Genomic DNA, 56,122 nt, shown 5'->3' on the forward strand with positions numbered 1-56,122 from the left:
CTTTTCCTATGCAACGGACAAAGCCCATTGTTAAATGAACATCCTCTAAATTTAATGCAATCAATTCAGAAACACGAAGCCCTGTTGCATACAATAACTCTAGCATAGCCTTATCGCGAATACCAAATGCACTTGTCGCCTTTGGTGTTTGAAGCAATGCTTCTACTTCACCAACCGACAATACTTTCGGTAATTTCCTCTCGCCTTGAGGCGTTTCAATATGTACAGATGGATCATGCTCTACTACTCTTTCACGAAGTAAAAATTGATGAAACGAACGAATAGAGGCGATATGGCGCGCCAAAGTTTTTGAAGATTTTCCGTTCTCTTTTAAATACTGTAAAAAATTCACAATGTGTATCCTTGTCACTTCATGAAACGTCTTTATTTGCTCAACATTTTGTAAATACTTCACATAACTTTTTAAATCTCGCTCATAGGAGACAACTGTATTTTTCGCTAAGCCTTTTTCTACAATCATATAATGAATAAAATCTTTTAATTGATCTTCCAATCTACACTACTCCCCATTTTCATAGAAAAAAATTATTCTATTTACAAAAGCATCTTTTGCCGGTTCCTCATTTCCTGATACTTTTTCTACTGTCTCTTCTTTTGGTTTCTCATAACGATGGTAACTTTCATATTCTTCGTTTATCCATAGTATAGCGAAATAAAACAAAATCGTACAACCTGTAAATAATAAAAATACTTTCATCCCATCAAAAGTTAATTTTAAAGCTCGGCGCATGGTAAACTCCTCCAAAATATATGTTATTACAACATATGCCAAGCTTTCTGTAATTTATACCTATACTCAAATAAAAAAACCCTTCCTAGCTAAATAGGAAAAGGTTATTTTTCATCCGTTTCATTATCTTGACAATTTTTACAAATCCCATGGAAAGTTAAACGATGATCTTTTACCTTAAAGCTCCAGTCTCGTTCTACTTTTTTCTCCACTTCACCAAGTAAATCCTCTTGAATTTCTTGTACAGCACCACATTGCGTACAAATTAAATGGTGATGGAAACGCTGTGCGCCTTCTTGACGTAAGTCATAGCGTGAAACACCGTCTCCGAAGTTAATTTTATCAACAACTTTTAACTCAGATAATAACTCTAATGTTCGATAGACGGTTGCTAGTCCGATCTCTGGCGACTTTTCTTTTACAAGGAGGTAAACATCTTCTGCGCTTAAATGATCTTCTTCATTTTCTAGCAGCACACGAACCGTTGCTTCACGTTGTGGTGTTAACTTATAGCTCGCTGCATGCAGTTGCTTCTTAATTCTTTCAATTCTCTCTTCCATTCGGTACTACTCCCTCCTCGCCACTCTTACACCATTATATCAGAAGAAGGGCTTCTGTCAAAAGAAAAACAATCAAAATAAGTTGAGAATTATTCTCATGTAGTATTTATTTTTTATTGATAATTTCCACGACTTCTTTCATTAACACTGGTGATGCATATGCTTCAATGCTAGAAGCAATTGCTAGGACAGCACCAATCGCTAGAAAGAAGCAGGTGTAGCGAATTAATAACGGTAGTAATGGCTCAGTAATTTTCCGAATAAATTGATGCCTAATCATGCGTAAAGAAAAACTTGCAGCAATGGTCGTCATCACAAGAAATGCTGGAATAATAATTACATTTTGCGGCAACACAGATACAAATGCTAACAACAATCCATTCCACCCATGCTGACTAACTAAAAAACCTACTGTAAATCCGACAACTACCCCTTTTAAAAATAGCAAAATGAAAATAAGTGGCAATCCAATAATTGAAATTCCTAACACCCAAATAAATCCGATGTATTTTAATTGTGAAAAGAAGCTTTCTCGAAACATATCGCCTGCAATTGCAAATTCCCCTTTAGAAACTTGTCCAAAAAATCGATTCAAATAAAAAGATAGATCTTGCTTTTGATTCACCTCTAAGCTATTTACAAGAATAGCTCCAAACACCACACCCATTAATAACAAAACAGAATTAAATATATATAACGAAGAATTCTCTTGTATATGAGAAATTACACGATTTTGCCAAGTTTTTCGCAACATTTTTTCTTCCCTCCGTTCACATTCTTACTAAAATGTATGATAGAAAGAAAAAAGTATGACGAATTAACATTGAAATTCCGCTCTACTTTGCTAAACTTAAAAGTAGAGAATAGGAGGGATTTCGTTTGAAACCATTATTATTAGATTTTCCAACATTATTTCAAACTGAGCGCTTGCAAGTACGCAAACCATTTCCAGGGGATGGAACGGAAGTATATGAAGCAATGCAAGCTTCTTTAGAAGATTTACAGCCTTGGATGTCCATTACGTCTGTAACAGAAGAAAATGCTGAGGAAACTGTTCGAGAAGCTCACGGACAATTTTTACTTCGTGAAACATTGGCTTTTCATCTATATGATAAAGTATCTGGTACATTTATTGGAGCTCTTGCCCTGCATCCAGAAAATTGGGCTATTCCAAAATTTTCACTTCGTTTCTGGTTACATAGCGCTTATACAAAACAAGGTTATATGACAGAAGCAGTAAAAGGTGCTGTCCAGTTTGCTTTTGATAAACTTGGCGCAAGACGACTTGAAATTCGCTGTGATGCTACAAATGTAAATGCATGCGCTTTAGCAGAACGACTTGAATTTATTCTAGAAGGTACGCTAGAAAACGATTTTCTTGCTCCAGATGGTAACTTACGTGACACACGCGTATATGCAAAAATTAATTAAAACACTCGCCTTAGGCGAGTGTTTATTTTTGTAATTGCAAATATTGTACAGCAAACATCGTCTTTGCATCATGAATACGTTGATTTGTCATGAGTTCAATTGCTTCTTCTAAAGAAACTTCCATTAATTCCACAAATTCATCCTCATCTAATGCCGCTTTATTTTCTTTTTTCTTTAATCCTGTTGCTTTATATACATATAAAATCTCATCTGCAAATCCTGGTGATGTATAAAAAGATGTGATGAATTCCATTTTGTCACATACATATCCTGTTTCTTCTTCTAATTCACGAACCGCTGTTACCTCTGGTTTTTCTCCAGGCTCTAATTTCCCAGCAGGAATTTCAACAATTTCTTTTTCAAGTGCCTTACGATACTGCTCAACAAGCACAATTTTTTCTTCATCTGTGATAGCGATAATAGCCACCGCACCAGGATGATTTACAATTTCACGTTTACTCACTTCTCCATTTGGCAATACTACATCATCAACACGAACTTTAATAACTTTCCCGTCAAAAATCGGTTCAGTAGCGACTGTTCTCTCTGCAAGATTACTCACAATATTTCATCTCCCTATTCTATTTCCTAATCGTTCTTCATACATTTTACCACACTGAAAGGAGCGTGATAAAAAATGAAAGTATATATTTTACCAAACCGCATCACATTGGTCGGAAAAGCTTGGCAAATTCGGCATAAACTAAAGCAATATGGAAAAGAATATACAACTGTAAAAGAATGGATTACTGCAAACAAAAAGTAAACGTTTGTCAACTCTCCGCTGCTTTCGTACAATGAAAGTAAGGAGGCTGACCTATGAAAAAACGTCAATTAGGAAACTCAGATTTATATATTACTGAAATGGGACTTGGCTGTATGTCTCTTGGCACAGAAGAAAACCAGGCCATTCGTATCATCCATGAAGCAATTGATTTAGGAATTAACTTTTTAGATACAGCAGATTTATACAATTACGGATTAAATGAAGAATTTGTTGGAAAAGCCCTTAAGGGAAGGCGCGATCAAATTGTTCTGACAACGAAAGTAGGAAACCGCTGGACAGAAGAAAAAAACGCTTGGTCGTGGGACCCTTCTAAAGCTTATATAAAAGACGAAGTAAAAGAAAGTTTACGCCGCCTCCAAACTGATTATATTGATTTATATCAACTTCACGGCGGAACAATCGAAGATCCTATCGATGAAACAATTGAAGCATTTGAAGAGTTAAAACAAGAAGGTGTAATTCGTCATTACGGCATCTCTTCTATTCGTCCCAATGTGATTCGTGAATATGCAAAACGCTCTAACATTGTTAGCGTATTAATGGAGTACAGCTTATTAAATCGTAGGCCTGAAGAATATTTTTCATTCTTACAAGACAATCAAATTAGCGTGATTGCTCGCGGACCACTTGCGAAAGGTTTGCTAACGGACAATAATGAAAGAAAAGTAGAAAAAGTGAAAGAAAAAGATTATCTTTCTTATTCTTATAACGAATTAACAAAAACTTTAGCTACTGTAAAAGAGATTGCAAACACTGATTCATTAACCGAAGTAGCGATGCAATATTGTTTACATGACCCAGCTGTTGCCGCTGTTATTCCAGGCGCTAGTTCTATTCAGCAATTACGAGAGAATGCACAAGCTACCATTCAATCTCCACTAACATCTGAAAAATATAAGCAAATTCAAGCAGTGGTTAAATCTGATACATACACATTACACCGCTAAAAAACGCTACCTCTTCGGTAGCGTTTTTTTACATCGTATCGTATTTATCAGGATTCGTTCCAACATGCAGATTACGATCAAGCGTATCAATTTGTTTGATTTCTTCTTCTGTTAATGAAAAATCAAAAATCGTAAAGTTCTCTTGAATACGAGATGGTGTAACAGATTTCGGAATTGTTACAATGCCACTTTGAATATCCCAGCGTAAAATAATTTGAGCAGGCGTTTTTTCATATTTTCTAGCGATTTCTTGAATAATTGGATGCTGAAATACTTCGCCACCTCTCATGAGTGGGCTCCATGCTTCCATTTGAATTTGTTCATTTTGACAAAAGTTACGTAATTCAAACTGTGCAAGCATCGGATGAAGTTCTACTTGGTTCACCATCGGTTTCACCTTACAATTTGGCAGAAGTTGTTCTAAATGGTGCTGATGAAAATTTGAAACACCAATTGCGCGTACCTTTCCTTCTTCATACAATTTTTCAAGAGCGCGGTATGTATCTATGTATTTCCCTCTTATTGGCCAATGAATTAAATATAAATCCACATAATCCATTTGTAATTTCTTTAAACTTTTTTCAAATGCTTGAAGTGTTGTTTCATATCCTTGATCGTCATTCCACACTTTTGTCGTAATAAATAACTCTTCACGTGCGATTCCTGATTCACGAATCGCTTCTCCGACACCGCTTTCATTTTCATATACAGTCGCTGTATCAATAGAGCGATATCCAACTTCTAAAGCCGTTTTCACCGCTTGCTTTACTTCTTCTCCCTCTTTTGCTTTATATACACCTAAACCAAGCATCGGCATTTTCACACCATTGTGAAGTGTAGTTGTTGGAATATACATAATAATCCCCCTTCGTCTTCCCTGCAAATTCTATAAGAAGATATCATTCAATTTTTCAAACCATCACTTTATTTGAACAAGATTTACGACAAAAGTCAAAAAATACATACAGTTAACATAATATTTTTATTTATACAACGCGTGCTACTCACCCACGTTATTTTCGAACCACTCTTGTGCTTTTTCATCTATATTACGTACAAAATCAGTCTTTCCTTCCGTATACTGATCTCCATCATATGTAAACTTCTCTGCTAGTTCTCTCTTTAACGTTGCATAAGCCTCTGCTTCTTCACAATGCTCCATCATATAATCACGAAATGCTAAATGGCGTATAATTTCTGGATTACCTGTTTCAAAAACATGCAAATGATACGACCTTTTTTCTTCCGTTCCGTGAATAAAAAAACGACGCCCCGAAATGCCATTTTCACCTTTTACAATATAACCAAGTTTTTCAAAACACTCGTTCCAATTATCTACCCTCTCAACATCTTCTACTTCCATAATCATATCAACAATCGGTTTCGCTGCGAGCCCTGGTACCGATGTACTTCCAATATGATGTACCTTAACTAGTTCTGGCATCGCTGCTTTTAGCCGCTTTGCTTCTATTTGAAATTTCTCATTCCAATGATTTTCATATGGAACTACTACAATCTTTCTCATCCCAATCACCTTTTCCATCACATTGTAAAAAAATCATCAGGACAATTCCACTGATGATTTTTTTTGCATTATTTAAAGTCTTTCCAAGTCAGGTTACTTTCACTTAACAGTTCTTCAAATGATTTATTCTTTTCGCGTTCTTTTTGTTCCTTACGCTTTCTCTCTTGCTCTTCTATTTCTTTTTGTTCCGCTCTTACTTGTAATTCTTTTTTCTTACTTTTTAATTGATCCATTAATGACGTATTTAATTGATCGCCAATTGTAATGGATTCGTTCTTCACTTGATTCATTTGCGTTTGTCTTTGTGTTTGTCTTTGTTTCTTTTTCTTCATGACTTGCTCACCTTTTACTTTTTTCTCCATTATAGGGGAAATGACTCTCCCACGCCAATAAAAATAGACCATTCCCTTTTCTTTTTTCTATTATGTATATTTTGTAAAGATGTGAACAAAAAGAAAAAATCTTATTAATTTTTATAATAAATAGAATTTTTGTAGCAATCACTCTCTTAATCTATTAAAATTATGTCGTATGATGTCAGATTATAAAAAGGGAGAGAAGACGTATGTGGAAAAAAGTCATTCCGGTTGCTTTAGCTTTAAGTACCATTACATTTTCAAGCGCATTTGCTGCACCACCATCTCAGACACCCCCAGATCAAAATCGTTACATAGACGTACAAATGCTTGGTATTAACGATTTCCATGGACAACTAGACACTGTAAAAAAGATTAACAATAAGGAAGCAGGAGGCGCAGAGTACTTAGCTGCTTACTTACGAGATCGAGAAAAACAAAATCAAAATACATTACTTGTTCATGCAGGTGACGCTGTAGGGGCCAGTCCACCAGTATCAGCATTATTGCAAGACGAACCAACCATTGAATTTTTAAATGATTTAGGTTTTGATGTTGGAACTGTTGGAAATCATGAATTTGATGAAGGTACTGAGGAAATGCGTCGTCTTATTTATGGTGGAATTCATCCGAAGACTGGTAACTTTAAAGGCGCGAATTTCCCTTATGTTGCCGCAAACGTCTTTAATAAGGAAACAGGCCGTTTATTTTTACCTCCATTTACCGTAAAAATGGTGCAGGGCGTTCCAGTTGGATTTATCGGTGTTGTTACAACGGAAACACCAAATATCGTTATGCCTTCTATGGTGAAAAATGTACAATTCACTGACGAAGTAGAAGCCATTAATAAATCCGTAAAACAACTAAAACGACTTGGTGTCAAATCTATTGTTGTTCTGGCACATAACGGTGGTACAACAGAAGATAGTGGTGTAACAAATGGGGACATCGTACGCTTAGCCGAAGGAACAGATCCTGAAGTTGATGTTATTTTTGGTGGACATAGTCATACTTTTGTTCAGGATACCATTAACAACAAACTTGTCGTACAGGCAAATTCTTATGGAATGGCTTTTGCTGATGTTGATGTCAAAATTGATCGTAAAACGAAAGATATTGTTGAGAAAAAAGCTGAAGTGGTCACAACTTATCATGAAGGTATCGTACCTGATCAACAAGTGAAAAAGAAAATAGATCAATATAAAGAAAAAATCGCACCTCTTGTCAACGAAGTTGTTGGGAAGTCTACCGCACCGCTAGATCGCAAACAAAACGCTGCTGGAGAATCCACTCTTGGAAACTTAATCGCTGATGCTCAGCGTGCAACGATGCAATCGCAAATTGCCCTTATGAATCCTGGTGGCATTCGTAATGATTTAGATGCTGGCGATATTACATGGGGAGAATTATATGGAATTCAGCCATTTGGAAATCAGTTAATAAAGGTCAATTTAACTGGACAAGACATTCGAGATATTTTAAATCAACAATGGCAAAAGGATAAAACGAGAATGCTTCAAATTTCAGGTATTCAGTATACTTGGGATGCAAATAAAGCAGACGGTGAAAAAATTACAAATATCCATTTAACAAATGGAGAAGAGCTAGTTGCCTCTAAGACTTACAGCGTAGTAGCAAATGCCTTTCTAGCTTCAGGCGGAGATGGGTTTGTATCCTTTAAAAATGGAAAAGACGCTGAAACCGGTCCGAATGATTTTGAAGCGTTAGTTGATTATGTAAAACAAGTAAAAGAACCGATTCAACCTATTATTGATGGACGAATTCAAAGAGTGAACTAAACTTTATAATTCACAAAAAGAGAGAGGTTACGCACCTTCTCTCTTTTACTTATCTTAGTATCTTTCGTCTACTTCTTCATATTCCCTTAAAAATTCCAGCAATGCCACTTCTACAATTTTAGATTTATGCATCCCTTCGGAAGCAGACACAGCGTCTAATTTCTCTAAAATATCCGTACGTATAGAAAAAGTACGTTTTTTCTTTTCATTACTGCTTATAGTCAACTTCGTAATAATTGGTTCCTCTCGTTTTCTAAGCAATTCGTAAATCTTTTGCAATTGTTCATAAATCAAAACCTGATAATCTGTTTTTACATATTGAAGTGCAGTCGCTTCTTGAAGATATAAATGGCGAGGCTCTTCTCCCTCTCCAATAAATATCCGTTTCTTCTGTTCACCATCATATTCATATCCAAGTACTCTTAACTTTTTCGACAGTGCATATGGGCTCATGTCGAGGCGTTTTGCAATTATGGCAAGTGGTTCACGTTTGTTCAAGCGATCTATAATCTCTCCAACCGTCACTTCCTTCCCCCTCTCCCTGAGCTCTCACAGTTGAAATATAGCCTATATGTTATGATACAATAACTTTTTAACAGTATATGCAAGATAGTACATCCGTGCGATACATGCCTTTAGAGAAAAGGAGGTTTTTATATGCTTTTTCGTAGCTCCACGCCACCGTTTTACAACGAATTAAAGAATCCAATTTCAAATAGCATCGCTACGATAGAAAGCGTTACAATCAACAATCGCAAACAATCTCTACTTATTCGTGGTCAAGACGTAAATCAACCTATTTTATTATGCTGCCACGGTGGCCCTGGTATGGCACAAATTGGATTCATTCGTCATTTTCAAAAAGAATTGGAAAAGCACTTTATTGTTGTCAATTGGGATCAAAGAGGAGCGGGAAAATCCTTTTCTTGGCGGGATATAAAAGCCTCATTTACAATTGAACAATTCGTTTCAGATGGATTTGAAGTAGTAAAACATCTTCTTTCTCGCTTCAAAAAACAGCGGCTATTTCTCGCTGGACATTCTTGGGGAAGTATTATCGGCTTACAAATTGCAAATAAATATCCAGACCATATCGAAGCTTATATTGGGATAGGTCAGATTGTACATATGAAACAAAATGAAGAATTGCTCTATCAACATTTAATTCACTCCGCAAAAAAACATGGGCACGAACGTGCATTAACATCTCTAACCAAACTTGGAAAGCCTCCTTTTCTAGATATGCGGCGCCTTATTATTCAAAGAAAGTGGCTTGGTACGTTTGGAGGGGCAGTTCAAAATGGGACTTCCTTTTCTTTCATTCGAAAAGGGTTGTTTTCTTCCGAATATACATGGTTAGATTGGATAAAATTTCTCGCAGGAAATATGAAATCTGGGACATTATGGGAGGAAATGCTCACCGTAGATTTCTTTTCCACAATCTCAAAACTTTCCGTACCTGTCTATTTCTGTTCTGGTCGTTTCGATTACCAAACACCTTATGCACTCGTTCAACAATATTGTGATACAATTCAAGCACCTATCAAAAAAATGATCTGGTTCCCAAACTCTGCTCATTCACCAAATTTAGAAGAACCTGAACTGTTTGCAAAATCTATATGCTCTATCAAACAAGAGTTATCTTTTCAACATAGGTAACAATCGCTATACCTTTTACATTTCATAAAAAACATTCTATAATTACATGTTGCAACAACAGAAAAAGATCAGGGAGATTACATTTATTATGAACGCTGTACTCGTCGCAGTAGCAGTGATGCTGCTGCTTAGTTTATTACGTGTCCAAGTCATTGTCGCAATTATCGTCGGCGCCTTAACAGGTGGACTAATTGGCGGACTAGGGATTTCAGAAACAATCCATACTTTTACAACAGGGCTTGGAAACAGTGCGCCAATCGCTTTAAGTTACGCCATGCTGGGAGGATTTGCTATTTCTCTTTCCAAAACAGGGCTTCCCGACGCTATGATTCATACTGCTCTGAACTTAGTCGGCAATGAAAAAGATACAAAAAAGCAAACTTATTCAAAAACACTCATTTTATTTATCATTTTAGCAATGGCTTGTTTTTCACAAAATGTTATACCGGTCCATATTGCTTTTATCCCTATTTTAATTCCAGCACTTTTAAAAGTACTAAATGAACTGAAAGTAGACCGTAGACTTGTTACATGTCTTATTACATTCGGATTAATTACTCCTTACATGTGGATTCCAGCTGGATTTGGGAAGATTTATCATGATGTATTACAAACAAATGCAGAGCAAAGCGGACTTACATTTGATGTAACCCTTATTCCAAAAGCAATGACAATCCCAGCAATAGGTATGATTATCGGACTATTTGTCGCTGTGTTCATTACGTATCGTAAACCACGTACCTATCAAACCGAACCAATTCACTCTTCAACTGATGAAATAGCTCCTTACACCAAAAGAAGCATTACGTTCGGATTGTTATCTATTATCGCAACATTAAGTGTACAATTAGCAACAGAATCAATGATTTTTGGTGCATTAGCAGGGATTATTGTATTGTCCATTAGCGGGAGTCTTCCGCTCAAAGAAGCTGATGCTATTTTAACAAGTGGTATGCGTATGATGTCATTTATCGGTTTCGTTATGATCTCTGCAGCTGGATTCGGAGCCGTTCTTCGAGAAACAGGGCATGTAGAGTCACTCGTTCAAACAAGCGCTGATTTAATTGGGAACAGTAAGCCACTTGCTGCATTTCTTATGCTTGTTATCGGTCTACTCGTTACGATGGGAATCGGCTCTTCTTTTTCTACCATTCCGATTTTAACAACAATTTTCGTTCCACTATGTATCCAGCTTGGCTTTAGTCCGATGGCAACGATTGCAATTATCGGTACAGCTGGTGCGTTAGGTGACGCTGGTTCTCCAGCATCTGATAGTACACTAGGACCTACTTCAGGTTTAAACGCAGATGGCAGACACCATCATATATGGGATACATGTGTTCCAACCTTTCTTCACTACAATATTCCGTTACTTATATTTGGCTTTATTGCTGCCATCACATTATAAAAAAGGTGCGTCTCACTTGGACGCACCTTTTACTTTGTCGATTCTCGTTCAATTAATAGACATTCTTCTTGCTGTACTTCTTCAAGGTTTACTTGTTTCTTTTTTATTTTCCCTACTAATTTTTGCACAGCTACTACCCCTTGCCTTTCAAAGGAACTTCCAATCGTTGTTAAAGATGGCGTAACCCATTCACCTTGTAAACTTCCTTTAAACCCAACGACTTGTAACCGCTCCGGTATACAAATGTGAAGATAACTTGCTGCACGTATGGTTGCAATGGCAACAACATCACTAGAAGCTACAATGCCATCGATGTAAGGGTGCTTTTGTAATAATTCGATAATTCTCTTTTCCTCAGGACCTTCTATCGTTTCTTCCCGGTAAGCGAGCCCTGTTTCCCAAACTCCATCTAAAAATCCAGATACATGTTCTTCCATCGTCGCATCTTCTGCCTCTTCTCCAATATAAGCGAGAAAATGACAGCCTTTTTCTTTTAGTAAAACAACTGCCTTTTTAGCACTTTCATAATATGTAGAAATTGCTTCCGCTTCATCAAGTACAACAAACGGCATAGAAACCTCATCCAGTTGTTTATATACATCGTTTGTCATAATTACACCAGCAATATTATTTTGCATTAATATATCTATGTACCCACTCTTATTTTCTATGTTACAAATGACAAGTTGATATCCCTCTTTATATGCAGCCTCTTCTACGGAACGAAGCAATGTGATATAGGATGGATCTTTTAAATTTGATACTAATATCGCAATCATTGTCGAAGATTTTTTAAATAACGCCTTTGCTACGGCATTCGGTTTATACTGTAACTCTTCAATTGCCTGTTTTACTTGTTTTAATGTATCCTCATGGACATACCCTTTTTCATTAATCACTCGTGAAACGGTTGCGACTGAAACACCGGCCAATTTTGCAACATCACGTATGGTTGCCACATCGTCACCCCTTAATATGGTAATAGCTTACAATTTAAACCTAAAACAAAGTAGATCATTCGTCAAGTTTATTATTTTATATTTCTGAAAATTGTTACAGGAAATATTCATCTTTTTCCTCTTCCATATATAAAAGTTGATTTTATATATTCACTTTTTCTAACTGAATTTCATGTAAAATCGCAATGTTATCATATCCAACAAGCGGAATTTCCTGTTTTATCTTTCTTGCTTCCTTAACCGCATCTACATATAAATTGGTCATCATAAAGCCACGTTTCTGATAGAAGCGAAGCGCATTCGTATTATCATTTGTTGTAATGAGCCACACCTTTTTACAAGATTGTTTTTCCGCTATACCAATTACATGTTCTACAAGTTTCGTTCCAAGTCCCTTTTTTTCCTCAAAGCTATCCAATGAAACAATCTCACAATCCTTTTCTTTTATTTCATATGTAACAATCCCTAATATTCTGTTATGTTCAATTGCAATAAAACCTTGTAATTGATCTAATTGGTGCGTTCTTCCACGTGAAACCATCAGTGTGCTGCCCCAATTTTTACACATAAAAAGCGTAATTGTCTCTCTCATTTCTGCTGTAATTTTTTGTATTTGAATCATGTTCCACTATCTCCCTTTTCACATCATTATGATACAATATAAGTGTATCATATGTAGAGACATTTGGAGGATGAGGTAAGGTATGAAACGTTTTTTTACAGCATTGCTAACCTTAATAGGAGCATTCATTGGTATCGGTATTTTCTTTACCAATAAAGTAATGTACTTAAAGAAAAAAGCAGAAGAAGAAATTTTAGAGCGTGAAACAAAAAAGCATTTTCGTTTAGAAGATTTTAACGCCATTCCAAAAGAAGAAATTTGTATTCCATCTCAATTTAAATATGACATTCACGGCTATTACATTTCTGCAGGCAATTCTAATAAGTTTATGATCTTTTGCCACGGTGTAACCGTAAATAAAATAAACTCTGTCAAATATGCAAATTTATTTTTAAGCAGAGGATATAACGTATTTATTTATGATCACCGCCGCCATGGTAAAACAGGTGGAAAAACAACAAGTTATGGCTATTATGAAAAACATGATTTAAAAACGGTAGTTGATTGGCTAAAAAACCGTTTTGGAACAAATATTACACTCGGTATTCATGGAGAATCGATGGGTGCTGCCACACTCCTTCAATATGCAGGAATGATAGAAGACGGTGCTGATTTTTATATTGCGGATTGCCCATTCTCTGACTTTTATGGTCAGCTACAACATCGCTTAAAAGCCGAATTCCATTTACCAAAATGGCCACTGCTCCCATTAGCGAATGCATTTTTAAAGGTAAGGGACGGTTATACAATACGGGAAGTTTCCCCCATCGATTGTGTAAAAAACATAAATAATCCAGTCCTTTTTATTCATAGTAAAGATGATGATTATATTTTATGTGACATGACAAGAGCACTTTATGAAGCGAAAGAAACGAATAAGCAACTCTTTATTGCCGAACACGGTGCACATGCTTGCTCTTATAATGAAAACAAGCAAGAATATGAAGCTGCCGTAGATCAATTTTTAAAAACATATGTGAAAGAAACAAAAAACAGGCTTGCATAAGCCTGTTTTTTCACGTTATTGCGCCAATACATCTGTAACTTGTTCCATATTTTCAGAAATCCATTTTACCGCTTCATCAAGCGTTTGAAATTCGGTCGTTTGGAAAGTAACTTCATCTTGAAGAAGCCACACATCTTTCGGTTCTTGTCCCACACCAGCAATCGACCAATGCAGTAAACTATATGGATGATTATCATTTAAAAACGATGCCCACGTGCGCTCATTTGCAACACTTTGCAGTGTACGTAATTGTTTATTCATGTTTCGTCACCTTACTATATGTCAATTATAAACGTTATTATAACATTCTCTTCTTCTACATACAAAGTACTGTTTTTTATTGTCAAGCGCTTTCTGTGGTTATATGATGAACATAAGCGTTTAGGAAGGAGGGATATTGTTGGCTAAAGTACAAATTAAAGTGAATGACAATGGCTCGTTTCGCATTACAGGGGATGTGGAACTAATCGACTCACAAGGGAATGCATTCCCAGCAAAACCTGCATTTTCTTTATGTCGCTGCGGGTTATCAAAAAATATGCCTTATTGCGATGCTTCGCATAAGGGAAAATTCGAATCTGTTGTTCGAGCACCAAAGGAAGAAGAATAAAGAAAACAGCACGCACAAATCGCTGTGCGTGCTGTTTTCTTATATTTGCCCTATATAATAGCCAAAGCATGCAAAGGAAATACCTAATATATAACTTATTATTAAATATAAGATTGCCTTTTGTCCCTCTCGCTTATGTACCAATTGAACCATTTCAAGCTTACATGTTGAAAAAGTCGTAAATGCCCCCATAAACCCTGTTCCACACAGTAATAACCACGTACTACTGAATTTAGCTCCATATAAGAAACCGAGTAAACACGACCCTAATACATTTACAAATAACGTTCCATATGGAAAGAGATTACCATACTTCTCTTTCATTACATTGCTAATAAAAAATCTAGCAATTGCACCAAAAAAACCACCGATTGCTACAAGCAAAATATTCATCTTGCTCCTTCTTTCTTCACACTTTTTTCATATAATACATTACCAAAATAAAACCCAATGAATGATAGGAATAATCCCCCAATCACACTTGTACTTACATAATAAAACGCCATAAAAAAGGCTTCATTTTGCAAAAGTTTCAATGTCTCTACACTAAATGTCGAAAACGTTGTAAATGAACCAATTATTCCCGTTCCAACACTACTAATTACCACTTGTGAAACATGTTTCATACGAAAAACATACATCGTTAAAAAGGCTAATAAAAAACTACCAATCATATTCGCTAACCATGTTGCCAGCGGAAAAACATCGACTGAAGGAGTACCAATCCATTGCCCCAATCCATACCGTACTAAAGCTCCCACGATACCACCGATTCCCACTGCAATATATTTCATATCTCCACCTCATTTATGCCTATACTGAAATCTTTCCCATATTAGTATAACAAACTTTATTCCACTCCTCATTTTCATATAATTCTTCACATTCGAATATTTTTTACTATCCTTTTTTCTTTTTTGTGCTATAATGTGAGCAAACAGCATCCTTCGGGGTCGGGTGAAATTCCCAACCGGCGGTGATGAAGTGCACACTTCTAAGTCCGTGACCCGTTTCCAAGCTTGGAAACGGTGGATCTAGTGAAATTCTAGGGCCGACAGTATAGTCTGGATGGGAGAAGGATATGTTTTCTAGTGCTTATATAGCGAATACACTTTTATTTTGGCATACACATTTTTACTGATTCGTTTTGAATCACTGTATATGTTTTATTTCATATACCTATTTCCCTATGCTGAAATAAAAAGATACGACTAGCGTATAAAAAATTGATAGTTTGCTAGGCTTTTTTCCTATGCTGAAATATCAATCATCGTTAGGTTTCTTTCCTATACTTTCGTATTCGATCTATATTTCTAGAAATCACGTCTCCCAAACCCCAAGGATATTATTATCCTTGGGGTTTTTTGATTTTTTTAGGAGAGGTGAAAAGAATGACAGACCAAGAATATATGAACATCGCCTTACAGTTAGCAGAAAGTACTTCAGGGCAAACAAGTCCCAATCCAATGGTCGGTGCTGTCGTTGTAAAAGATGGAAATATTGTTGGAATGGGAGCGCACCTGCGTGCAGGTGAAGAACATGCTGAAGTTCATGCCATTCATATGGCTGGTGATAAAGCATATGGATCTACTGTGTATGTAACATTAGAACCGTGCAGTCATTTTGGAAAAACTCCACCTTGCTGCGACCTACTCATTGAAAAAAGAGTGAAACGTGTAGTAATTGCTACACTCGATTGCAATCCGCTCGTTTCAGGTAGCGGGGCAAGACGTTTACAAGAAGCAGGTATTAGCGTAACTACCGGTGTTCTAGAAGAGGAAGCTACCACATTAAATCGATACTTTTTCCACTATATGAAAACGAAATTGCCGTTCGTCACAATAAAAACAGCAATGAGTTTAGATGGGAAAATAGCTACTTCTACCGGCGAAAGTAAATGGATTACAGGTGAGGATGCTCGCGATGATGTACATCAATATCGTCATACGCACGATGCCATCCTTGTCGGAGTGAATACTGTTATAGCTGATAATCCATCTTTAACAACACGTCTTCCAAACGGTGGCAAGCATCCCATTCGAATTATTTTAGATACACACTTACGAACACCGCTGTCTTCTCATATCATTACTGACGGGATAGCGCCAACATGGATTATTGTTGGAAAAGATGTAGATAAAGGAAAAATAACGACCTATGAATCTCAAGGGATATCCGTATTTCAAATGAAGACGAAACAAATTGAAATACGCGAGTTTCTCTCCCTTCTCGGTGAGAAACAAATTCTTTCACTCTTTGTTGAAGGAGGACAATCGGTACACGCAAGCTTTTTAGAAGCAAAGTGTTTTAATGAAATTGTCACGTATATAAGCCCAAAATTAATCGGTGGAAAAGATGCCCCAACGATGTTTGGTGGCACCGGCTTTAACAAGCTACAACATGCAATTTCTTTGCAAATTCAAGAGATGAAACAAATTGGTGATGATATAAAAATCGTCGCCACAGTGCGAAATGAGGTGCCTGCATGTTTACAGGAATTGTAGAAGAGCTTGGAACTGTTTCGAATATAAGCCAAAGCGGAGAAGCAATGAAGCTGACAATTACAGCGAATACAATCTTATCAGACGTAAAACTAGGAGACAGTATTGCTGTAAATGGAATTTGTTTAACTGTTACTTCTTTTACAGCGTCTTCGTTTACTGTTGATGCCATGCCTGAAACGATGCGAGCGACATCACTACGTATGCTCAGCACTCGTTCTAAAGTAAATCTAGAACGGGCAATGGCTGCAAGTGGGCGATTTGGTGGACATTTCGTCACAGGGCATATTGATGGAATTGGAACCATCGTAAGTAAAAAACAGCACTATAATGCGATATATTACAAAATTGAAATTCCAGATGATTTGCTCCGTTATTGTTTACACAAAGGATCCGTGGCTGTTGATGGAACAAGCTTAACGATATTTGATATAGATGAATCTTCCATTACCATTTCACTCATTCCGCACACAGTAAGCAAGTCTATTATTGGTGAAAAGGCAGCTGGAGACATCGTGAACATTGAATGTGACATGATTGGAAAATATATTGAGCGTTTTATTACAAAGCCCAAGAAACAGAGCAGTTCAGTTACAGAAAGCTTTTTACAAGAAAACGGATTTCTATAAGGGGGAAGCACGATGTTTCATCGTATTGAAGAAGCACTAGAAGATTTAAAACAAGGAAAAGTCATTATCGTATGTGATGATGAAAACCGTGAAAACGAAGGAGATTTCATCGCTTTAGCAGAGAACATTACACCAGAAACAATTAATTTTATGATTACACATGGCCGTGGACTTGTCTGCGTACCAATTACAAAGCAATACGCAGAACGCTTACAATTAGAGCCTATGGTTTCTCATAATACAGATTCTCATCATACTGCGTTTACGGTAAGTATCGATCATGTTTCTACAACAACAGGTATTAGCGCTTATGAACGCGCAACAACTATACGTGAGTTATTAAACCCCGCATCAAAAGGAACAGATTTCAATCGTCCAGGTCACATCTTTCCTTTAATTGCGAAAGAAGGTGGCGTTCTGCGTCGCGCCGGCCATACAGAAGCAGCGGTTGATTTAGCAAAATTATGTGGTGCAGAACCGGCTGGAGTTATTTGTGAAATTATAAATGAAGATGGCACAATGGCACGTGTTCCTGATTTAGTACAAATTGCAGAACAATTTGATATAAAAATGATTACGATTGAAGATTTAATTGCTTATCGTCGCCATCATGAAACACTCGTAACAAGAGAAGTTGAAATTACATTACCGACAGATTTCGGTACATTTCATGCAATCGGTTATTCCAATTCGTTAGATCAAAAAGAACATATCGCTCTCGTAAAAGGGGACATCTCTGCTGATGAACCTGTTCTCGTTCGAGTTCATTCAGAATGTTTAACTGGCGATGTGTTCGGCTCCTGCCGCTGCGATTGTGGTCCACAGCTTCATGCTGCTCTCACGCAAATTGAACGCGAAGGAAAAGGTGTTCTTCTTTATATGAGGCAGGAAGGTCGCGGCATTGGACTCCTTAATAAGCTCCGTGCATACAAGTTACAGGAGGAAGGGCTAGATACGGTTGAAGCAAATGAAAAGTTAGGATTTCCTGCCGATCTTCGCGATTACGGTATTGGTGCACAAATCTTAAAAGATCTAGGCTTACAGCAATTGCGTTTATTAACAAATAATCCAAGAAAAATTGCCGGCTTGCAAGGGTATGATTTAGAGGTGGTCGAACGCGTACCATTGCAAATGCCAACAAAAGAAGAAAACAAAGCATATTTACAAACAAAATTAGAAAAATTAGGTCACTTATTAAGTTTATAATATATAAAGGGAGAGATAAAACATGGTATTCGAAGGTCATTTAGTTGGTACAGGGTTAAAAGTTGGAGTTGTAGTTGGACGTTTTAATGAATTTATTACAAGCAAACTACTAGGCGGTGCACTAGACGGTTTAAAAAGACATGGTGTAGAAGAAAGCGACATTGATGTCGCATGGGTTCCAGGTGCATTTGAAATCCCATTAATCGCAAAAAAAATGGCGAATAGCGGTAAATACGATGCTGTCATTACACTAGGAACAGTCATTCGCGGCGCTACAACTCATTATGATTACGTTTGTAATGAAGTTGCAAAAGGTGTTGCATCTTTATCATTACAAACAGATATCCCAGTTATTTTCGGTGTATTAACAACTGAAACAATTGAACAAGCTATTGAACGTGCTGGTACGAAGGCTGGCAACAAAGGGTATGAATCAGCAGTTGCTGCAATTGAAATGGCTCATTTATCAAAGCAATGGGCATAAAAAAAAGAGGCTTCAGCCTCTTTTTTTATTTCTTCACTTTTTTCCGCACATCTTTTATCAATTCATCCATCGTTTTTCCTTCTGTTTTAATACGAAGATTTTGAGCCGTTCTCCAAACATTTTCTCGCCTTTTTTCTTCTTCTACAATATGAAGCTCTTTTCGAACCTCTTTTAATTCTTTCCCCTCTGTCTCAATTCCAAAATGCTCAGCTTTTGTGCGAAAGTGTTGTTCTATTCGTTGCTGCATTTCTTTCTGTTCAGGATTTTCAACTGCTTTCACTGGATCTGAACTAATTGCTTTTAATAAAATAAGAGTAGTCATAATGGCTAATATGTATTTGTGCATGTAAAATCCTCCAACCAAAGATAAATTACATCTTTACTTTGTACAATTACAGGTTGGAAAATTCGTCCACAACATTAATTTTTTATTCAAAAACACCGATTTGACAGCTTTAAAATGCTTTATTACATTTTCTTAACAAAAAAGAAAGCTCCAAAAAGAGCTTTCTTTTTTATCTTTATAGTGCACATTCCTCAATCTCAAATCCTAAATCTTCAATCATATTCCAGTCAGCTGTTGGCTCTTGTCCTTCTGTTGTTAAATAGTCACCAACAAAGATCGAATTTGCTGCAAATAAACCAAGTGGTTGTACAGAACGCAAGTTAATTTCACGACCACCAGAAATTCGAATTTCTTTTGATGGATTCACGAAGCGCATCATTGCGAGAGTTTTTAAACATTCTACTGGTGTTAATTCTTTCTGTCCTTCAAGTGGTGTTCCTTTTACAGCAACAAGGAAGTTACATGGAATAGAATCCGCATCTATACGTTGTAATTCAAGCGCAATTTCAACGCGCTGCTCTTTCGTTTCTCCCATTCCGAAGATTGCACCAGAACAAGGAGAAATTCCTGCTTGTTTTGCTTTTTCTACTGTATCTACGCGATCATCATACGTATGTGTTGAACAAATGCTATCGTAATTATTTGCATGTGTATTTAAGTTATGGTTATAACGATGAACACCTGCTTCTGCTAATCGTCCTGCTTGATCTTCATTTAAAAACCCTAAGCAGCAACAAATTTTTAAATCTGTTGTTTCTCGAATTTCTTTTACTGCACCAATGACATGATTTACTTCTTTATTCGTTGGACGGCGACCAGATGCAACAATGCAATATGTACCAGCTTTACGGCGAATCGCCTCATGAGCTCCCTCTACAATCTTTTCTTGTGTTAACCATGCATACTTATCGATTGGCGCTTCTGAAACGATAGACTGCGAACAATACCCACAATCTTCTGGGCATAATCCAGATTTTGTATTAATAATCATATTTAATTTTACTTTTTTACCGAAATGATGGTGGCGAATAATATAAGCTGCATTCATAATTTCTAATACTTCTTTGTCATCTGCTTCTAAAATAGCTAACGCTTCTTCTTTCGTTATACTTCTACCCTCTACTACTTCAGATGCAATTTGCTTCCAATCTACTTTTGTTTGTACTTGTTTCATTTCTTCTCTTCCCCTCTTTTTCAATATACGCAAATAAAGCATGGTACGTTGTTACAATTTGCCCTTCTTCCGTGAAATCTCTTTCGTATATGCGAAGCATCGTTCGAAAGATAGAAGGACTTTGACAATAAGATTCTGCATTACTATTCGTTGCTCCCACTTTCCGAATGGATTGTAGAAACTCCCGAACTGTAGCAAACTTCTCTATGTAACATGTTTCAGAAACATGAACATCCCCTGTTATACTTTCACATACATCTTTAAGCTGTTCTCTCGTTACAAAACGTTGTCCAACAGATGAACTACTTTGTATATTTTTTTCTTCTTTAGCATTTTGAAATGCTGTATGAAGTTCTTGAAACGTTTGATCTCCAAATGTTGAAAATAACAACAAACCACCTTCAAACAAATAACGATATAAACTTTTCACCGTTGTTTGTAAATCGTTTAACCACTGAAATGTGGCGCTCGAGATAATGACATCAAATGACTCACTTAATGTAAGGTGTTCGATATCTTCACACCGAAATGTTACAGATTCAACGTGATTTCTCGTTTTCGCAACAGCAATCATACTCTCAGCAAAATCAATTGCTATAATTTCTGCATTTGGAAAAGAAACAGCTAATTGTTCAGTCAAATAGCCTGTGCCACATCCGAGTTCTAAAATACGGATGGACGACATCTTGTGGTAGTGTTTTTTCATTATAGAAAGCAATTGTTGCGCCATCTTCTTTTGTACACTTGCATATTGATCATAGGATACAGCTGCCCCATTAAATCGTTTTTGTAATAACGTTTTGTTGATCATTTTGTATCCCCTCTACAAACCGAATTATTTCATTTGCGCAATATTCAAAATCCGTTACACAAAGTGCATGCCCCGCTCCATTTCTTACTTTAAGCGTCCCAATCGTATTTTCTTGTATGTAGCGAGCAGCAGATAGTGGGCATATCGTATCCTGTTCTCCATGAAGCAGTAATATTGGCGTCTTTACATCCTGTAACTGACTTCTCATATCCATCTCTATTAAATAATCAAGTCCTAGCTGTAAAGATTCGATAGAATCACCTTGAAAGCGCGCTACAATACCTTCAAATTGTTCACTTTCTTTTAACTCTTGTTTTGTAAACATACTTTTATAAAAGCGCTCCAATGTATCATCCTTTCGTTTCACCAAACTTCTTTTCATCCGTTCGACAAAAGGACTTTTCCATCCACTTTCATAATTTTCATCCACTGTAAACTTTGCCGTACTACCTATTAAAACCATTCCTTTTGTCCGCACTCTGTCACATACTTGAAGAGCAGCTAATGCCCCAAGTGACCATCCTATTAAAACGACCTCTTTCCCTTTTGCCGCTTCTTCGATACGTTTGGCAAAATCGGTAATCTCTTTCACATCACGCCATTCAACATGACGGACAGAATATTCTTGAAAATAAGGGAGTAACGGATCCCATACTTGCTTTTCCATCCCCCATCCAGGAATAAAAATAAGCTCGGGCTTTTTCATTTCAGTACCCCCTCTTCTCTACCAATTCGAATAATCTGCCTAATAGCCCATTGTAAGTTAACTATTGTGTGTTCAGACGTAACTGCAAATCGAATCCGTGAACTATTATGCGGAACAGTTGGTGGCCTGATAGCAATTGCAGCAATTCCTACTTCTTGTAATTTTTCGCTAAAACGCATCACAGCTTCATTTGATGGAACAATGACCGGAACAATATGAGTAGAACTATCACCAATATTAAAGCCAGCTTCTTCTAAAGCATTGCGGAAATACGCTCCATTTTGTAAAAGCCGCTGCCGTCTCTCTTCATCTTCCTTAACAATTTCAATTGCACATTTCATTGCACCGAGCATTCCTGGTGGTAATGCTGTTGTGAAAATAAAGCTTCTCATCGTGTTTTTCATATAATCCATGCAAATTGCATCACCAGCTAAATAGGCTCCATAACATCCTAATGCCTTACTAAATGTTCCCATATGAATGTCAATTTTCTGAGAAAGCCCTTGTTCAATGTGAGCCAATCCAGCACCATGTCTTCCGTATATTCCACCTGCATGAGCCTCATCTACCATGAGAAGTGCTCCATACTTTTCTTTGAGCAGAACCAACTTTTTTAGATGAGCAACATCTCCATCCATACTAAAAACCGTATCTGTTACAATTAACTTTCGCTTGGCAGAAGGTACCGTTCGCAATAATGTTTCCAAATGCTCCAAATCATTATGGCGGTATCTTTTATGTTCTGCACCGCTAAGCATAATTCCATCAACGATACTCGCATGATTTAACTTATCGCTAAAAACAATATCATGGCGTCCTACTAACGAGGAGATTGCTCCTATATTCGCTGAATAGCCGCTGTTCACAATGATTGCTTTTTCAGTTTCTTTCCAATCACAAACTCTTTGTTCTACCTCTTCATATAATGAATAATTTCCTACCACAAGCCTCGATGCAGTCGCTCCTACTCCGTGTGCCCTTGTCGCTGCGATTGATGCTTCTTTTAACCGCCTATCTCCTGCTAAACCAAGATAGTTATTCGAAGCTAAATTCAACATGCGCTGGCCATTTCTCATGAGCCACGGCGCGTCAGCTTGATCAGTCACAACTACATGACGATATTGCGATTTTTCTTTCAAACGATTTAGGCTAGAGCGAAAGTGTTGATTCCACGTTTGATCCATGTTTGACAAACTCCTCTAAATGTAAAATCGAAATATTCTCTTCGGCTACTCTTAATAGTTCATCACGTGTAAACCCTTCACAAAGTTCTGGTAGTAAACCTAAAACTGGCACACCACTTAACTCCTCAATCATTTCTTTATTTTCTTGCACACGTTCTTTCTCACATTCTTTACAGCCAGAGAAAATAACTCCAGCAACTGCTAGTCCATGTGCTTTCGCATACGAAATCGTCAAAATTGTATGATTCACAGTCCCCAATGTCGGACGTGCCACAATAATAAGTGGTAGTTTTAATTCCTTTGCAAAATCCAGCACTAATGCATCTTTCGTATATGGAACAGCGAGCCCACCTGCTCCTTCTACAAACAAACTATTAAACTCTTTCATTAACTCATGATAATGGGCAGTAATTTGTTCTAATGTCACACTTCTTCCTGCTCGTTGCATCGCCAATCTTGGCGCAAGAGGCTCTTCAATAGAATAAGGACAAATTCGATTCGTCTCTGTTGTTACTCCTGATGCGACTTTCAATCTAGCTGCATCACCTTCTGGATTCGAATCGACATGGCCACTTTGTAATGGTTTATATACACCTATGTTATGTCCACGCTTTCTAAGCACTCCTGCTAATGCACCTGTAACAACTGTTTTTCCAACTTCCGTATCAGTTGCTGTTATAAAAAAGCCGCTCATTCTTCTCCCTCCGTAACATCTGCAATTGCTTGATATAAAATGCGTAGCATTTCATCGATTTCTTCTAGCTGAGATGCTAACGGTGGCATAAATACAATCGTATTTCCAAGCGGACGTAAAATCATACCTAGTTCCCTTGAACGCTTACATACTTCCACACCTACTCGTTCCGTCCATTCAAAAGGCTCTTTCGTTTCTTTATTTTTCACAAGTTCAATTCCTACCATTAACCCACACTGACGAATATCTCCAACATGTTTATACTCATACAGTGCTTTCAATTGCTCTCCCACATATTTCGATTTATATGCAACATCATTTACTAAATTTGTTTTCTCATAAAGCTCTAGATTAGCAATTGCAACAGCACATCCTAATGGATTACCCGTATAACTATGACCGTGGAAAAATGTTTTCTGCTCTTCATAGTCGCCTAAAAAAGCATTATAAATTTCATCTGTCGTAACAGTAATCGCCAGAGGTAAATATCCACCTGTTAAACCTTTTCCAGCTGTTAAAATGTCTGGTGTAATATTTTCATGTTCACAAGCAAACATTTTTCCGGTGCGTCCAAACCCTGTCGCTACTTCATCTGTAATAAATAAAACATTATATGTTGTACAAAGGTCCCGAAGACCTTTTAAGTATCCTTTCGGCATTGTAATCATACCGCCTGCACCTTGCATTAACGGTTCTACAATAATCGCTGCAACTTCTTCATGTTTCTCTTTTAATAACTCTTCCATTTCTTCCAAATGCTTTTGAACAATTTTCTCTTTGTCATCACCATAAGGAGAACGATATGTATATGGATAAGGCATTTTTATCGCATCAAATAAGAGCGAACTATACACTTGGTGAAACAAGTCAATCGCTCCTACTGAAACAGCACCAATCGTATCTCCATGATACGCTTCTTTTAATGTAATAAATTTTTGTTTTTTAGGTTTTCCTTTATGCTGCCAATATTGAAAAGCCATTTTTATCGCAATTTCAACAGCTGTAGAGCCAGAATCTGAATAAAATACTTTTTTCAAACCTTCCGGAACAACTTCAATAATCTTTTCTGCAAGTAAAATAGATGGTACATTAGCAAGGCCTAACATAGTAGAATGTGCAACTTTATTTAATTGTTCACGAATTGCATCGTCTAGTTCTGGTACATGGTGTCCATGAACATTCAGCCAAATGGATGACACACCATCCCAATAACCATTTCCATTTACATCATATAATTTACGTCCTTCTCCTCGCTCAATAATTACGGGATCTTCTGATATATAATCTTTCATTTGTGTAAATGGATGCCATACATACGATTTATTTTTTTCTGCTAATTCTTCATATGTATAAGCTGCTGTTTTACTTGTATTACGACTAACAGTCACAATTGTCACCCCTAATGTTAACTTTTATATAAATATAGTTAACATTAAAATTAAAATACTGTCAATTATTTTCGCATACGTTTGTTCTTAAAAAAGAACGACTTATCATAAGATAAGTCGCTTCATCTTCCATGTTGAATCTTTCCGATTTCTAAAATAATCTCTTCATCTTTTTTACCTTCCGTATCAATTCCCAATTTCTTTGCATGTTCTATTAATAATTCATGTCTCTTTTCAAATCTAGCTTTATCCAAATCTTTTCTAATCTCTTGTTCTGTTTTCCCATCAAGAGAAACTCCTAATTTATCAGCCGTTTTCTCTCTATTTTTTTCCTCTTTCACTTTCTCTAATTCTTTCTTTTCTACTTTTTGCACACTCTGTTGTTGTACTTGAAACGGCGATGCTGCAAATGCTGTATAAATGCCAGCACCACCACCTAAAATAAGCAAGGTTGTAACAAGAAATATTTTTTTCTTCATTCACTTCCCTCCTCTCTCTTTTCATTATAACGCACAAATAAAGAATACAAAAAACATTCTCCCATTATTTTCTTTTTAAAAAATAATCAACATATATATTGACATAGGAACTACATTTATGATAAAAATTTAACTAACATCATATGAATCGGCAATGATAGGATTTAGTAGTATTTCGTTTCTTGCTTTCAGAGAGCTGGTGGTCGGTGCGAACCAGTACAGAACGACTTATGAATTACCCCCTGGAGCTTCTTTTACGAAACATTTGGATTAGTAAAAGACGGTTATGGACCGTTATTTCTACAGAGTGGTGAAATGAAACTGTTTCACAATTTAGGGTGGTACCGCGATTTTTTCGTCCCTGCATATATTGCAGGGGCTTTTTTATTTTTCGTTGGTGCATATGATACGACCCTTTATTTTGTGCTACGTTCATTTCACAAGCTAGGGTGGTACCGCGATTTTTTCGTCCCTGCATATTTATATGCAGGGACGTTTTTTTATGATGTTAAACAATTACCGGTAATTTGTCACAAAATTCTAAATTTTAGAAGGAAATACACAATATTGGCGAATTTTATATAAAAAAGAACTATTTTAGATTATTAGGAGGGGCAAACAATGGTTTCAAAAATCGAATCTATTCTTTTAACATTTTTCATCTTTTTCTGCATTGGCTTTAGTGTTATTCAATTAGGAGCATCACCACATATTCCAATTCTATTTGGCATTATTGTATTATTATCATTTGGTTTTATTAAAAAGATCTCTTGGTCTACTATGGAAAAAGGAATGATAAGTAGTATATCAGCTGGCATTCCATCCATTTTCATTTTCTTACTTGTTGGTGTATTAATTAGTGTTTGGATTGCAGCTGGAACGATTCCAACATTAATGGTATATGGCTTCCAACTTGTATCACCAAAGGTTTTTATTCCAACAGTATTTGTTGTTTGTGCCATTGTTGGAACGAGTATTGGTAGTGCTTTTACAACAGCGGCAACAGTAGGACTTGCCTTTATGGGAATGGGAACTGCTCTTGGGTACGATCCTGCGCTTATTGCTGGGGCAATTATTTCTGGAGCTTTCTTCGGAGATAAAATGTCTCCTTTATCTGATACAACGAACTTAGCACCTGCTGTAACAGGGGTGGATTTATTTGAACATATTCGTAACATGCTTTGGACAACAATTCCTGCTTTCATTATTGCCTTTATTGCATTTTTCATTTTAGGAAGCGGATCTACAGGCGATGTTGATTTCACTACTTTTACAAATACATTAGAAAAGAATGCAACAATCTCGCTTGTTACCCTAATTCCAATTGTATTATTGTTCTTATTTGCTTTTAAAAAGGTACCAGCTGTTCCAACGTTACTTGCTGGTATTGTAGCTGGCATTATCATCCTCTTTATTTTCAAGCCAAGTACTTCACTTGCTGATTTAATGAAAATTATGCAAGATGGTTATGTTTCTAAGACAGGAATAAAAGATATTGATAGTTTACTATCACGCGGTGGCTTGCAAAGTATGATGATGTCGATTGCACTTATTTTCCTTGCTCTTTGTATGGGTGGGTTACTACAAGGAATGGGCATTATCTCGCAACTTATGAACATCATTTCTAACTTTGTTAAAACAAGTACACGTTTAATTATTTCTACTGCATCAACAGCAATTGGCGTTAACTTCTTGCTAGGTGAGCAGTACTTATCTATCGTATTAACAGGACAAGCATTCGCCAAAAAATACGATGAAGTTGGCTTAAAGCGTCGCAATTTATCACGCGTACTAGAAGATGCTGGTACAGTTATTAATCCACTTGTACCATGGGGCGTAAGTGGCGTCTTCTTATCGAACGTATTAAGCGTTCCAACAATCGATTATGTTCCATACGCTTTCTTCTGCTTAGCTTGTCCAATCGTTACAGTTATCGTTGGATTCACAGGATTTGGGCTTTCATGGAAAAAGGAAAAACCTGTTTCAGCTTCTTAAATTCACGATAGAAAAAAGAGGATTACCAGAATCGGTAATCCTCTTTCACTTTATCCCGCTATTTGCGGGCAGTGATACTTCCACTTCAAAATTCAGCAGGAGCAATGTCCAGCTCTAGCGGCTAAAATCTCCAGCCATTTCCGCTCTTCTAAAGAAAGTAGGTGGGAGATAAAGAAAACCCCACTGATTAAAGTTTCACTTTATTGCTTTGCTTTTTTTCTTCTAAAGAGCATGAAAATACCAGCTCCAATAAACGCAAGACCCGCCCCAATTGTTGAGAAGACATTTGCTCCCGTTTTTGGTAAATCACGATCATCATTATTTGTTTCTTTATCCTCACTTACGTTGGTAGGTGATGTTGGTTTGTCTCCACCGTTTCCTTCATCTGTTGTTGGTGGTGTTGGTTTATTCCCACCGTTTTCTTCACCTGTCGGCGGTGTCGTTGGTTTATCCCCATCGTTCCCTTCACCTGTCGGCGGTGTCGTTGGTTTATCCCCATCATTCCCTTCACCTGTCGGCGGTGTCGTTGGTTTATCCCCATCATTTCCTTCACCTGTCGGCGGTGTCGTTGGTTTATCCCCATCGTTCTTTTTCGTTAAATCAATCGCATACTTCGCAAACTCATTTTCAGATGGCCCCACATAAGAGATTTTCGCATCTTTTGCAATGTATTTTTGTGCATTTGGCGATGAATCGAATGTAGTATTTAATTTCTCAGCAGTAATTGGCTTAAATGCCCAGTTTTGATCTGCTGCTGGATTAATAACAGGTGTTTCTTTCATATATTTCGCAATGATTTGACGCGTTTCATCTTGAGATTGATATACTACTTCCCCTTTACTTACACCAGGGAATGTTTGACTGCTACCACGATAGTTATTTGTAGCAACAATAAACTCTTGATTATCAGCTATCGGTTTTCCATCATATGTTATATTCACAATACGATTTGCATTTTGGTTTACTATTTTCCCATCTTTGTCATACTTTGCTGGTTGTGTAACATCAATTTCGTATTTTACACCATCTAAAATATCAAAGTTGTATGTAGGATAGTTTACATTTACTAACGACTGTTCCTCTGCCTTCGCTGGATCAATTTGGTTGAACTGACCTGCTGACATTTCAAGCCACTCTTTTACTTGCGCACCATTTACTTTTACAGCATACAATGTATTCGGATACACATATAAGTCTGCAACATTTTTAATCGCTAACGTTCCTGCTGGAATATCAGTATAATAAGTTGCCCCATTTCGTCCACCTGCTTTAAAAGGCGCACCTGCTGATAAGACTGGAATTCCTTTATATTTACTGTACTGTCCATTTTCTGCAAATAGTTTCTCTACATACCATTTTTGCGCATTGGTAACTAACTGCACAGATGGATCATCTTGTACAAGTGAAAAATAACTGTTAATTGGTGCTGTCGTTTTACCAACAGGAGTATTTACATATTTAATTGTAGCTTCATGATCATCTTTAATTTCATTAACTAATTTTTGATCAGGTTCCACTAATGCAGTTCCTTTACTATCAGAAATCGGGCGAACACTTGGAACCGATTTATCTTTTTGGACTTCCCACTTGCCGTTTACCTTTTTCAGTTCCATATCAATGATACCTAGATTACTTCCGAAAACACCAGGCATGACAACGGGAACACCGTCAAACTTGTCCGTTATTACCGTATGCGAGTGTCCCATTAACACTGCATCAACACCGGGCACTTTTGTTGCTAAATAATAGGATGCATTCTCCATGCCAGCATTATAGCCACTTTGATCAACACCAGAGTGGGCTAATGCAACAATAATATCTGCACCTTTAGCTTGCATTTCTGGAACTAATTTCTCTGCCGTTTGTACAATGTCTTTCGCTTTTACTTTCCCTTCTAAATTCGCTTTATCCCAGCCCATAATTTGTGGTGGTACAAAACCCATTACCCCGATTTTTACTGTTTGTGAGTTACCAGCTTCATCTGTTACTACTTTGTCAAAAATATGATACTTTTCAAATGCATTTTTATCGTTCTCTTCATCATTATCATGATCGTCTATAAAAACATTTGAATTAATAACTGGGAACTGAGTTTTACTAATTGCCTTATTTAAGTAATCCAAACCATAGTTAAACTCATGGTTCCCAAGAGAAATGACGTCATACTTCATTAAATTCATTAAACGGTATAAAGGGTGAACGTAGTCTCCATCCAAACCTTTTTGCGCCACATAATCCCCAAGCGGCGTCCCTTGTATCGCATCCCCATCATCAAATAGCACAGAGTTCTTTGCTTCTTCACGTGCTTTGTTAACAAGCGTCGCAGTTTGAACTAGACCGACTTTATTATCCGTTTTCGTTTGATAATAGTCGTAGTTCATTAAGTTAACATGAATATCAGAAGTTTCTAAGATTCGTAATTTAACTGTACTCTCCCCTGCTTGTCCCTCTGCATGTGCAGTTGTTGGCAGCACTTGCGGAGCCATAACGCCTAACGCAAGCGTCGCTCCTGCTAACACTTTTTTCGACTTCTTCACAAAAAATCCCCCTTATAAAATTGTCCCTTCAAAAATAAATCAAATGAGTTCCCCATCAAACTCTAATAAGATATACTCTTCTTTCTTCATAATGAAAGCGGCTTATCTGACATTATCATATCGAACACTCTTTCATAACGTCAATAATTTTTGACATACTTCTACAAATTTTCTGTAAAGTTATTGTAAATTTTTCATACAGATATAATATAACCTTCCATTGCTTATATAGCTAAATATGATACAATAACCAATTACAAGGAGGATGAGTTTATGAAAAAAGTCATCTTAACCATACTTTGTCTCCTCCTTCTAATCATTTCTTATTCGTATTTCGAAAAGAACGATGAGACAAAAGAACAAAAAGAAAAGTCAGTATCATCTACTCCTCATTGGATTGATAAACAAACGAATGACTCTTTTTATCATCTTGTATTAGGCGATTCGCTTGCAAAGGGATATGGCTCGACACAGGGAGGATTTGCCGAATTAGCTTCCAAGCAAATAGAAGAAATAATTCACAAACCGATTAAAGTAGAAAACCTTGGAGTGAACGGACTTACAACAGATCGTCTCGTTCAAAAAATTCAAGCAGAAGAAGTGCAACAAAAAATTAAAGAAGCAAATATAATTACCATTAATATTGGAGGAAATAATTTATTCCGTTTAAATCGTGATGTAGGTGTTATAGATGGTATTAAAATGTTAAATAAAGAAAAAGCCCATTTTGAAACCGACGTAAAAAGCATTGTAAAGACAGTCCGAGCTCTCAATCCGAATGCTTTGCTCATTCTCTCTGAACTCTATAACCCTTTACAACTCGATGACTCAATTGCTTCTTACGCGGATATGTTTTTAGATGGCTGGAATGATGCCGTTTACTCCATTTCGAAAGAAAATCAACCGTCCATTGTTTTACCAATTCGAAAATTAATATCAAATGATAAAAAAGATTTATTATACGATCAAGTACATCCAAACGATAAAGGCTATGAAATTATCGCTCGCGCATTCACAAAGCAAGTATTATCCTATAAAGTGAAACCTTAATCAGCGGGATAAATATTAAAGCTGCGGCGCACAATTTTATTCTTATACGTCACCTTTTTTGTTACAATGATAATGAAGGGGGTCCTTTATATGGAATCACGCGAGTGGGAGCGTATTGTTGATCATCTTCTTTCGTTAGTGCCTCTTTTTTATCGCAAATTTATGCTTCCTGGAGAGTTTTCTTCACAAAGACACATGCCACCGTCTCATACACAGGTGTTACTACTCCTGCATGAACGGGATACATTAGCAGTGTCCGAAATCGGAAGGCGCTTGGCGATTTCAAGACCAAATATGACACCGCTGTTAAATAAATTGATTCAGGAAGAACTCATAGAGCGTCATTATAGCGAAAAAGATCGACGGGTCATTTTAATTTCTCTTACGCCTGAAGGGAAATCATTCGTAAATCAGTATCAACAATTTATTTTAGACAAACTAAAAGAAAACTTTCAAACATTATCTGAAGAAGAGCGGGAACAGCTCATTCACTCTCTTCAAACCATTCAAAATTTAATTTTGAAAACGAACGTATAAAGCTGCTTCTGAAAGAAGCAGCTTTACGATTCGTAATAATTTCCATAATATGAATTTGAGTATGGCCATGTCATTAAGTACGGTCTTCTTTCCTGAGAAAGCTGCGCCTGCGTATACATTTCAGCCTGTTGCCTTGTATACGGAACTGGATAATAATTCACATATGGATATACTTGAGGTACATAGTAATAATACATGTATCTTCTCCCCCTTTTTCTTAAACATATTCAAGGTAGGCATTAGATGTGACATTCTTTATGTTTGCATCATAGGCTCCCTCATGCGCTTTTTCCTCTTGTCCAACCGCAGTTTGCGATTCTTTTCATATAAATAATACACGATAAAATATGATATAACTCCAAATAGCATACCTAAAATTGTCATACCAATTAATACATATATCTCACTTTGAAGTAAGCTCTTTAACAGAATAAAAATATTACTCGAGAAAAGATCCGATATTGTAAATGCTTTATGATGAATTACTTTTATTTCAAACGGATATAACATTTTCCCTATCGCATATGCAAATGGAAATAAAAATACCGGAAGAAATGACACTTTTCCAATTATATTTCCAATAACGGCAGCAGGAAATGAGCCTCTAGCGATGCGTACAATTGGATAAAAAACAAGGTAAATAAGTGACGCTGTATAAATCACCAACATTTCCAAAGCAAATCCAATCGCAAATCCACGTGATACTGTCTTTGCCCCTTCTGGTGAACGAAGCAATTTATAATAATGAAACTTTAGCATTCTCCAAATACGTTGAAAAAATGAATATGTTTTTTTATTTGTTTGCACAATTATCATCTCTTTAATAGTTTTTATTCGTAGCATGAACTTAATCTCAAGACACAAACTTATCCCGCATTAACGGGCAGTAAGACCTCCACCTCAAGGTTCTGAGAGAAACCAGGAAGGTAGGTGGGGGACAACTGCCCGTAAAAACCCGATTGGTGAGAGCTAAATCAGTGGGGGATGAAGCCCCCCCTACTGATTAAAGTTTCACTTTATTCGACTTCATCTTATTATAAATGATACAAAGAATATCCACCAAATATACATCAGACATTTCATAACAAAAAAACCTCCCGGATTAGGAAGGTTTTTTAATATTTTGAAGCAAACTGACTAATAACGCTTTTTGAGCGTGCAATCGATTCCCCGCTTGCTCAAAGACAATAGAAGAAGGCCCATCTATAATTCCTCCTGTTACTTCCTCTTCACGATGGGCAGGTAAGCAATGTAAGAAACGATATGTTGCTTTCGCATGCTGCACAAGTTTTTCATTCACTTGAAATGGCTGAAATAATTTATATTTCTCTTCCGTATCCTCTTGCCCCATACTCATCCAAACATCAGTATAAATAAAATCTGCACCTTTCACTGCCAACTCTGGATCATGTAAAACTTCAATATTTGCTCCCGTCTCATTTGCAATTTCTAGTGCACGCTTTACAATTTGTTCATTCGGTTCATACCCTGGTGGAGTCGCTACTGTCATATTCATACCAACTTTTGCACTTGCCAAAAGTAAGGAATGGCATACGTTATTTCCATCGCCGACATAAGCTAGTTTAATTCCTTTAAATGTATGGACTTCTTCATAAATTGTCATCAAATCTGCTAATGCCTGACACGGATGATGATCATCTGTCAATCCATTGATCACAGGAATACTCGCTTCTTTCGCAAGCTCCTCTACATCCGTGTGTGAAAATGTACGAATCATGATCCCATCAATATAATGAGATAATACTTTCGCCGTATCTGAAACACTTTCTCCTCGGCCGAGCTGCATTTCTTTTCCACTTAGAAACATTCCGTGTCCACCAAGTTGTACCATTCCAGCTTCGAAAGAGACACGCGTACGAGTTGAATGTTTATCAAAAATGAGTCCTAATATTTTCCCATCCAATAGAGGTTCATGTTTATTCTGTTTTAAATAAATAGCAAACTCAATTAGTGCAATTATTTCCTTTTGTGTTAGTTCCTCTAATGTTAAAAGATCTTTCGTTTGTAATTTCGGTACTTGTATAGTTGACATAGAAAATCCCCCTTATAATATTGATGATTTTTGTGAACAAATGACTCTTTTCGTTATATTTACTGCTTCATCTATTTCTTCATTCGTAACAATGAGCGGTGGTAAAAACCGCAAAACATTCGTGCCGGCTTGTAGTACGAGAAGCCCCTCTTTCTCTAACTGTTCTATAATTGATGTAACGTCACACTGACAAACGACTCCAATCATAAGTCCTCTTCCGCGAATATCCGTAATCCATTCTATATCTTGTAATTCTTTTTTCAGCTTTTGAAATAAATATTCTCCCTTTTCTTTCACTTCTTGTAAAAAGGATGGTTGCTTTATAATTTGTAATACTTCTCTTGCTGCTGTCATCGCAATATAGTTTCCGCCAAACGTTGAACCATGCACCCCAGCTGAAAAAGTGGACATAAGCTCTTTCCTTCCAAGCATCGCTCCAACTGGGATACCATTTCCAAGCGCTTTTGCCGCTGTAACAATATCTGGTGAGGTCCCAGTCTGTTCATAAGCAAACAACGTTCCCGTTCTCCCCATTCCAGTTTGTACCTCGTCGATTATATAAAGGGCTCCATATTGTCTACATAACTGTTCTATCTCTTGCAGAAAGGAAATGTCAGCTGGTAAGACACCTCCCTCTCCTTGAATAACTTCCACCATAACTGCAGCCACTTCTTCATTCATTGCCTCCCTGAGTACTTCTATATCATTAAAAGGAATATGTGAAAAAGATGGAAGAAGTGGGCCGAATCCCATTTTGACTTTCTCTTGTCCAGTTGCACTCATTGTTCCAAAAGTTCTACCATGAAAGGATTGCTGAAATGTCAACACAAGAGATTTCCCAGTATGCTTACGCGCTAATTTAAGTGCAGCTTCATTCGCTTCTGCTCCGCTATTACAAAAGAATACGTAATCTAATTCCCGCCCCTCTGTTAACAATTCAGCTACTTTTTCTTGTCCTTTGTGCGGAAAAAGATTTGATATATGCCAGATTTCCTGTAATTGCTTTGTCATTGCTTCTACGAGTACAGGATGACAATGTCCTAAATTACATACAGCAATTCCAGAAGTAAAGTCTAAATACCTTTTTCCGCTTCCATCTATAACCTTCGTTCCATTTCCTTGAACAATTTCAATACCTCTTCTCCCGTATGTAGGAAATATATGACTGCTCATATAACATTCGCCCCTTTTGTTACTGTCGTTCCAATCCAGCTACCTGATGTTCCAACAAAATGTTTTGTACCATTTACAATGCTGACATGCTGGACTCCCATCTTTATTGAAGTAAGAGCCGCCTCTACTTTCGGAATCATCCCCCCTGTAATAACCCCTTCTTTTATAAGATGTAAAAGCTCTATTTCATCCGTTTTCTTTAACAATTCCCCTTTACACAGTACGCCGTCTACATCCGTAATAAAGAGCAATTCCTTTGCTCCAATCGCATATGCAATTCCAGCTGCAGCAGTATCTGCATTTATGTTATACATTTGGTCTCCCCTTACCCCAATTGGAGCAATGACAGGAATATAATTCAAATCTAGTAACCCTTTTAATATCGAAGTCTCTACACCGCTAACTTCTCCGACATATCCAATATCCATATCAAGGGGCTGAACGCTAAGTAAATTCCCGTCACAACCAGAGAGTCCAATTGCATGTAAGCCATGTTTTTGAAAATTCATGACCATTTTTTTATTCGTGCTCCCGCACAAAACCATTTGAACAACATGCATCACTTCTTTTGTCGTCACACGCAATCCGTTCTTCTTTTCAATTGAAATATCACATTGTTGTAGCTTCTCATCAATTTCTGGTCCACCACCATGAACAATAATAACGTGGTATGTTTCTTTCAGTTTCTCTATACATTCAAAAAAGACATGATCTAAATGCTCTAGCATACTCCCGCCGCATTTTACTACGATATACTCACTCATTTTTTCTCTCCTTACGTACGATAACAAGCATTGATTTTCACATATTCATAGCTTAAGTCGCAGCCCCAAGCCCTTCCTTTTTCCTCCCCAAGGTGTAAATGAACATCTATAACAATTTCAGATTGCTTTAATTTTTCTTTCATGTCTTTCTCAAGGAACTCTTGCGGCTCACTTCCTTGTAAAACAGAAATAGACTGAACAGCAATATCAACAGTGGTAGGTTCAATCACAACTCCACTTTGCCCGATGGCACTAATAATACGGCCCCAATTTGCATCTTCACCATGCATCGCTGTTTTTACAAGACTTGAGCCAACGATTTGTTTCGCAATCTGATTCCCTTCCGCCACAGTTCGTGCTCCATATACATTTACTTCAATTAACTTAGTAGCCCCTTCGCCATCTTTAGCAATTTGCTTTGCTAAATCCGCGCATACCTTTTGTAAAGCAACCATAAATTTCTCCCACTCCGAGTGACCAGTATGAATAGCAGTTGTTCCTGATAAACCACTTGCCATCACAACGACCATATCATTTGTGGATGTATCCCCGTCCACGGTAATTTGATTAAATGTATGATTCGTAACTTCTGATAATGCTAGCTGGAGTGCTTCTTTTTCTATATTTACGTCTGTTGTAACAAAACTAAGCATCGTCGCCATATTCGGATGAATCATACCAGATCCTTTTGCTGCCCCCGCAATCTTCACTTCTTTTCCCTCAATCATTAACTGATAGCAAGAGTGCTTCGTCATAAGATCTGTTGTTAATATTGCTTCATAAAAAGAATCTGCTTCCTCCTTTTCTTTCGTTGGAACAAGCGATGAAATTCCAGTACGAATTACCTCCATTGGTAAAGGAACGCCTATAACACCCGTTGAAGCGACCGCTACATGATTTTCTTGTACATGGAATTGTTCTGCTGCCAATGCTCTTACTTCATATGCATCTTGTAAGCCTTGCATTCCTGTACAAGCATTTGCGTTTCCGCTATTTACAATAATCGCTTGCAATTTCCCTTCCGCAGCGATACTTTCCTTCGTAACCTGCACTGGTGCTGCATGGAATTGATTTGTTGTATACACAGCTCCGCAATTAGCAGGAACATCGCAAACAATTGCTCCCATATCTTTTTTCTCTTTTTTCAATCCGGCCTGAATCCCAATCGCCGAAAAACCTTTTGGTGTTACAATTGATCCACTTGCGATTTTTATAATGGAATCTACTCCAATCATCATTCTTCCTCCTTATAGATAGAGCGGTACATATTGTAATCCCTCTGTTTCCTCTAACCCTGCTAATAAGTTTGCATTTTGAACTGCTTGCCCAGCAGCCCCTTTCATCATATTGTCGATAACAGAAACAACTGTAATACGTCCCGTTCGTTCATCATAAGCCACTCCAATATCACAATAATTTGAACCTCTTACTTCTTTCGGACTCGGAAACTCCCCGTTAGGACGGATACGAACAAAAGGAGCATGACCATATGTATCTTCATATAACTTTTGTAATATCTGTGCACGGACATCTCGTTTTGTTTTTGCATAGAGCGTAACCATAATCCCTCTCGATATCGGAATTAAATGGGTACTAAATGTAATCGGTTTTGTCTGTTGATCCCACTCAGTAAGCATTTGTTCAATCTCTGGAACATGCTGATGTTCATTGACCTTATAAATATGAAAATTATCATACAGCTCTGGAAAATGAGTCATTGTTGTAGGGGATTTCCCCGCTCCTGATACCCCCGATTTCGCATCAATAATAAGCGAATCTCCCTCTACCATCCCGTGTTGCATAAGTGGGGCAGCTGCCAATAGGGCAGCCGTTGCAAAACAGCCTGGATTTGCAATCAAATCCGCTTTTTGAATAGATGATTTTTTCCATTCACTCAATCCATACACTGCTTTTTGAAGAATTTCTTCAGTTGCAGCAGGCTTTTTATACCATGTTTCATATACATGAGGATCCGCCATACGAAAATCACCTGATAAATCTACAACTTTCAAACCGGCCGCTAACAAACGCGGCGTTATATGCGCCGAAACTCCTGCCGGTGTCGCCAAAAATACAAGACTAGCCTCCTTCGCTATCACATCTACGTCGATTTCTTGTAATGTATGGACAATAAAATTTCTCAAATGCGGATATGCATTTGTTATCTGTTCTCCTACTTGTGAAAAAGAATGAAGAGATGCTATCGAAAAATATGGATGATGATGTAACAGCCTTATTAACTCAATTCCTCCATATCCAGTTGCTCCAATAATTGCGACTTTCATATGCTCCTCCTTATATCGATTCTTTAAATTAAGTATGATTATAATATTGTATATTTATAGAGTCAATTAAATATTTATAAATTTTTAATCTTTTAAAAATGTAGTTTTACTAGTAAAATAATAATCAATGGTGAATTTTTATACATAACTAATGCATACTAGTATTTTTTTAATCCTTCAAGTACAATAAAAACAATACATTTATACATGCAGGCGGGGAAAAATATGAATGAGAAATTAATTGAGAAAATGTTAATAAAAAGTTTTCGGCAATATCAATGTAAACCTGTTTCAAAAGAGGATCAGGAAGTTTTAATTCGAAATATTCAAGTAATAATTAACTCGGAGCATCATACCGATGTATATGAAGCAATTGAAGATGTTGTTTATGAATATATTACTGGAAAATAAAAACAGGAGATTCCCACAAAGGGAATCTCCTATTTTTTACTTAATGATTTACCTGCTATACGTTCAAAAAGACCTGGAAATAACGCGAAAATTTTAGGTCCCATACTCATCCATTTCGGCAAATTCACTTCACGCTTTTTCGTTTGCATGACCTTTACAATTTGCTCTGCTACGTATGTCGGTTTTAGCATGTAACGTCCCATATTTTTTACGTATGTACCTGATTGATCAGCAATATCAAAAAAGTTTGTATCAATCGGCCCTGGATTGATTGCTGTTACATAAATATTTGTATTTGAGAGTTCCATGCGTAAACTATTCGTAAATCCTAGCACCGCATGTTTGCTTGCTGCATATGCACTCGATTTTGGCGTTGCAATTTTCCCTGCCAACGACGCAACATTAACGATTTGTCCACTATTTCTCTCTAACATATGAGGTAATACCGCTTTCGTACATGCTACTAATCCAAATACATTCACCTCAAACATCTCTTTTACTTCAGTCATAGATGCTTCTTCAAATGTTTTGAAAATACCAAACCCCGCATTGTTTACCAATATATCAATCTGCCCTATATCTTGTAATATTCTTGCAAAGACAGTCTCTACCTCGGATTCTTTACTTACATCTAATACATAATAATAGCAAGGTGTATTGTAAGTCGTTTTCATTTTTTCTGTTAATCGTTTTAATTTTTCTTCTGTCCGTGCTATTAATACAGGAACCGCACCTTGTGCTGCAACTTGCATTGCAACTTGTTCTCCAATTCCACTAGAAGCACCTGTAATGACGATTACTTTTTCTTGTAAGCGTCTTGTCATTGCTGTCACCTACTTTGCATAATAAATCAATTGTGGCGACGATTCATCAATCATCACTTGTTGATTATATGCTAAATAGTCCAATTGTCCAACTGTTTCCGAAATCGTAAGTGGTAATTGCTCTTTATACAGTACAGGAAATAATTTCACACATACTTCAAAAGCGGTCATCGGTTTTTCTTTTAGTAATTGTAATACTTTAAATGCACGTGTTTCCTGCTTTTGTAATCTCCCCTCTATGAGCTCATTCACATTCACAACATCTTCCCCATGCCCTGATAAAATACGCGAAATATTCATTTCACTTAAACGTTTTAACGTTTGATTATATTGCAATAATGGATGTGCTCGTTCTGTCTGCCCTTCATATGGCGGCTCTAATATCGGATTAGAAGAAATATGACTAATTAAAGCATCTCCACCAATTAACAACCCATCTCGCTCCCTAAATAAAGAAATATGAGTCGAAGCATGCCCAGGTGTTTCAATGACTATAAATCCAGGTAATGATTCAATTCTATCCCCTTCTCTTACAGTATGCGTTAATGATCGATTACAAGAATATTTAAGTGTTTTTGAAACAAGTGATGCATCATCTTTCAGAAATGCTTCTGGAACTCCAAACTGTAACGCAGCCTCTTTAAAGAAATGTTGATAACGCTTTAGAAACTCAGAATCTTGTGTAATCCATGGCTCATTCCAAGGATGCCCCACAATATTTGTCTTCTCAGAAAATGCATTTAAAAGTCCACAATGATCAGCATGATGATGTGTAATCACGACTGTTTCAATATCTTCAATTCTATATCCTAAATTCCCCAATTGCATTTCTAACGCCGTCTTAGCCCCTTCTGTATTTGTTCCTGTATCAATTAGCGTTAATGACTCCCCTTCAACTAAAAATACATTAACTGTCTCAACTGCAAACGGAACAGGAATCTCCATTCGATGAATTGCCACCATATTTATGCCCCCTTGTCTCTCTCCGGTTCAAAAGTGAATCTCTCTTCAGTTTACAACTTCCATAAAAATTTGTCATTATTTTCAGATAAAAAGAAGGTGTTTTCTATAATAAAACGAATGTATGTAAATTTATAAGATTTTCTTACAAAATTGAAGGAGGCTCCATCATGTCTGTTCCAAATATTTCTTTTCTAGGTGCCGGGTCAATCGCTGAAGCAATTATCGCTGGTCTATTAGATGCTAACGTTGTCAAAGGGGAACACATTACAGTCAGCAATCGTTCCAATGAAACAAGATTACAAGAACTACATACAAAATACGGTGTGAAAGGAACACATAACAAAGAAGAGCTACTTGCTCATGCAGATATCATCTTTTTAGCCATGAAACCAAAGGATATAGCAGAGGCACTTATACCTCTTAAAGAGTATATAACAAGTAAACAACTAATCATTTCATTATTAGCAGGCGTTTCTACCAATTCCATTACAAGCCTGCTGCAAAAGAATGTTCCGATTATCCGCGCTATGCCAAATACATCCGCAGCTATTTTAAAGTCTGCTACAGCAATCTCTCCATCTTCACATGCCACAGAGCAACATGTGCATATCGCTACATCTTTATTTGAAACAATCGGCCTCGTTTCAGTAGTAGAAGAAGAGCATATGCATGCTGTAACCGCACTATCTGGAAGTGGTCCTGCCTACGTATATTACGTAGTAGAAGCAATGGAAGAGGCTGCAAAACAAATCGGTTTAGAAGAATCTGTGGCTAAATCACTGATTTTGCAAACAATGATTGGTGCAGCTGAAATGCTTAAGGCTAATACAAAGCATCCTTCTACCTTACGAAAAGAAATTACCTCTCCTGGTGGAACGACAGAAGCTGGAATCGAGGTTCTACAAAGCTTTCATTTTCAACAAGCACTCATTGCGTGTATTACACAAGCTACAAAGCGCTCTCATGAACTCGGAAAAACATTAGAACAAGTTACAAAAGAACAATAATAAAGGAGCTCAGAAAATAAATCTGAGCTCCTTTTATCATGTTCGTGTTTTATTTGCTACTCTTTCCAAAAATCTCTTCTTGGAGACGACGGCCCGTTGGCGTTGCTGCCAGTCCACCTTCCGCTGTCTCACGAAGAGCAACTGGCATCGTTTGTCCAATTCTAAACATCGCCTCAATCACTTCATCACATGGAATTGTACTTGTTACACCAGCTAATGATAAATCTGCTGCAATCATTGCATTGGCAGCACCTGCTGCATTACGTTTCACGCAAGGAACTTCTACAAGCCCAGCAACTGGGTCACATACTAATCCTAACATATTCTTTAGAGCAATCGCCATTGCTGTAGCTGCTTGCTCTTGTGTTCCACCGGCCATTTCAACAGCTGCCGCTGCTGCCATTCCACTTGCTGAACCAACTTCAGCTTGGCAACCTCCAGCCGCACCCGAGATGCAAGCATTATTCGCAACAACCATCCCAAATGCCCCCGCTGTAAATAGAAATTCAATCATTTCTTCGCGTGTTGGCTGTAATTTTTCCTTTAATGCAAATAGTACACCTGGCACAGTACCTGCTGATCCAGCTGTTGGCGTTGCGCAAATAATACCCATTGCTGCATTTACTTCATTTGTTGCAACAGCTTTACTCACCGCATCCAAAATCGTATGTCCAGATAGGCCTTTCCCACTCTGCATATACTCTTGTACTTTCACCGCATCTCCGCCTGTTAAACCAGTAGGTGATTTTACACCTTTAATACCGCGTTCTACTGCTTGTTCCATCACGACTAAGTTTTTTTCCATGCCAGCAAGTACCTCTTCACGAGAGATACTTCGTGTTTCCATTTCACATTGAATCATAATTTCTGCAATTTTTACATTTTGTTCTTTAGCTTGTGCCACTAGTTCCGCTGCGTTCCGAAACATGGTGTGTCCCCCCTGCAATTAATCCATAATAGTTACTTGACAAATATTTGACTGCCCTTTAATCTCTTCAATCACTTCATTTGCTAATAATTGATCTGTTTCAATGACCATAAGTGCTTTTCTTCCCTTTTCTTTACGTGAAACACTCATCGTACTAATATTAATTTCATGCTTAGCAAGTATAGAAGCTACAGAGGCAATTGCCCCAAAGCGATCGTTATTTACAATAAGAAGCGCTGGACTTGTTCCTGATAACTGTAAATCAAATCCATTTAATTCCACGACTTCAATCTTGCCGCCACCAATTGAACAAGCAACGACTTCAATCTCTTCTTCTCCTTTATACAAACGAATTCTCGCTGTATTTGGATGCGGTGCATTCGCCTCTTCTTCAATAAAGTCCACTTCAATCCCACGCTCTTTTGCAATTTCTAGTGCACTTGGTATTCGTGTATCATCTGTTTCAAACCCTAGTATTCCACCAACCAACGCTACATCCGTACCATGGCCGCGATATGTTTTTGCAAATGAGCCATATAACGAAATAGTAACCCTTTCTGGCTCATGACGGAACAGTTGACGCGCAACTTGCCCCATTCTTGCTGCACCTGCGGTATGCGAACTAGACGGCCCAATCATAACTGGACCGATAATATCAAATACTGAGCGATATTTCATCGTGATTCCCCCCTAAATCTTTTATGAAAACTTGCTTACTACTATTCTATTAAGCTGCCAATTCTGTTGCTTTTCCTTCCGTACCACGAATTTGCGCTGCTGTACGTATTGGATAGTTTTTGAATAGAAGTGAGCCAATATATCCTGAAATAATACCAGATACCATAATACATAAGAAACATAGCGTTACTTTCATCGGATCATTAAAGCCATACATGACCATCAGTCCCGCAATTGGTGTTGCTGTACCTGTTGCATTATTTATAAGATCAAACATTGAAATAATAATTCCGGCAACCGCACCACCAATAAAGTTTGTTACATACACTGGAATTGGATTTGCTGAAATTAAATCTGCTTGTGTAAGCGGCTCAATTGCAACTGCAATTGTCGTACGTTTATCACCAAACTTCATTCGTTTAAAGAATACATAGTTCATAAAGGATGAACTTGTAACAGCTAATGCCCCAATAGCCATTGGTAGTCCTGTTAAACCAAGAAGTGCTGTTAACGCCATTGAACTAAGCGGTGCAGTCGCAACAACGGTAATAATCCCACCTAGTATAATCCCCATCACAATCGGATTTGCATCAGTCGATGATGTAATAACTCCTCCAATTTGCTTCAACGTCGCAGTAACAACTGGATCCATCCCTTTTGCAATCAACCTTGTTAACGGTGCCGCAACTATAATACAAACGATTAAATCTAATCCTTCTGGTACACGTTTTTCAATTTGTTTTACTAAAAATGATATAAGATAACCAGCAATAAATCCTGGTAGCAATCCAAATTCTAACACAGAAGCCCCTACAAGCATAGCATAAACAGGTGATACCCCCATTGCTAACGCAACAAGTGTTGCACCAGCTACCCCACCAAGACTACCTGCAGATTCTCCAACTTCTTTTAAAAATGGTATGCCAATTAAATCTCCACCAACATATAGCTGAAATGCTTCAACTAAGAAGCTTGCAACTGCTGCACTCGCTAAAGCGCCCATTGCTTTCATACCATTTGGTGCTTTGAAACTAAAAAGCGAAAAAAGACTTAATACAAATAATAACAATATCGTTCCCTTAATAATCTCCATGGTGCCCTCTCTCTTTTAGTCAATTTCGTTTCGTTACGAAAAATGGCTAAACACATGTTGTAACTGACGATGAATGATAATGTGCCCTCATTATAGCTTGTTTTTTATGAAACGCTTACTTTTATTGAATTTTAAAAATTTTGAATTTATGACTTTCCATCCTTCTTGTATTAATAATATACAAATTCACTTATATAACAGTTTCTTAAAACACTTAACACTTTATGTTTGTCTCCTACATATTCAAAATCTATACAGTTTCTGTATCATCTCAGGTAACTATCAAATAATAACAGGCCTATCTATTTTAATAGAAAAAATTTTTTCATTCCAAATCAAACAATGGCAACGTAAGTTTGCCATTGTTTGTAAAATGTTACCGTTCTACTGGAAAATGTTTTAAGTCCATTGCAATTTCTGTGTTTGCGAACAAGGCTTGTGCCTCTTTTAATAATTCCTTATACATATCTCCTTGATATCGCGAACTAATGTGCGTTAAGATTAACCGTTTCACATTTGCTTGCACAGCGATACGAGCTGCTTGCTCTGTTGTAGAATGAAAATAATCATGCGCTTGTCTTTCATCTTCTGCTGCAAATGTTGCTTCGTGTACAAGTACATCTGCATCTTGCGCTAGCTGATTACTCGCTTCACAATAACGCGTGTCTCCTAAGATTGTAATAATTCTCCCTTTTTGAGGCGGACCGATAAAATCATTTCCGCATAAGACTCTTCCATCTTCTAACTCCACTGTTTCCCCATCTTTTAAACGTTTAAAGATTGGACCTGGCTTCACGCCTTCTTCTAGCAGCTTCTCAACAAGCAGTTGTCCTTGTATATCTTTCTCTACGATCCTATATCCAAAACATTCAATTCCATGTGATAGTCGCTTCGTTTCCACCGAAAATTGATTGTCCTCAAAAACAATGCCTTCCTCAGTAATTTCAACAATTTCAAGTGGGTACTTCACATGTGTTGTACTCACTGATAATGCCACTTCAATAAACTGCTTAATTCCTTTTGGCCCGTACACTGTTAAAGGAGTTGTTCCCCCTTGAAAAGATCGGCTTCCTAATAAACCAGGCAATCCAAAAATATGGTCGCCATGTAAGTGCGTAATAAAAATTTTTTCAATGCGACGCGGGCGCACAGATGTATGTAAAATTTGATGCTGTGTTGCTTCACCACAGTCAAATAACCACGTTTCACCGCGTTCCTCTAGTAATTGTAAAGCGATTGACGAGACATTTCTTCCTTTTGAAGGAACGCCTGCACCAGTTCCTAAAAATACAAATTCCACTTTGTTTCCTCCAGCTCTTTATATACTCTATCTTTCATCTTACGGAATGTGATTTCAAATGGCAAATCAAATTTCCTAAACTAATCATCTAGACAACTATATATCACGAACATTACAAATAAAAATCTTAACATTCGTTCGTGTTTTGTAGTAAAATAATTGTATTATATAAAAAGGGAGCTTTTAACTATGAAAGAAGTATTTCGTTTACAAACTGACTTTTCATCTTCATTTGATCGCTGGGTAAGTTCTTTCGTTTCTGATCACCCAGCGCAATTACAGTGGACGACTTTAAAAGAATTAATCCATGAGTATGCAACATTGCACACAAATCAAACGTTACCAAAATATATTTCTTCTTCTATCACATATTATGCACAACGTATTTCAACAGCAAACAATTCAGAGATTGTGATTTATGAAAATCCTACTATTTCATAATCTATAAACGTGTAAAAGCACCGAAGATTGGTGCTTTTTTATGTTTATCAATATACACCATATCATCTCCTTTCATTATGCATAATAAATAGCCAACTGGTCATTTTAAAAACATAGTATTAAAAAGGAGGGATATCATTGAAAAAATTAAAGATTTTTTCAATCATTTTTTTAGCGATGATTTCATTATTTGGATGCGCAGGAAAACAAAAGGAAAAAGCGCTAGACAATCGCGAAAACAATGGCGTACAAAATGTTAAATATGAAGGGAACAATACTGATCTTCAAAGGGTAAGAAATGATACAAACGATGTCACGAACAATGAAACGCAACTACGCATAGCAGATAAAGCAGCAGATCGAATCGTTAAACTGGATGAAATCGACAAAGCAAATGTAATCGTCACAAATAGAAATGCCTATGTGGCAGTTGTGTTACGTGAAAACGTAAAAGGCGAAATCACAAAGCAATTAGAAGAGAAAGTTGCGGATCAAGTTAGGGCTACCGATCCAGATATTCGTCATGTGTTTGTATCCTCAAATCCTGATTTTGTAGATCGCATGAGAGATTATGCAGACAAAATTAACGCTGGCAAACCAGTAACAGGATTATTTGAAGAATTTACCGAAACTGTTCGAAGAGTATTTCCTAACTCCCGATAACACAGCAAGCATCCTTAATTAAAAAGTAGTAAGTCGAATGTTTTTTGAATCTAGTCTAACGACTAGATTCAAAAACTGACTACACATAAAAAGTGTCATGATACTGAATGATCATGACACTTTTTACATAAATTTATTTTCTAATTTCTGCTGAAATGATTGTTCCTGTTTTCGAAATAGCTGACTTCCTCTTTGTAACATAGAAGTCCCATATTTATCATTAATTTGATCAATGACAGCTAATAGCGGCTCTTCTTTCGCATCTTCTTCAAATGAAAATAAATCCAGTTGCTTCATGGATTCGGTCTTCCACTCTATTTCAGTAGCTGTAACACCAAGTAGCCGAATCTGATCTCCATCCCAATGTTGTTTCCATAAACGTGAAGCAGCTTGAAAGATATCGTGTTCTTCCCAAATTGCATTTTTTAATTGTTTACTCCTTGTTATCGTACGCCGATCATAGTATTTAATTGTAATTTGGATGTTATAACTGACAAGCGTACGTTTTTGTAACCTTTTACTAACTGATTTCGATAAGCGCTCTAACATATCAAGTAATTCCTTCTCTTCATCTATATCCTTTGAAAAGGTGGTCGAATTCCCAACACTTTTATGCTGTCCCATTTGATTTGGATCAACTTCTCTATCATCCATACCTCTTGCCCGTTTTTGTAAATCAACGCCATGCTTTCCTATTTTCGCACGAATCACATGCTCTTCTCCCTTTGCCAATTGTTCAATGGTATGTATATGGATTTCTTTTAGCTTTTCTGCTGTTCTCTCACCAATTCCATGCATCGCTTCAACAGGACGTGGCCAAAGTAACTCCCCAATATCCCGTTTCCGAAATACTGTAATACCAAGCGGCTTTTTCATATCTGATGCCGTCTTCGCAAGAAAAAGATTCGGAGCTATACCAATGCTACATGGTAAATGTAATTCTGTGAGTAACGCTTGTTGAATCATCTTAGCAATCTCAAGGGGTGAGCCTAATCCGTAACAATCTGTTATGTCTAAATACCCTTCATCTATAGAAACGGGCTGTATCTTTTCAGTAAAACGTGAAAGAATTTGAAACATTTGAAATGACGCTTCACGATATAATGTGAAATTCGGATGTTTCACGACTAACTTTGGACATAACCGCTTCGCTTCCCAAAGAGGCATTGTTGTTCGTATTCCGTACTTCCGCGCCTCATAACTACATGTTATAACGATCCCTTTTCGTTCTTTTTCATTTCCCGCAATTGCTAATGGCTTACCTTCTAACGATGAATCATGCGCGATTTCCACTGATGCAAAAAAGCAGTTCATATCAACGTGCAAAATGACTCGACCATTTTTCGGATACATTTCTCTCATATTACTCACCTCAAAAAAGAACATTCGTTCCTTTTATTATATCAAATTAATGAGAACGGTGGAACTTTCCCACTACAAAAATCATATTTTTGATATACTGAAATTAATAATGGATAATTATGTAAAATGGGAGGGTAATATGAAAAACCATAGTAAACTTAATCAAACATTTCTAGTGATTATATTAATCATTGCTATTAATTATCTATTACTTCCCATCTTTAATATTAATTCTGCTGGACTTCTCCCTCATGTCATACATGTTGCAACAACTTATGTGCTCCCATGGATTTTTCTATATTGGCTCATTCGCCTTGTAAAAGCAATCGAATCTAAATAAAAATAGCGTGTAAACCAATGATGGTTTGCACGCTATTTTTTCAGATGCTTACAATTATTTCGCTACCTCTTCAATAATTGCTACAACTAATTCAGCTGTTTTTGCTAATTCTTCAACAGGAATTTTCTCGTTTGTTGTATGAATGTCTTCATAACCAACTGCTAAGTTTACTGTTGGAATACCATGCCCTGCAATTACATTTGCGTCACTTCCACCACCACTTTGATGAAGAGAAGGTGTACGACCAATCTTTTCAGCAGCACGTTTTGCAACCTCTACAACATGATCGCCCTCAGCAAATTTAAATCCTGGGTACATAACTTTTACTTCAACATCTGCTTGGCCGCCCATTTCTTTTGCAGTTGTTTCAAATGCTTCTTTCATTTTTGCAACTTGCTCTTGCATTTTTTCATCTACTAAAGAGCGAGCTTCTGCAAAAATTTGCACATGGTCACAAACGATGTTTGTTTGTGTACCACCTTCGAAACGACCGATATTTGCAGTTGTTTCAGAATCAATACGACCAAGTGGCATTTTTGCAATCGCTTTTGCTGCGATTGTAATTGCAGATACACCTTTTTCAGGTGCTACACCAGCATGAGCTGTTTTCCCGCGAATAATCGCATTTACTTTTGCTTGCGTTGGCGCTGCAACTACAATTTCGCCCACTTTTCCATCGCTATCTAATGCATAGCCATATTTTGCTGTAATACGTTCACGATCTAATGCTTTCGCACCAACAAGACCTGATTCTTCACCAACTGTAATAATAAATTCGATTTTTCCATGAGGAATATTCTTTTCTTTTAAAACGCGGATTGCTTCAAACATAGATGCTAACCCAGCTTTATCATCTGATCCTAAAATTGTAGTACCATCTGATACGATATAACCATCTTTAATGGAAGGCTTGATTCCTTTACCAGGAACTACTGTATCCATATGAGAAGTGAAGTAAATTGTATCTACTCCTTCTTTTGTCGCTGGCAAAGTGCAAATTAAGTTACCCGCACCATGTCCAGTTACACCCATCGTGTCATCTTCAAATACTTCAACACCTAAAGCAGTAAATTTCTCCGTTAACACTTTGCAAATTTCTGCTTCATACTTTGTTTCAGAATCTACTTGAACAAGTTCCATAAATTCATTTACTAAACGTTCTTGATTAATCATGAGAATGCGCCTCCTGCATTGCATTATGTATGTAACATCGTTAATTATAACAGAATTTCGCAAAAGTTTCGAAAGACAAGATAAAAAAACAGATGGTTCACACATCTAGATAACCATCTGCTTTCTTCTACTCATTTAAAAGGACCCAGCGCATATGATCCTCCCAAATACCATTCACCATTAACATTTTTCGAGACACACCTTCATATTGAAAACCTATCTTCGTTACAACTTGAATAGATGCTAAATTACGCGGCATAATTGGGGCTTCGATGCGGTGCAAATGAAATTCTTGAAAAGCTGCATCAATTGCTTTTCTAAGTGCTTCCGTCGTATACCCTTTGTTCAATTCATCTTTATCTAACTTGTAGCCAAGAACGCAAGATTGATAAATACCTCTTACAATTAAATTGAAAGAAATACACCCTATAATATTCGTCTTATCGCCCTTCTTAAAAATCCATAATCGAATCGTTTTCCCATCTTTAAATTCTTTTCTATCTTTGTGCAATCGTTTCTTTTGGTAGTCTATTGTAAAAAAATCATCTGGTCGATATTCTTCCCACACCTTTAAAAACTCACGATTTTTATCGTAATATCGAAGAACTTGCTCTGCATACGACTCGTCAATTTCTCTTAATTGCAAACGATCTGTTTCATATATTTTCATCATCGTATCTCCATTCTTCAGCTTGCAAAACTTTAAAAATGGCACAGAAAAAACTTGTGTCCATCTTGTTATATTCTCGATGTATTTTGAATTTTCCTGTTACATTTTATATACACTTCTCGAATTTTGTCCTCACTCTCCCCTTGTCCATACTTTCTTTTCTCGTTACAATAAAGTTGTAATGATCGCAAGGAGGCCCAATATGAATAAAAAAGCACAAAAGTTTATGATCTACGCTATGCTAATTTCCATGCTTGTAACAACATTGCTTGCTGGAGCAAGTATGTTTTGGTAAAAAGGACGACACGCTCGTCCTTTTTTATTGCCTACATATATAAACAGGCTGTTTATTCTCTCGGATCGAAAATAAACAGCCTGCCCTATTCCAATTATCTTAATGAACATTATGTATTATTTTATAATTAATATGATCGCTACAATACTAAATGAAAAAGCCATCACAAGAGCCATAACAAAACTTGTATAATGTTTTTGCTGAAATGCTCCTATAGCAAAAGTTACATTCAGAAGTGCCATGAATAAAATAGATATAAGAAAAGAACATAAACTAAAAGTTGCCAATATGAAGGTAAAAACGAAGAGAAAACCAATACAAAATTGCATATAAGAAAGCCTTGGATTCAAATACATATAAGCAACCCCTTTTCTTATTATCTTTGTATATTCTCATTAACGCATGGTTATGTATACATGTCAAGACCACTCGATATAGAAAGAAAAAACCAACTTATGTGAAGTGGTTCCCAATTGCTAGACATGCTCTAACAATTGAGGGCGTAGTTCAGTATGGTTGACCTTTTCATAAACAATAGCCCCTTTTTCTTTTGCAAGTTGCTGAAACGTTTTTTTTGATTTCACAATCAACACCTTTGTTCCAATCGGAATGCGGTCAAATAAATATTCCACATCGTGCTTTTTCATCCGGATACACCCTTGTGAAATATATTTTCCAATTGAGCTTGGCTGATTTGTGCCATGGATGCCATATTTACTCCCATCAGTCCCTCGCGCGTTGAACCCAATCCATCTAGATCCAAGCGGATTTTTAGGCGATCCACCAGGAATATTCTTCGCAATATAATACGGATCTTTTGCTTTCATTACAACATCGAATGTCCCCTCTGGCGTTAATTCGTTTGTTTTCCCTGTAGCAACAGGGAAAATTTTTTGGATTTTCCCATCATCAATGTAAGCAAGTTTGTTCGTTTGTTTATTTACAATAATAAATGGATCTCCAGCCCTTGGGTTATCTCCAAGAGGCCAAATTGGTGAAAGAGAAAAGCATAATAGCAAGGACAGAAAATACGACATACTCCATTCCTTCCTTCTCTATATAAATCCATTTTGATTTTTCAACATAGTAGCTGTAGCTATGAAAACAAAAACAGTTCTCCACTTATTTCCTCTTTTTATTTTCACATAACATCGGGCTAAAAAAGCACTGATTGCTTCTATGCGTGGCCGGATCCTCTCGCCCACCTAAAAAAATGTTTTAATCTTGTTTTTATTTGGATTTATATAAGTTCTTTCACATTATCCTTCCCTTTAAAACGACTTTTAATGAGTAAATATTGCTCCATTTCATAAACAAGTTGCACGAGCTTCGCACGCATTTCAAATTCTTCGCGTGTCTCAGGAAGTGGCATTTCTCTAAAAATCTCTCGCATTTCTTGCAGTTGTCTAAGTGAAATAAGTCCCGTACTTTCAGGACGAATCGAATTCCCCACATTTTCAATCACTTCCGCAATCATATCTGACTGCTCATATGACCACGATAATGAAGCAGCAAGAGGCATAATCCGCTCTAAAATTTCAAATTGTTGCATACGCATATCAAAATATCGATAATAATAATCGTCTTCTCGCATAAATTGATTTTCAAGTTTTTTGAAAGATAACTCTTTTGCTTCCTTCAAAATAGCCTCTGTTTCGATCAATTCTTTTCCAGACCATGTACTATCTCGGTTTCGTAAATATACAGCCATCTCAAATAAAATCGTTTTAAAATTCCATTCTACTTTTTCTTGATAGCCTTTTAACTTCTTTTCTGCACTTGGCATATACATATTTACCAATAAAGCCACACTAATTCCAATTGTTAAAATTGCAATTTCATTTTCAATCGCTGACCACGTAATCTGTTTTAATGAGTACAAATGCATGACAATTACCGAACTTGTAACAATTCCTTCTTGAATTTTAAACATAACAGCGGTTGGAATAAAAGTAAGAAGTAATAAACTAATAGCAAGTGGTGTATAACCGATTGTTTCAAAAATACAAAACGAGAAAACCATGGATAATAAGCAAGCTAAAAACCTGTGCAAAGATGCTTGAAGCGATTTTCGCTTCGTATTTTGCACACACAAAATAACAAGAATTCCAGCAGAACTATAAAATTCTAAGCCAAATAGCTGCGCAATAAAAACTGCCGCACCTGTTCCAACTGCTGTTTTCACCGTACGATATCCAATTCTAAACATATCACTGCTCCTATATATATTCATTTTGATTTTCCAGCGTATAAGTCACAGCTATGAAAACAAAAAGAAATCTCCACTCATTTTCTCCCTTTGTTTTCACATGGCATGGAGATAAAAAAAGGCACTGACCACTTCTACGCAAAGACGGACGCCCTCTCCCATCTAAAAAAGAAAGGTTTTACATCGTTTTTTTAATCTGTATTTATATATGTATAACGTAGTTACGATAAGTATAAAAAAAGGATGACAAACTGTCATCCTTTTCTCCCTATTATTCACGTAACCTTTACATATTACAATATTTTTTGTAAAAACTCTTGTGCCCGTTTGCTTTTTGGTTCTGTAAAAAACTGTTCTGGGCTTGTATCTTCAACAAGCTTTCCACCATCTAAAAAGAGCACACGATCCGCTACTTCTCTTGCAAAACCCATCTCGTGTGTCACAATTGCCATCGTCATTCCTGTCGTCACTAAAGATTTCATTACTTCTAATACTTCTTTTACCATTTCAGGATCCAGCGCCGATGTGGGTTCATCAAAAAGCATAACTTCTGGTTCCATTGCCAAGGCTCTAGCAATCGCGACACGCTGTTTTTGTCCGCCTGAAAGACGATTTGGATACGCATCCTTTTTATCGAGCAATCCTACTTTTTCAAGGAGTGCCTTCGCCTTTTTCTCCGCTTCTTGTTTTGCTACCCCTTTTACATTTACTGGTGCGTACGTAATATTTTCTAATACAGTCATATGAGGGAATAAGTGAAAATGTTGAAACACCATCCCAACATTCTCGCGAACATTCATAATATTCGTTTTCGGATTGGTTACTTCGTCATTTCCAATCCAGATGTTACCACCTGTAGGTGTCTCTAATACGTTCATACAACGTAAAAATGTTGATTTTCCCGATCCAGACGGTCCAACAATTGCAACAATTTCGCCTTTTTCAATTGTTGTTGTAATGCCTTTTAATACTTCATTTTGTCCAAATGATTTATGAAGGTTTTCAACTTTAATCACTTTTCTTCATTCTCCCTTCAATTGCTTTCCCAACAAATGTAAGAATAATTACTAGAATATAATAAACAAGTCCAACGAATAATAGCGGTTCGAGATATTTAAATGTCTCACCACCCACAATATAGGCACGGCGCATTAAATCAGTCGCACCAATTACTGTTACTACAGCCGATTCTTTCGTAAGTGTTGCAAATTCATTCACAAGCGCTGGTAATATATTTTTTAATGCTTGTGGTAAAATAATATTTTTCATCATCTTGCCATATGGAACACCTAGTGCCATCGCAGCTTCTGTCTGTCCTTTATCAACAGCTTGAATACCTGCACGAATGATCTCTGACATATATGCGCCCGAATTTAAACTAAATGCAAGTACTGCTGCTAAAAACGCAGGTATATCATATCCAATCATTTGCGGAACACCGAAATAAATAATCATTAATTGCAAGACGAGCGGTGTCCCACGAAATATCGATGTATATAAATCAGCGGCAATATTTAATACTTTTATTCTAGCAATTTTGCAAAGTGCTAATAATGTTCCTAAAATAAATCCAAACAAAGCAGATACTGCGACAATTTGAAGCGTTACTTCTAGCCCTTTTAATATATATGGTATCGACGGCGTAATTGCCGAAAAGTCTAAGTTCATCTTTTGTCATTCCTCTCACAGAAAATAGAAAGGCAGCTTATTTTTCGCTGCCGAACCATTTCTTCACTAATTTATCCATTTCACCATTCTCTTGCATTTTCTTAATTACTTTATTAAACTCCGCTGTTTTATCACTGTTTTTCGGAAGAGCAATTGCTGAGCCAACCTCTTCTGGTGCTTCTGGAATTTCAATTCCTTGTAAGCCTTTCATTTTTTCTAAATAATTTTTAGCAACTGTATCTTCTAAAATAGCAGCATCAAAACGTCCAGCTTGAATTTCTTGTACGATTTCTGGGATACGATCACGACCTTGCGCCTCGAATTTCACTTGTTTTTGGAAGTCCTCTGCTTTTTCCTCTTGAATAGAACCTGTTTGTACTCCTACTTTTTTATCTTTTAAATCTTGTAATGATTGGATGCCAGAATCCTTTTTAGAAACGATCATATTTTTAGCAACAAAATATATATCTGTAAAATCCGCATTCTTCTTACGCTCTGGAGTTGGCGTCATACCTGCCATAACAAAATCAACTTTTCCCGAATTAAGAGATGCTAACAATCCGCCAAAATCCATATCTTTTATTTTTATTTCATAACCAAGTTCTTTCCCAATATACTTTGCAATATCAACATCAAATCCGATAATTTCATCACTCTTTGAAGCTTCCACATATTCATAAGGTTTATAGTCTGCTGAAGTCCCCATAACGAGTACTTTCTTATCTTTCTTCGTATTCGATTCCTTTGTTTCTCCCTTACTACAAGCACTAAACATACTTACAATTAAAATAAGTGCAAATGAAATTGATAATAATTTCTTCATGTTTCCTCCCCCTAATAATGTATATTTATAAATTTTATAGATTTTTTATTCGATGTTTGTATTGTAGCAGTGATTTTATTTTTATGCAACAATTAAAATAAAAATAAAATAAAAAATCACAAAAACAAGTAGAATAAGCCTTTTTTAATGTATAAAAAACGTATAAAATAAGCATTCCATACATATCTCTTTATCATACAAAGTGAAATAGTACCAAAACAAAAAAACGGTATGTACACTTTTGCGTGTACATACCGTTTTTATCGCTTTATTATAGTTCTTCACAATTCTCTTCAAAATAAGATTGTAATTTTGCAATGACTTGCATTGGATCGTGCCCTTCAATTTCGTGGCGTTCAACCATCGTTACAATCTTTCCGTCTTTTAGTAATGCGAAAGATGGAGAAGATGGTGGATATCCTTCAAAATATTCACGTGCACGAGCTGTCGCCTCTTTATCTTGTCCTGCAAATACTGTAACAAGGTGATCTGGACGCTTATCATAATGTACAGAGTGTGCAGCAGCAGGACGAGCAATTCCACCTGCACAACCACATACTGAGTTTACCATTACAAGTGTTGTACCTTCTTGTTTGAACGCTTCATCGACCGCTTCTATTGTTGTTAATTCTGTATATCCTGCGGAAACAATCTCCTCACGCGCTTGACGGACAACATCATTCATAAAAAAGTTAAAGTTAATCAATGGTTTCCCTCCTCTAAATCTATCTATTTGTATCTTACCAGTTACTGTTTCAGAAGTACAAATAAACTTACTTGTATTATTTCTACATCTAAAAAATCTTAGAGCAAGAGCTCTAAGATTTTTTCTTAATGACCACGATGCTTTTGCTTTGC

Annotated in this window: 68 protein-coding genes, 1 riboswitch and 1 other annotated feature (2 of these 70 cut by a window edge); of the genes, 21 read left to right on the top strand and 47 right to left on the bottom strand. The window is 36.9% G+C overall.

The genetic code is table 11. The features are described 5' to 3' along the window. The 4 genes from xerD to spoIIM form a co-directional block, all read right to left on the bottom strand. Positions 1-514, bottom strand: the 5' portion of a protein-coding gene (gene xerD / locus CN373_RS05255) for a site-specific tyrosine recombinase XerD (protein ID WP_000390075.1). Its footprint begins 377 nt before the window's first position; the window shows 514 of its 891 coding nt (coding positions 1-514); it begins with the start codon at positions 512-514; its stop codon lies off the left edge, out of view. A gap of 6 nt (positions 515-520) precedes the next feature. Beyond that, complete coding sequence (locus CN373_RS05260; RefSeq protein WP_001250435.1) at positions 521-751, bottom strand: YqzK family protein; 231 nt, start codon at positions 749-751, stop codon at positions 521-523. Between the two features lie 104 nt (positions 752-855). Beyond that, positions 856-1,311 carry a Fur family transcriptional regulator gene (locus CN373_RS05265; RefSeq protein WP_000392652.1) on the bottom strand — a complete coding sequence of 152 codons (456 nt, stop codon included), beginning with the start codon at positions 1,309-1,311 and terminating at the stop codon, positions 856-858. A gap of 106 nt (positions 1,312-1,417) precedes the next feature. Then, positions 1,418-2,065 (bottom strand): stage II sporulation protein M, encoded by a 648-nt coding sequence (gene spoIIM / locus CN373_RS05270; RefSeq protein WP_000944897.1) that lies wholly within the window; start codon positions 2,063-2,065, stop codon positions 1,418-1,420. 125 nt (positions 2,066-2,190) lie between these two features. On the opposite strand from spoIIM, the gene CN373_RS05275 reads away from it, so the two are divergent. After that, on the top strand, positions 2,191-2,742 hold the full coding sequence (locus tag CN373_RS05275) for a GNAT family N-acetyltransferase (protein ID WP_000803503.1): 552 nt from the start codon (positions 2,191-2,193) through the stop codon (positions 2,740-2,742). A 22-nt stretch (positions 2,743-2,764) separates the two neighbouring features. Here the strand turns inward: CN373_RS05275 and CN373_RS05280 are convergent, their stop codons facing one another. Further along, complete coding sequence (locus CN373_RS05280) at positions 2,765-3,304, bottom strand: NUDIX hydrolase (protein WP_000067034.1); 540 nt, start codon at positions 3,302-3,304, stop codon at positions 2,765-2,767. A 75-nt stretch (positions 3,305-3,379) separates the two neighbouring features. Here CN373_RS05280 and mciZ point away from each other — a divergent pair, with 75 nt between their 5' ends. Next, complete coding sequence (gene mciZ, locus CN373_RS05285) at positions 3,380-3,508, top strand: Z-ring formation inhibitor MciZ (protein WP_000870288.1); 129 nt, start codon at positions 3,380-3,382, stop codon at positions 3,506-3,508. Between the two features lie 53 nt (positions 3,509-3,561). Next, a complete protein-coding gene (locus CN373_RS05290) occupies positions 3,562-4,476 on the top strand; it encodes an aldo/keto reductase (RefSeq protein WP_000747235.1) in 915 nt (304 codons plus the stop codon). Between the two features lie 28 nt (positions 4,477-4,504). On the opposite strand, the gene CN373_RS05295 is transcribed toward CN373_RS05290, so the two are convergent. The 3 genes from CN373_RS05295 to CN373_RS05305 all read right to left on the bottom strand — a co-directional run bounded on the left by CN373_RS05295 (position 4,505) and on the right by CN373_RS05305 (position 6,333). Continuing rightward, the gene (locus CN373_RS05295) at positions 4,505-5,332 is read right to left on the bottom strand and encodes an aldo/keto reductase (protein ID WP_000275864.1); all 828 of its coding nucleotides are present in this window, start codon (positions 5,330-5,332) and stop codon (positions 4,505-4,507) included. Between the two features lie 144 nt (positions 5,333-5,476). Beyond that, complete coding sequence (locus CN373_RS05300) at positions 5,477-6,001, bottom strand: GrpB family protein (protein WP_001227194.1); 525 nt, start codon at positions 5,999-6,001, stop codon at positions 5,477-5,479. 68 nt (positions 6,002-6,069) lie between these two features. Further along, on the bottom strand, positions 6,070-6,333 hold the full coding sequence (locus CN373_RS05305; protein ID WP_033664790.1) for a YqkE family protein: 264 nt from the start codon (positions 6,331-6,333) through the stop codon (positions 6,070-6,072). A 233-nt stretch (positions 6,334-6,566) separates the two neighbouring features. Here CN373_RS05305 and CN373_RS05310 point away from each other — a divergent pair, with 233 nt between their 5' ends. After that, positions 6,567-8,156: a bifunctional metallophosphatase/5'-nucleotidase gene (locus CN373_RS05310; protein WP_000265670.1), complete on the top strand. Its 1,590-nt coding sequence runs from the start codon at positions 6,567-6,569 to the stop codon at positions 8,154-8,156. Positions 8,157-8,210: 54 nt separating this feature from the next. On the opposite strand, the gene CN373_RS05315 is transcribed toward CN373_RS05310, so the two are convergent. Next, the gene (locus CN373_RS05315) at positions 8,211-8,681 is read right to left on the bottom strand and encodes a ribbon-helix-helix domain-containing protein (RefSeq protein ID WP_000215735.1); all 471 of its coding nucleotides are present in this window, start codon (positions 8,679-8,681) and stop codon (positions 8,211-8,213) included. 132 nt (positions 8,682-8,813) lie between these two features. Between CN373_RS05315 and CN373_RS05320 the strand changes: the two genes are divergently transcribed. Together CN373_RS05320 and CN373_RS05325 are read left to right on the top strand one after the other, a co-directional pair. Continuing rightward, positions 8,814-9,815 (top strand): alpha/beta fold hydrolase, encoded by a 1,002-nt coding sequence (locus CN373_RS05320; RefSeq protein WP_000898957.1) that lies wholly within the window; start codon positions 8,814-8,816, stop codon positions 9,813-9,815. An 88-nt stretch (positions 9,816-9,903) separates the two neighbouring features. Next, entirely contained in the window at positions 9,904-11,223 is a 1,320-nt protein-coding gene (locus CN373_RS05325) for a Na+/H+ antiporter family protein (RefSeq protein ID WP_000994833.1), read from the top strand. A 29-nt stretch (positions 11,224-11,252) separates the two neighbouring features. Here the strand turns inward: CN373_RS05325 and CN373_RS05330 are convergent, their stop codons facing one another. Further along, on the bottom strand, positions 11,253-12,182 hold the full coding sequence (locus CN373_RS05330) for a LacI family DNA-binding transcriptional regulator (RefSeq protein ID WP_000201334.1): 930 nt from the start codon (positions 12,180-12,182) through the stop codon (positions 11,253-11,255). 142 nt (positions 12,183-12,324) lie between these two features. Then, positions 12,325-12,804, bottom strand: coding sequence for a GNAT family N-acetyltransferase (locus CN373_RS05335; protein WP_000614761.1), 480 nt, complete (start codon positions 12,802-12,804; stop codon positions 12,325-12,327). Between the two features lie 82 nt (positions 12,805-12,886). On the opposite strand from CN373_RS05335, the gene CN373_RS05340 reads away from it, so the two are divergent. Beyond that, positions 12,887-13,810, top strand: coding sequence for an alpha/beta hydrolase (locus tag CN373_RS05340; RefSeq protein WP_098358907.1), 924 nt, complete (start codon positions 12,887-12,889; stop codon positions 13,808-13,810). 15 nt (positions 13,811-13,825) lie between these two features. Here the strand turns inward: CN373_RS05340 and CN373_RS05345 are convergent, their stop codons facing one another. Beyond that, positions 13,826-14,071 carry a DUF2552 family protein gene (locus tag CN373_RS05345; protein WP_001041466.1) on the bottom strand — a complete coding sequence of 82 codons (246 nt, stop codon included), beginning with the start codon at positions 14,069-14,071 and terminating at the stop codon, positions 13,826-13,828. Between the two features lie 133 nt (positions 14,072-14,204). Here CN373_RS05345 and CN373_RS05350 point away from each other — a divergent pair, with 133 nt between their 5' ends. Continuing rightward, complete coding sequence (locus CN373_RS05350; protein ID WP_232297307.1) at positions 14,205-14,420, top strand: CDGSH iron-sulfur domain-containing protein; 216 nt, start codon at positions 14,205-14,207, stop codon at positions 14,418-14,420. A 39-nt stretch (positions 14,421-14,459) separates the two neighbouring features. Here the strand turns inward: CN373_RS05350 and crcB (CN373_RS05355) are convergent, their stop codons facing one another. After that, a complete protein-coding gene (crcB, locus tag CN373_RS05355) occupies positions 14,460-14,813 on the bottom strand; it encodes a fluoride efflux transporter CrcB (RefSeq protein WP_001023728.1) in 354 nt (117 codons plus the stop codon). Next, positions 14,810-15,214: a fluoride efflux transporter CrcB gene (crcB, locus tag CN373_RS05360; RefSeq protein ID WP_000873816.1), complete on the bottom strand. Its 405-nt coding sequence runs from the start codon at positions 15,212-15,214 to the stop codon at positions 14,810-14,812. Before crcB (CN373_RS05360) ends, crcB (CN373_RS05355) begins: the two co-directional genes overlap by 4 nt. A gap of 145 nt (positions 15,215-15,359) precedes the next feature. Then, positions 15,360-15,504: riboswitch (FMN riboswitch) on the top strand. A gap of 307 nt (positions 15,505-15,811) precedes the next feature. On the opposite strand from crcB (CN373_RS05360), the gene ribD reads away from it, so the two are divergent. Genes ribD through ribH form a run of 4 tightly spaced genes read left to right on the top strand, consistent with a single transcriptional unit; the run spans position 15,812 to position 19,240 of the window. Beyond that, positions 15,812-16,924 (top strand): bifunctional diaminohydroxyphosphoribosylaminopyrimidine deaminase/5-amino-6-(5-phosphoribosylamino)uracil reductase RibD, encoded by a 1,113-nt coding sequence (gene ribD, locus CN373_RS05365; RefSeq protein WP_000131953.1) that lies wholly within the window; start codon positions 15,812-15,814, stop codon positions 16,922-16,924. Further along, entirely contained in the window at positions 16,906-17,550 is a 645-nt protein-coding gene (ribE, locus tag CN373_RS05370; protein WP_098358908.1) for a riboflavin synthase, read from the top strand. Before ribD ends, ribE begins: the two co-directional genes overlap by 19 nt. Before the next feature lie 12 nt (positions 17,551-17,562). Then, complete coding sequence (locus CN373_RS05375; RefSeq protein ID WP_000468977.1) at positions 17,563-18,756, top strand: bifunctional 3,4-dihydroxy-2-butanone-4-phosphate synthase/GTP cyclohydrolase II; 1,194 nt, start codon at positions 17,563-17,565, stop codon at positions 18,754-18,756. Positions 18,757-18,778: 22 nt separating this feature from the next. After that, entirely contained in the window at positions 18,779-19,240 is a 462-nt protein-coding gene (gene ribH, locus CN373_RS05380; protein WP_000230898.1) for a 6,7-dimethyl-8-ribityllumazine synthase, read from the top strand. A gap of 25 nt (positions 19,241-19,265) precedes the next feature. Here ribH and CN373_RS05385 read toward each other — a convergent pair whose 3' ends face one another. The 8 genes from CN373_RS05385 to CN373_RS05420 form a co-directional block, all read right to left on the bottom strand. Further along, entirely contained in the window at positions 19,266-19,586 is a 321-nt protein-coding gene (locus CN373_RS05385; protein WP_000549789.1) for a hypothetical protein, read from the bottom strand. Positions 19,587-19,761: 175 nt separating this feature from the next. Beyond that, entirely contained in the window at positions 19,762-20,760 is a 999-nt protein-coding gene (gene bioB, locus CN373_RS05390; RefSeq protein ID WP_000815870.1) for a biotin synthase BioB, read from the bottom strand. Then, a complete protein-coding gene (gene bioC / locus CN373_RS05395; RefSeq protein WP_098358909.1) occupies positions 20,714-21,571 on the bottom strand; it encodes a malonyl-ACP O-methyltransferase BioC in 858 nt (285 codons plus the stop codon). Before bioC ends, bioB begins: the two co-directional genes overlap by 47 nt. After that, positions 21,537-22,277 carry an alpha/beta fold hydrolase gene (locus tag CN373_RS05400; RefSeq protein WP_000742768.1) on the bottom strand — a complete coding sequence of 247 codons (741 nt, stop codon included), beginning with the start codon at positions 22,275-22,277 and terminating at the stop codon, positions 21,537-21,539. Before CN373_RS05400 ends, bioC begins: the two co-directional genes overlap by 35 nt. Next, positions 22,274-23,461, bottom strand: coding sequence for an 8-amino-7-oxononanoate synthase (gene bioF / locus CN373_RS05405; protein WP_098358910.1), 1,188 nt, complete (start codon positions 23,459-23,461; stop codon positions 22,274-22,276). Before bioF ends, CN373_RS05400 begins: the two co-directional genes overlap by 4 nt. Then, complete coding sequence (bioD, locus tag CN373_RS05410; RefSeq protein WP_098358911.1) at positions 23,427-24,155, bottom strand: dethiobiotin synthase; 729 nt, start codon at positions 24,153-24,155, stop codon at positions 23,427-23,429. Before bioD ends, bioF begins: the two co-directional genes overlap by 35 nt. Next, a complete protein-coding gene (gene bioA, locus CN373_RS05415) occupies positions 24,152-25,552 on the bottom strand; it encodes an adenosylmethionine--8-amino-7-oxononanoate transaminase (protein ID WP_002057624.1) in 1,401 nt (466 codons plus the stop codon). The genes bioD and bioA overlap by 4 nt, the downstream gene beginning before the upstream one ends. Before the next feature lie 113 nt (positions 25,553-25,665). Further along, entirely contained in the window at positions 25,666-26,022 is a 357-nt protein-coding gene (locus CN373_RS05420) for a hypothetical protein (protein WP_000726749.1), read from the bottom strand. A 145-nt stretch (positions 26,023-26,167) separates the two neighbouring features. Beyond that, positions 26,168-26,388: a binding site (T-box leader), on the top strand. A gap of 255 nt (positions 26,389-26,643) precedes the next feature. Here CN373_RS05420 and nhaC point away from each other — a divergent pair. Further along, positions 26,644-28,017, top strand: coding sequence for a Na+/H+ antiporter NhaC (nhaC, locus tag CN373_RS05430; RefSeq protein ID WP_000253713.1), 1,374 nt, complete (start codon positions 26,644-26,646; stop codon positions 28,015-28,017). Positions 28,018-28,217: 200 nt separating this feature from the next. On the opposite strand, the gene cpdB is transcribed toward nhaC, so the two are convergent. Continuing rightward, entirely contained in the window at positions 28,218-30,554 is a 2,337-nt protein-coding gene (cpdB, locus tag CN373_RS05435) for a bifunctional 2',3'-cyclic-nucleotide 2'-phosphodiesterase/3'-nucleotidase (RefSeq protein WP_098358912.1), read from the bottom strand. 273 nt (positions 30,555-30,827) lie between these two features. Here cpdB and CN373_RS05440 point away from each other — a divergent pair, with 273 nt between their 5' ends. Both CN373_RS05440 and CN373_RS05445 read left to right on the top strand, forming a co-directional pair. Then, positions 30,828-31,604: a GDSL-type esterase/lipase family protein gene (locus tag CN373_RS05440; RefSeq protein WP_098358913.1), complete on the top strand. Its 777-nt coding sequence runs from the start codon at positions 30,828-30,830 to the stop codon at positions 31,602-31,604. 90 nt (positions 31,605-31,694) lie between these two features. Further along, complete coding sequence (locus tag CN373_RS05445; protein WP_000445825.1) at positions 31,695-32,141, top strand: MarR family winged helix-turn-helix transcriptional regulator; 447 nt, start codon at positions 31,695-31,697, stop codon at positions 32,139-32,141. A gap of 23 nt (positions 32,142-32,164) precedes the next feature. Here the strand turns inward: CN373_RS05445 and CN373_RS25475 are convergent, their stop codons facing one another. The 7 genes from CN373_RS25475 to argC all read right to left on the bottom strand — a co-directional run bounded on the left by CN373_RS25475 (position 32,165) and on the right by argC (position 38,416). Further along, positions 32,165-32,338: a hypothetical protein gene (locus tag CN373_RS25475; protein WP_000291945.1), complete on the bottom strand. Its 174-nt coding sequence runs from the start codon at positions 32,336-32,338 to the stop codon at positions 32,165-32,167. Positions 32,339-32,396: 58 nt separating this feature from the next. After that, on the bottom strand, positions 32,397-32,948 hold the full coding sequence (locus CN373_RS05450) for a DUF2062 domain-containing protein (RefSeq protein ID WP_001194321.1): 552 nt from the start codon (positions 32,946-32,948) through the stop codon (positions 32,397-32,399). A gap of 295 nt (positions 32,949-33,243) precedes the next feature. After that, a complete protein-coding gene (gene argF, locus CN373_RS05455) occupies positions 33,244-34,194 on the bottom strand; it encodes an ornithine carbamoyltransferase (protein WP_098358914.1) in 951 nt (316 codons plus the stop codon). Between the two features lie 12 nt (positions 34,195-34,206). Then, entirely contained in the window at positions 34,207-35,367 is a 1,161-nt protein-coding gene (locus tag CN373_RS05460; protein ID WP_098358915.1) for an acetylornithine transaminase, read from the bottom strand. Continuing rightward, on the bottom strand, positions 35,364-36,131 hold the full coding sequence (argB, locus tag CN373_RS05465; RefSeq protein WP_098358916.1) for an acetylglutamate kinase: 768 nt from the start codon (positions 36,129-36,131) through the stop codon (positions 35,364-35,366). Before argB ends, CN373_RS05460 begins: the two co-directional genes overlap by 4 nt. An 11-nt stretch (positions 36,132-36,142) precedes the next feature. Then, a complete protein-coding gene (argJ, locus tag CN373_RS05470) occupies positions 36,143-37,369 on the bottom strand; it encodes a bifunctional glutamate N-acetyltransferase/amino-acid acetyltransferase ArgJ (RefSeq protein WP_098358917.1) in 1,227 nt (408 codons plus the stop codon). A gap of 9 nt (positions 37,370-37,378) precedes the next feature. Further along, positions 37,379-38,416, bottom strand: coding sequence for an N-acetyl-gamma-glutamyl-phosphate reductase (gene argC / locus CN373_RS05475; protein ID WP_000861268.1), 1,038 nt, complete (start codon positions 38,414-38,416; stop codon positions 37,379-37,381). Between the two features lie 225 nt (positions 38,417-38,641). On the opposite strand from argC, the gene CN373_RS05480 reads away from it, so the two are divergent. Further along, complete coding sequence (locus CN373_RS05480) at positions 38,642-38,827, top strand: YqzH family protein (RefSeq protein WP_001003236.1); 186 nt, start codon at positions 38,642-38,644, stop codon at positions 38,825-38,827. A 29-nt stretch (positions 38,828-38,856) separates the two neighbouring features. Here the strand turns inward: CN373_RS05480 and CN373_RS05485 are convergent, their stop codons facing one another. After that, positions 38,857-39,651, bottom strand: coding sequence for an SDR family oxidoreductase (locus CN373_RS05485; RefSeq protein ID WP_098358918.1), 795 nt, complete (start codon positions 39,649-39,651; stop codon positions 38,857-38,859). 9 nt (positions 39,652-39,660) lie between these two features. Beyond that, positions 39,661-40,614 carry an MBL fold metallo-hydrolase gene (locus tag CN373_RS05490; RefSeq protein ID WP_000225710.1) on the bottom strand — a complete coding sequence of 318 codons (954 nt, stop codon included), beginning with the start codon at positions 40,612-40,614 and terminating at the stop codon, positions 39,661-39,663. Positions 40,615-40,781: 167 nt separating this feature from the next. Between CN373_RS05490 and proI the strand changes: the two genes are divergently transcribed. Next, a complete protein-coding gene (proI, locus tag CN373_RS05495; protein WP_000115878.1) occupies positions 40,782-41,621 on the top strand; it encodes a pyrroline-5-carboxylate reductase ProI in 840 nt (279 codons plus the stop codon). Between the two features lie 49 nt (positions 41,622-41,670). Here proI and sdaAA read toward each other — a convergent pair whose 3' ends face one another. The 4 genes from sdaAA to rnz all read right to left on the bottom strand — a co-directional run bounded on the left by sdaAA (position 41,671) and on the right by rnz (position 45,620). Further along, on the bottom strand, positions 41,671-42,549 hold the full coding sequence (sdaAA, locus tag CN373_RS05500; RefSeq protein ID WP_000489467.1) for an L-serine ammonia-lyase, iron-sulfur-dependent, subunit alpha: 879 nt from the start codon (positions 42,547-42,549) through the stop codon (positions 41,671-41,673). An 18-nt stretch (positions 42,550-42,567) separates the two neighbouring features. After that, positions 42,568-43,227, bottom strand: coding sequence for an L-serine ammonia-lyase, iron-sulfur-dependent subunit beta (gene sdaAB, locus CN373_RS05505; RefSeq protein ID WP_000877458.1), 660 nt, complete (start codon positions 43,225-43,227; stop codon positions 42,568-42,570). Between the two features lie 49 nt (positions 43,228-43,276). Then, on the bottom strand, positions 43,277-44,320 hold the full coding sequence (locus CN373_RS05510; RefSeq protein ID WP_000402616.1) for a PTS sugar transporter subunit IIC: 1,044 nt from the start codon (positions 44,318-44,320) through the stop codon (positions 43,277-43,279). A gap of 376 nt (positions 44,321-44,696) precedes the next feature. After that, positions 44,697-45,620, bottom strand: coding sequence for a ribonuclease Z (gene rnz, locus CN373_RS05515; protein ID WP_000397463.1), 924 nt, complete (start codon positions 45,618-45,620; stop codon positions 44,697-44,699). A 189-nt stretch (positions 45,621-45,809) separates the two neighbouring features. Here rnz and CN373_RS05520 point away from each other — a divergent pair, with 189 nt between their 5' ends. Then, positions 45,810-46,061, top strand: a complete 252-nt coding sequence (locus tag CN373_RS05520; protein ID WP_000665713.1) for a DUF3932 family protein — start codon at positions 45,810-45,812, stop codon at positions 46,059-46,061. A 138-nt stretch (positions 46,062-46,199) separates the two neighbouring features. Beyond that, entirely contained in the window at positions 46,200-46,724 is a 525-nt protein-coding gene (locus tag CN373_RS05525) for a YhcN/YlaJ family sporulation lipoprotein (protein ID WP_098358919.1), read from the top strand. A gap of 123 nt (positions 46,725-46,847) precedes the next feature. Here the strand turns inward: CN373_RS05525 and CN373_RS05530 are convergent, their stop codons facing one another. After that, a complete protein-coding gene (locus tag CN373_RS05530; protein ID WP_098358920.1) occupies positions 46,848-48,086 on the bottom strand; it encodes a DNA polymerase IV in 1,239 nt (412 codons plus the stop codon). A 139-nt stretch (positions 48,087-48,225) separates the two neighbouring features. Here CN373_RS05530 and CN373_RS05535 point away from each other — a divergent pair, with 139 nt between their 5' ends. Beyond that, on the top strand, positions 48,226-48,426 hold the full coding sequence (locus CN373_RS05535; protein ID WP_098358921.1) for a hypothetical protein: 201 nt from the start codon (positions 48,226-48,228) through the stop codon (positions 48,424-48,426). 54 nt (positions 48,427-48,480) lie between these two features. On the opposite strand, the gene CN373_RS05540 is transcribed toward CN373_RS05535, so the two are convergent. Together CN373_RS05540 and CN373_RS05545 are read right to left on the bottom strand one after the other, a co-directional pair. Beyond that, the gene (locus CN373_RS05540) at positions 48,481-49,599 is read right to left on the bottom strand and encodes a tripeptidase T (RefSeq protein ID WP_000609825.1); all 1,119 of its coding nucleotides are present in this window, start codon (positions 49,597-49,599) and stop codon (positions 48,481-48,483) included. A gap of 127 nt (positions 49,600-49,726) precedes the next feature. After that, positions 49,727-50,272 (bottom strand): GNAT family N-acetyltransferase, encoded by a 546-nt coding sequence (locus CN373_RS05545; protein ID WP_033664238.1) that lies wholly within the window; start codon positions 50,270-50,272, stop codon positions 49,727-49,729. Positions 50,273-50,471: 199 nt separating this feature from the next. On the opposite strand from CN373_RS05545, the gene prli42 reads away from it, so the two are divergent. Next, positions 50,472-50,564: a stressosome-associated protein Prli42 gene (gene prli42, locus CN373_RS25480; protein WP_001034149.1), complete on the top strand. Its 93-nt coding sequence runs from the start codon at positions 50,472-50,474 to the stop codon at positions 50,562-50,564. A gap of 116 nt (positions 50,565-50,680) precedes the next feature. Here prli42 and CN373_RS05555 read toward each other — a convergent pair whose 3' ends face one another. From CN373_RS05555 to CN373_RS05595, 8 genes are all read right to left on the bottom strand, one after another. After that, positions 50,681-50,920, bottom strand: coding sequence for a DUF3894 domain-containing protein (locus tag CN373_RS05555; RefSeq protein WP_000281172.1), 240 nt, complete (start codon positions 50,918-50,920; stop codon positions 50,681-50,683). Positions 50,921-51,040: 120 nt separating this feature from the next. Continuing rightward, positions 51,041-51,601: a L,D-transpeptidase gene (locus CN373_RS05560; RefSeq protein ID WP_000120068.1), complete on the bottom strand. Its 561-nt coding sequence runs from the start codon at positions 51,599-51,601 to the stop codon at positions 51,041-51,043. 203 nt (positions 51,602-51,804) lie between these two features. Next, positions 51,805-52,773: an aromatic acid exporter family protein gene (locus CN373_RS05565; protein ID WP_098358922.1), complete on the bottom strand. Its 969-nt coding sequence runs from the start codon at positions 52,771-52,773 to the stop codon at positions 51,805-51,807. Positions 52,774-53,066: 293 nt separating this feature from the next. Beyond that, positions 53,067-53,789: an amino acid ABC transporter ATP-binding protein gene (locus tag CN373_RS05570; RefSeq protein WP_098358923.1), complete on the bottom strand. Its 723-nt coding sequence runs from the start codon at positions 53,787-53,789 to the stop codon at positions 53,067-53,069. Continuing rightward, positions 53,782-54,441, bottom strand: a complete 660-nt coding sequence (locus CN373_RS05575; protein WP_001046926.1) for an amino acid ABC transporter permease — start codon at positions 54,439-54,441, stop codon at positions 53,782-53,784. Before CN373_RS05575 ends, CN373_RS05570 begins: the two co-directional genes overlap by 8 nt. A gap of 37 nt (positions 54,442-54,478) precedes the next feature. Continuing rightward, a complete protein-coding gene (locus CN373_RS05580; protein WP_098358924.1) occupies positions 54,479-55,264 on the bottom strand; it encodes a transporter substrate-binding domain-containing protein in 786 nt (261 codons plus the stop codon). 271 nt (positions 55,265-55,535) lie between these two features. After that, on the bottom strand, positions 55,536-55,949 hold the full coding sequence (locus tag CN373_RS05590; RefSeq protein WP_002057657.1) for a BrxA/BrxB family bacilliredoxin: 414 nt from the start codon (positions 55,947-55,949) through the stop codon (positions 55,536-55,538). Positions 55,950-56,095: 146 nt separating this feature from the next. Continuing rightward, a protein-coding gene (locus CN373_RS05595; protein ID WP_098358925.1) for a YjdF family protein crosses the window boundary here: on the bottom strand, positions 56,096-56,122 show its final stretch. The gene runs 381 nt beyond the window's last position; the window shows 27 of its 408 coding nt (coding positions 382-408); its start codon lies off the right edge, out of view — the gene reads right to left on this strand; the stop codon is at positions 56,096-56,098.

The organism is Bacillus cereus, assembly GCF_002561295.1.
Classification (GTDB): domain Bacteria; phylum Bacillota; class Bacilli; order Bacillales; family Bacillaceae_G; genus Bacillus_A; species Bacillus_A cereus_S.

Coding starts and splice junctions, on each gene's coding strand:
- CN373_RS05260 (WP_001250435.1), bottom strand. CDS start 751: ATGCGCCGAGCTTTAAAATTAACTTTTGATGGGATGAAAGTATTTTTA.
- CN373_RS05265 (WP_000392652.1), bottom strand. CDS start 1,311: ATGGAAGAGAGAATTGAAAGAATTAAGAAGCAACTGCATGCAGCGAGC.
- spoIIM (WP_000944897.1), bottom strand. CDS start 2,065: ATGTTGCGAAAAACTTGGCAAAATCGTGTAATTTCTCATATACAAGAG.
- mciZ (WP_000870288.1), top strand. CDS start 3,380: ATGAAAGTATATATTTTACCAAACCGCATCACATTGGTCGGAAAAGCT.
- CN373_RS05290 (WP_000747235.1), top strand. CDS start 3,562: ATGAAAAAACGTCAATTAGGAAACTCAGATTTATATATTACTGAAATG.
- CN373_RS05295 (WP_000275864.1), bottom strand. CDS start 5,332: ATGTATATTCCAACAACTACACTTCACAATGGTGTGAAAATGCCGATG.
- CN373_RS05300 (WP_001227194.1), bottom strand. CDS start 6,001: ATGAGAAAGATTGTAGTAGTTCCATATGAAAATCATTGGAATGAGAAA.
- CN373_RS05305 (WP_033664790.1), bottom strand. CDS start 6,333: ATGAAGAAAAAGAAACAAAGACAAACACAAAGACAAACGCAAATGAAT.
- CN373_RS05310 (WP_000265670.1), top strand. CDS start 6,567: ATGTGGAAAAAAGTCATTCCGGTTGCTTTAGCTTTAAGTACCATTACA.
- CN373_RS05320 (WP_000898957.1), top strand. CDS start 8,814: ATGCTTTTTCGTAGCTCCACGCCACCGTTTTACAACGAATTAAAGAAT.
- CN373_RS05325 (WP_000994833.1), top strand. CDS start 9,904: ATGAACGCTGTACTCGTCGCAGTAGCAGTGATGCTGCTGCTTAGTTTA.
- CN373_RS05335 (WP_000614761.1), bottom strand. CDS start 12,804: ATGATTCAAATACAAAAAATTACAGCAGAAATGAGAGAGACAATTACG.
- CN373_RS05340 (WP_098358907.1), top strand. CDS start 12,887: ATGAAACGTTTTTTTACAGCATTGCTAACCTTAATAGGAGCATTCATT.
- CN373_RS05345 (WP_001041466.1), bottom strand. CDS start 14,071: ATGAATAAACAATTACGTACACTGCAAAGTGTTGCAAATGAGCGCACG.
- crcB (WP_001023728.1), bottom strand. CDS start 14,813: ATGAATATTTTGCTTGTAGCAATCGGTGGTTTTTTTGGTGCAATTGCT.
- crcB (WP_000873816.1), bottom strand. CDS start 15,214: ATGAAATATATTGCAGTGGGAATCGGTGGTATCGTGGGAGCTTTAGTA.
- ribD (WP_000131953.1), top strand. CDS start 15,812: ATGACAGACCAAGAATATATGAACATCGCCTTACAGTTAGCAGAAAGT.
- ribE (WP_098358908.1), top strand. CDS start 16,906: ATGTTTACAGGAATTGTAGAAGAGCTTGGAACTGTTTCGAATATAAGC.
- CN373_RS05375 (WP_000468977.1), top strand. CDS start 17,563: ATGTTTCATCGTATTGAAGAAGCACTAGAAGATTTAAAACAAGGAAAA.
- ribH (WP_000230898.1), top strand. CDS start 18,779: ATGGTATTCGAAGGTCATTTAGTTGGTACAGGGTTAAAAGTTGGAGTT.
- CN373_RS05385 (WP_000549789.1), bottom strand. CDS start 19,586: ATGCACAAATACATATTAGCCATTATGACTACTCTTATTTTATTAAAA.
- bioB (WP_000815870.1), bottom strand. CDS start 20,760: ATGAAACAAGTACAAACAAAAGTAGATTGGAAGCAAATTGCATCTGAA.
- bioC (WP_098358909.1), bottom strand. CDS start 21,571: ATGATCAACAAAACGTTATTACAAAAACGATTTAATGGGGCAGCTGTA.
- CN373_RS05400 (WP_000742768.1), bottom strand. CDS start 22,277: ATGAAAAAGCCCGAGCTTATTTTTATTCCTGGATGGGGGATGGAAAAG.
- bioF (WP_098358910.1), bottom strand. CDS start 23,461: ATGGATCAAACGTGGAATCAACACTTTCGCTCTAGCCTAAATCGTTTG.
- bioD (WP_098358911.1), bottom strand. CDS start 24,155: ATGAGCGGCTTTTTTATAACAGCAACTGATACGGAAGTTGGAAAAACA.
- CN373_RS05420 (WP_000726749.1), bottom strand. CDS start 26,022: ATGAAGAAAAAAATATTTCTTGTTACAACCTTGCTTATTTTAGGTGGT.
- nhaC (WP_000253713.1), top strand. CDS start 26,644: ATGGTTTCAAAAATCGAATCTATTCTTTTAACATTTTTCATCTTTTTC.
- CN373_RS05440 (WP_098358913.1), top strand. CDS start 30,828: ATGAAAAAAGTCATCTTAACCATACTTTGTCTCCTCCTTCTAATCATT.
- CN373_RS05445 (WP_000445825.1), top strand. CDS start 31,695: ATGGAATCACGCGAGTGGGAGCGTATTGTTGATCATCTTCTTTCGTTA.
- CN373_RS25475 (WP_000291945.1), bottom strand. CDS start 32,338: ATGTATTATTACTATGTACCTCAAGTATATCCATATGTGAATTATTAT.
- argF (WP_098358914.1), bottom strand. CDS start 34,194: ATGTCAACTATACAAGTACCGAAATTACAAACGAAAGATCTTTTAACA.
- CN373_RS05460 (WP_098358915.1), bottom strand. CDS start 35,367: ATGAGCAGTCATATATTTCCTACATACGGGAGAAGAGGTATTGAAATT.
- argB (WP_098358916.1), bottom strand. CDS start 36,131: ATGAGTGAGTATATCGTAGTAAAATGCGGCGGGAGTATGCTAGAGCAT.
- argJ (WP_098358917.1), bottom strand. CDS start 37,369: ATGATGATTGGAGTAGATTCCATTATAAAAATCGCAAGTGGATCAATT.
- argC (WP_000861268.1), bottom strand. CDS start 38,416: ATGAAAGTCGCAATTATTGGAGCAACTGGATATGGAGGAATTGAGTTA.
- CN373_RS05480 (WP_001003236.1), top strand. CDS start 38,642: ATGAATGAGAAATTAATTGAGAAAATGTTAATAAAAAGTTTTCGGCAA.
- CN373_RS05485 (WP_098358918.1), bottom strand. CDS start 39,651: ATGACAAGACGCTTACAAGAAAAAGTAATCGTCATTACAGGTGCTTCT.
- CN373_RS05490 (WP_000225710.1), bottom strand. CDS start 40,614: ATGGTGGCAATTCATCGAATGGAGATTCCTGTTCCGTTTGCAGTTGAG.
- proI (WP_000115878.1), top strand. CDS start 40,782: ATGTCTGTTCCAAATATTTCTTTTCTAGGTGCCGGGTCAATCGCTGAA.
- sdaAA (WP_000489467.1), bottom strand. CDS start 42,549: ATGTTTCGGAACGCAGCGGAACTAGTGGCACAAGCTAAAGAACAAAAT.
- sdaAB (WP_000877458.1), bottom strand. CDS start 43,227: ATGAAATATCGCTCAGTATTTGATATTATCGGTCCAGTTATGATTGGG.
- CN373_RS05510 (WP_000402616.1), bottom strand. CDS start 44,320: ATGGAGATTATTAAGGGAACGATATTGTTATTATTTGTATTAAGTCTT.
- CN373_RS05520 (WP_000665713.1), top strand. CDS start 45,810: ATGAAAGAAGTATTTCGTTTACAAACTGACTTTTCATCTTCATTTGAT.
- CN373_RS05530 (WP_098358920.1), bottom strand. CDS start 48,086: ATGAGAGAAATGTATCCGAAAAATGGTCGAGTCATTTTGCACGTTGAT.
- CN373_RS05535 (WP_098358921.1), top strand. CDS start 48,226: ATGAAAAACCATAGTAAACTTAATCAAACATTTCTAGTGATTATATTA.
- CN373_RS05540 (WP_000609825.1), bottom strand. CDS start 49,599: ATGATTAATCAAGAACGTTTAGTAAATGAATTTATGGAACTTGTTCAA.
- CN373_RS05545 (WP_033664238.1), bottom strand. CDS start 50,272: ATGATGAAAATATATGAAACAGATCGTTTGCAATTAAGAGAAATTGAC.
- prli42 (WP_001034149.1), top strand. CDS start 50,472: ATGAATAAAAAAGCACAAAAGTTTATGATCTACGCTATGCTAATTTCC.
- CN373_RS05555 (WP_000281172.1), bottom strand. CDS start 50,920: ATGTATTTGAATCCAAGGCTTTCTTATATGCAATTTTGTATTGGTTTT.
- CN373_RS05560 (WP_000120068.1), bottom strand. CDS start 51,601: ATGTCGTATTTTCTGTCCTTGCTATTATGCTTTTCTCTTTCACCAATT.
- CN373_RS05565 (WP_098358922.1), bottom strand. CDS start 52,773: ATGTTTAGAATTGGATATCGTACGGTGAAAACAGCAGTTGGAACAGGT.
- CN373_RS05575 (WP_001046926.1), bottom strand. CDS start 54,441: ATGAACTTAGACTTTTCGGCAATTACGCCGTCGATACCATATATATTA.
- CN373_RS05580 (WP_098358924.1), bottom strand. CDS start 55,264: ATGAAGAAATTATTATCAATTTCATTTGCACTTATTTTAATTGTAAGT.
- CN373_RS05590 (WP_002057657.1), bottom strand. CDS start 55,949: ATGAATGATGTTGTCCGTCAAGCGCGTGAGGAGATTGTTTCCGCAGGA.